49 protein-coding genes and 2 pseudogenes are annotated in these 48544 nt (G+C 71.9%); 29 read left to right on the top strand and 22 right to left on the bottom strand.

Features of this window, described 5'->3' with window-relative positions; genetic code table 11:
* Positions 1–141 precede the first annotated feature (141 nt).
* Positions 142–1089, bottom strand: coding sequence for a prolyl aminopeptidase (pip, locus tag ABZS42_RS26285; protein WP_355149619.1), 948 nt, complete (start codon positions 1087–1089; stop codon positions 142–144).
* 41 nt (positions 1090–1130) lie between these two features.
* On the opposite strand from pip, the gene ABZS42_RS26290 reads away from it, so the two are divergent.
* Entirely contained in the window at positions 1131–1619 is a 489-nt protein-coding gene (locus ABZS42_RS26290) for a MarR family transcriptional regulator (protein WP_355149621.1), read from the top strand.
* A 187-nt stretch (positions 1620–1806) separates the two neighbouring features.
* Positions 1807–2316 (top strand): peptide deformylase, encoded by a 510-nt coding sequence (def, locus tag ABZS42_RS26295; protein WP_355149623.1) that lies wholly within the window; start codon positions 1807–1809, stop codon positions 2314–2316.
* Positions 2317–2428: 112 nt separating this feature from the next.
* Here def and ABZS42_RS26300 read toward each other — a convergent pair whose 3' ends face one another.
* Both ABZS42_RS26300 and ABZS42_RS26305 read right to left on the bottom strand, forming a co-directional pair.
* On the bottom strand, positions 2429–2971 hold the full coding sequence (locus ABZS42_RS26300) for a hypothetical protein (protein ID WP_355149625.1): 543 nt from the start codon (positions 2969–2971) through the stop codon (positions 2429–2431).
* Between the two features lie 53 nt (positions 2972–3024).
* Positions 3025–3273, bottom strand: a pseudogene (locus tag ABZS42_RS26305) (hypothetical protein); the annotation flags it as partial.
* A 251-nt stretch (positions 3274–3524) separates the two neighbouring features.
* On the opposite strand from ABZS42_RS26305, the gene ABZS42_RS26310 reads away from it, so the two are divergent.
* Positions 3525–4247 (top strand): winged helix-turn-helix domain-containing protein, encoded by a 723-nt coding sequence (locus ABZS42_RS26310; RefSeq protein WP_355149627.1) that lies wholly within the window; start codon positions 3525–3527, stop codon positions 4245–4247.
* Positions 4244–5503 carry an MFS transporter gene (locus tag ABZS42_RS26315; RefSeq protein ID WP_355149629.1) on the top strand — a complete coding sequence of 420 codons (1260 nt, stop codon included), beginning with the start codon at positions 4244–4246 and terminating at the stop codon, positions 5501–5503. Before ABZS42_RS26310 ends, ABZS42_RS26315 begins: the two co-directional genes overlap by 4 nt.
* A gap of 191 nt (positions 5504–5694) precedes the next feature.
* Here ABZS42_RS26315 and ABZS42_RS26320 read toward each other — a convergent pair whose 3' ends face one another.
* Both ABZS42_RS26320 and ABZS42_RS26325 read right to left on the bottom strand, forming a co-directional pair.
* On the bottom strand, positions 5695–6489 hold the full coding sequence (locus ABZS42_RS26320) for a GNAT family N-acetyltransferase (RefSeq protein ID WP_355149631.1): 795 nt from the start codon (positions 6487–6489) through the stop codon (positions 5695–5697).
* A gap of 1 nt (position 6490) precedes the next feature.
* Positions 6491–7264, bottom strand: coding sequence for a TSUP family transporter (locus tag ABZS42_RS26325; RefSeq protein ID WP_355149633.1), 774 nt, complete (start codon positions 7262–7264; stop codon positions 6491–6493).
* 283 nt (positions 7265–7547) lie between these two features.
* Here ABZS42_RS26325 and ABZS42_RS26330 point away from each other — a divergent pair, with 283 nt between their 5' ends.
* From ABZS42_RS26330 to ABZS42_RS26340, 3 genes are all read left to right on the top strand, one after another.
* Complete coding sequence (locus ABZS42_RS26330; protein WP_355149635.1) at positions 7548–8327, top strand: endonuclease/exonuclease/phosphatase family protein; 780 nt, start codon at positions 7548–7550, stop codon at positions 8325–8327.
* 144 nt (positions 8328–8471) lie between these two features.
* Positions 8472–10568 carry a M14 family zinc carboxypeptidase gene (locus ABZS42_RS26335; protein WP_355149637.1) on the top strand — a complete coding sequence of 699 codons (2097 nt, stop codon included), beginning with the start codon at positions 8472–8474 and terminating at the stop codon, positions 10566–10568.
* Positions 10569–10643: 75 nt separating this feature from the next.
* On the top strand, positions 10644–11279 hold the full coding sequence (locus ABZS42_RS26340) for a fasciclin domain-containing protein (RefSeq protein ID WP_355149639.1): 636 nt from the start codon (positions 10644–10646) through the stop codon (positions 11277–11279).
* 67 nt (positions 11280–11346) lie between these two features.
* Here the strand turns inward: ABZS42_RS26340 and ABZS42_RS26345 are convergent, their stop codons facing one another.
* Positions 11347–12363, bottom strand: a complete 1017-nt coding sequence (locus ABZS42_RS26345) for a tyrosine-type recombinase/integrase (RefSeq protein ID WP_355149641.1) — start codon at positions 12361–12363, stop codon at positions 11347–11349.
* Positions 12364–12417: 54 nt separating this feature from the next.
* Here ABZS42_RS26345 and ABZS42_RS26350 point away from each other — a divergent pair, with 54 nt between their 5' ends.
* The 5 genes from ABZS42_RS26350 (at position 12418) to ABZS42_RS26370 (ending at position 16778) form a co-directional block, all read left to right on the top strand.
* Entirely contained in the window at positions 12418–12954 is a 537-nt protein-coding gene (locus ABZS42_RS26350) for an AAA family ATPase (protein WP_355149643.1), read from the top strand.
* 681 nt (positions 12955–13635) lie between these two features.
* The gene (gene sigJ / locus ABZS42_RS26355) at positions 13636–14526 is read left to right on the top strand and encodes an RNA polymerase sigma factor SigJ (RefSeq protein ID WP_355149645.1); all 891 of its coding nucleotides are present in this window, start codon (positions 13636–13638) and stop codon (positions 14524–14526) included.
* A gap of 163 nt (positions 14527–14689) precedes the next feature.
* Complete coding sequence (locus tag ABZS42_RS26360; RefSeq protein ID WP_355149647.1) at positions 14690–15196, top strand: cupin domain-containing protein; 507 nt, start codon at positions 14690–14692, stop codon at positions 15194–15196.
* A gap of 114 nt (positions 15197–15310) precedes the next feature.
* Positions 15311–15769, top strand: a complete 459-nt coding sequence (locus ABZS42_RS26365) for a carboxymuconolactone decarboxylase family protein (RefSeq protein WP_355149649.1) — start codon at positions 15311–15313, stop codon at positions 15767–15769.
* A 268-nt stretch (positions 15770–16037) separates the two neighbouring features.
* Positions 16038–16778: an SDR family oxidoreductase gene (locus tag ABZS42_RS26370; RefSeq protein ID WP_355149651.1), complete on the top strand. Its 741-nt coding sequence runs from the start codon at positions 16038–16040 to the stop codon at positions 16776–16778.
* A 284-nt stretch (positions 16779–17062) separates the two neighbouring features.
* On the opposite strand, the gene ABZS42_RS26375 is transcribed toward ABZS42_RS26370, so the two are convergent.
* A complete protein-coding gene (locus ABZS42_RS26375; protein ID WP_355149653.1) occupies positions 17063–18661 on the bottom strand; it encodes a beta-N-acetylhexosaminidase in 1599 nt (532 codons plus the stop codon).
* 102 nt (positions 18662–18763) lie between these two features.
* Positions 18764–19513: a class I SAM-dependent methyltransferase gene (locus tag ABZS42_RS26380; protein WP_355149655.1), complete on the bottom strand. Its 750-nt coding sequence runs from the start codon at positions 19511–19513 to the stop codon at positions 18764–18766.
* A 192-nt stretch (positions 19514–19705) separates the two neighbouring features.
* Between ABZS42_RS26380 and ABZS42_RS26385 the strand changes: the two genes are divergently transcribed.
* Complete coding sequence (locus ABZS42_RS26385) at positions 19706–21121, top strand: OFA family MFS transporter (protein WP_355149657.1); 1416 nt, start codon at positions 19706–19708, stop codon at positions 21119–21121.
* Positions 21118–21243: a hypothetical protein gene (locus tag ABZS42_RS26390; RefSeq protein WP_355149659.1), complete on the top strand. Its 126-nt coding sequence runs from the start codon at positions 21118–21120 to the stop codon at positions 21241–21243. The genes ABZS42_RS26385 and ABZS42_RS26390 overlap by 4 nt, the downstream gene beginning before the upstream one ends.
* A 57-nt stretch (positions 21244–21300) precedes the next feature.
* Here ABZS42_RS26390 and ABZS42_RS26395 read toward each other — a convergent pair whose 3' ends face one another.
* The gene (locus ABZS42_RS26395) at positions 21301–22029 is read right to left on the bottom strand and encodes an SDR family oxidoreductase (RefSeq protein ID WP_355149661.1); all 729 of its coding nucleotides are present in this window, start codon (positions 22027–22029) and stop codon (positions 21301–21303) included.
* Between the two features lie 74 nt (positions 22030–22103).
* Here ABZS42_RS26395 and ABZS42_RS26400 point away from each other — a divergent pair, with 74 nt between their 5' ends.
* Positions 22104–22937 (top strand): patatin-like phospholipase family protein, encoded by an 834-nt coding sequence (locus ABZS42_RS26400; RefSeq protein WP_355149663.1) that lies wholly within the window; start codon positions 22104–22106, stop codon positions 22935–22937.
* Between the two features lie 182 nt (positions 22938–23119).
* On the top strand, positions 23120–23842 hold the full coding sequence (locus tag ABZS42_RS26405) for a hypothetical protein (RefSeq protein ID WP_355149711.1): 723 nt from the start codon (positions 23120–23122) through the stop codon (positions 23840–23842).
* A 126-nt stretch (positions 23843–23968) separates the two neighbouring features.
* Here ABZS42_RS26405 and ABZS42_RS26410 read toward each other — a convergent pair whose 3' ends face one another.
* From ABZS42_RS26410 to ABZS42_RS26420, 3 genes are all read right to left on the bottom strand, one after another.
* On the bottom strand, positions 23969–25006 hold the full coding sequence (locus ABZS42_RS26410) for a nitronate monooxygenase (RefSeq protein WP_355149665.1): 1038 nt from the start codon (positions 25004–25006) through the stop codon (positions 23969–23971).
* An 88-nt stretch (positions 25007–25094) separates the two neighbouring features.
* Entirely contained in the window at positions 25095–26093 is a 999-nt protein-coding gene (gene cydB, locus ABZS42_RS26415) for a cytochrome d ubiquinol oxidase subunit II (protein WP_355149667.1), read from the bottom strand.
* Positions 26094–26108: 15 nt separating this feature from the next.
* Positions 26109–27524, bottom strand: a complete 1416-nt coding sequence (locus tag ABZS42_RS26420; protein WP_355149669.1) for a cytochrome ubiquinol oxidase subunit I — start codon at positions 27522–27524, stop codon at positions 26109–26111.
* Between the two features lie 239 nt (positions 27525–27763).
* Between ABZS42_RS26420 and ABZS42_RS26425 the strand changes: the two genes are divergently transcribed.
* From ABZS42_RS26425 to ABZS42_RS26435, 3 genes are all read left to right on the top strand, one after another.
* Positions 27764–28540, top strand: coding sequence for a lysophospholipid acyltransferase family protein (locus ABZS42_RS26425; protein WP_355149671.1), 777 nt, complete (start codon positions 27764–27766; stop codon positions 28538–28540).
* A gap of 94 nt (positions 28541–28634) precedes the next feature.
* Positions 28635–29219, top strand: coding sequence for a helix-turn-helix domain-containing protein (locus ABZS42_RS26430; protein ID WP_355149673.1), 585 nt, complete (start codon positions 28635–28637; stop codon positions 29217–29219).
* Between the two features lie 60 nt (positions 29220–29279).
* Complete coding sequence (locus ABZS42_RS26435; protein ID WP_355149675.1) at positions 29280–30239, top strand: SDR family NAD(P)-dependent oxidoreductase; 960 nt, start codon at positions 29280–29282, stop codon at positions 30237–30239.
* A gap of 57 nt (positions 30240–30296) precedes the next feature.
* On the opposite strand, the gene ABZS42_RS26440 is transcribed toward ABZS42_RS26435, so the two are convergent.
* Together ABZS42_RS26440 and ABZS42_RS26445 are read right to left on the bottom strand one after the other, a co-directional pair.
* Positions 30297–30668 (bottom strand): DUF4180 domain-containing protein, encoded by a 372-nt coding sequence (locus ABZS42_RS26440; RefSeq protein WP_355149677.1) that lies wholly within the window; start codon positions 30666–30668, stop codon positions 30297–30299.
* Complete coding sequence (locus ABZS42_RS26445) at positions 30661–31116, bottom strand: helix-turn-helix domain-containing protein (RefSeq protein ID WP_355149679.1); 456 nt, start codon at positions 31114–31116, stop codon at positions 30661–30663. The genes ABZS42_RS26440 and ABZS42_RS26445 overlap by 8 nt, the downstream gene beginning before the upstream one ends.
* A 100-nt stretch (positions 31117–31216) precedes the next feature.
* Here ABZS42_RS26445 and ABZS42_RS26450 point away from each other — a divergent pair, with 100 nt between their 5' ends.
* From ABZS42_RS26450 to ABZS42_RS26460, 3 genes are all read left to right on the top strand, one after another.
* Positions 31217–31975, top strand: coding sequence for a glycerophosphodiester phosphodiesterase (locus tag ABZS42_RS26450; RefSeq protein WP_355149681.1), 759 nt, complete (start codon positions 31217–31219; stop codon positions 31973–31975).
* A 17-nt stretch (positions 31976–31992) separates the two neighbouring features.
* Positions 31993–33384, top strand: coding sequence for an MFS transporter (locus ABZS42_RS26455; protein WP_355149683.1), 1392 nt, complete (start codon positions 31993–31995; stop codon positions 33382–33384).
* A 166-nt stretch (positions 33385–33550) separates the two neighbouring features.
* The gene (locus ABZS42_RS26460) at positions 33551–34174 is read left to right on the top strand and encodes a thymidine kinase (RefSeq protein ID WP_355149713.1); all 624 of its coding nucleotides are present in this window, start codon (positions 33551–33553) and stop codon (positions 34172–34174) included.
* A gap of 39 nt (positions 34175–34213) precedes the next feature.
* Here the strand turns inward: ABZS42_RS26460 and ABZS42_RS26465 are convergent, their stop codons facing one another.
* The gene (locus ABZS42_RS26465; RefSeq protein WP_355149715.1) at positions 34214–34624 is read right to left on the bottom strand and encodes a hypothetical protein; all 411 of its coding nucleotides are present in this window, start codon (positions 34622–34624) and stop codon (positions 34214–34216) included.
* A gap of 161 nt (positions 34625–34785) precedes the next feature.
* Between ABZS42_RS26465 and ABZS42_RS26470 the strand changes: the two genes are divergently transcribed.
* A complete protein-coding gene (locus tag ABZS42_RS26470) occupies positions 34786–36489 on the top strand; it encodes an acyl-CoA dehydrogenase family protein (RefSeq protein WP_355149685.1) in 1704 nt (567 codons plus the stop codon).
* Positions 36490–36558: 69 nt separating this feature from the next.
* Here ABZS42_RS26470 and ABZS42_RS26475 read toward each other — a convergent pair whose 3' ends face one another.
* Both ABZS42_RS26475 and ABZS42_RS26480 read right to left on the bottom strand, forming a co-directional pair.
* Positions 36559–37206 (bottom strand): response regulator transcription factor, encoded by a 648-nt coding sequence (locus tag ABZS42_RS26475; RefSeq protein WP_355149687.1) that lies wholly within the window; start codon positions 37204–37206, stop codon positions 36559–36561.
* The gene (locus ABZS42_RS26480; RefSeq protein WP_355149689.1) at positions 37203–38159 is read right to left on the bottom strand and encodes a HAMP domain-containing sensor histidine kinase; all 957 of its coding nucleotides are present in this window, start codon (positions 38157–38159) and stop codon (positions 37203–37205) included. The genes ABZS42_RS26475 and ABZS42_RS26480 overlap by 4 nt, the downstream gene beginning before the upstream one ends.
* 576 nt (positions 38160–38735) lie before the next feature.
* On the opposite strand from ABZS42_RS26480, the gene ABZS42_RS26485 reads away from it, so the two are divergent.
* The 4 genes from ABZS42_RS26485 to ABZS42_RS26500 are packed head-to-tail and all read left to right on the top strand — an operon-like array spanning position 38736 to position 42496.
* Positions 38736–40028 carry an ArsB/NhaD family transporter gene (locus ABZS42_RS26485; protein WP_355149691.1) on the top strand — a complete coding sequence of 431 codons (1293 nt, stop codon included), beginning with the start codon at positions 38736–38738 and terminating at the stop codon, positions 40026–40028.
* 28 nt (positions 40029–40056) lie between these two features.
* On the top strand, positions 40057–41583 hold the full coding sequence (locus ABZS42_RS26490) for a potassium/proton antiporter (protein WP_355149693.1): 1527 nt from the start codon (positions 40057–40059) through the stop codon (positions 41581–41583).
* Positions 41583–42068 (top strand): TrkA C-terminal domain-containing protein, encoded by a 486-nt coding sequence (locus tag ABZS42_RS26495; protein WP_355149695.1) that lies wholly within the window; start codon positions 41583–41585, stop codon positions 42066–42068. Before ABZS42_RS26490 ends, ABZS42_RS26495 begins: the two co-directional genes overlap by 1 nt.
* A 56-nt stretch (positions 42069–42124) precedes the next feature.
* Positions 42125–42496, top strand: a complete 372-nt coding sequence (locus ABZS42_RS26500; RefSeq protein WP_355149697.1) for a VOC family protein — start codon at positions 42125–42127, stop codon at positions 42494–42496.
* Between the two features lie 66 nt (positions 42497–42562).
* Here ABZS42_RS26500 and ABZS42_RS26505 read toward each other — a convergent pair whose 3' ends face one another.
* Positions 42563–43561, bottom strand: a complete 999-nt coding sequence (locus ABZS42_RS26505) for a tyrosine-type recombinase/integrase (protein WP_355149699.1) — start codon at positions 43559–43561, stop codon at positions 42563–42565.
* An 85-nt stretch (positions 43562–43646) separates the two neighbouring features.
* Between ABZS42_RS26505 and ABZS42_RS26510 the strand changes: the two genes are divergently transcribed.
* Entirely contained in the window at positions 43647–44630 is a 984-nt protein-coding gene (locus ABZS42_RS26510) for a WYL domain-containing protein (RefSeq protein WP_355149701.1), read from the top strand.
* A gap of 85 nt (positions 44631–44715) precedes the next feature.
* Here the strand turns inward: ABZS42_RS26510 and ABZS42_RS26515 are convergent, their stop codons facing one another.
* A complete protein-coding gene (locus ABZS42_RS26515) occupies positions 44716–45606 on the bottom strand; it encodes a dihydrodipicolinate synthase family protein (RefSeq protein WP_355149703.1) in 891 nt (296 codons plus the stop codon).
* 70 nt (positions 45607–45676) lie between these two features.
* Here ABZS42_RS26515 and ABZS42_RS26520 point away from each other — a divergent pair, with 70 nt between their 5' ends.
* Entirely contained in the window at positions 45677–46615 is a 939-nt protein-coding gene (locus ABZS42_RS26520) for a LysR family transcriptional regulator (RefSeq protein WP_355149705.1), read from the top strand.
* 118 nt (positions 46616–46733) lie between these two features.
* Here the strand turns inward: ABZS42_RS26520 and ABZS42_RS26525 are convergent, their stop codons facing one another.
* From ABZS42_RS26525 to ABZS42_RS26535, 3 genes and pseudogenes are all read right to left on the bottom strand, one after another.
* Positions 46734–47159, bottom strand: a complete 426-nt coding sequence (locus tag ABZS42_RS26525) for an Hsp20/alpha crystallin family protein (protein ID WP_355149707.1) — start codon at positions 47157–47159, stop codon at positions 46734–46736.
* Between the two features lie 65 nt (positions 47160–47224).
* The gene (locus ABZS42_RS26530; RefSeq protein ID WP_355149709.1) at positions 47225–47752 is read right to left on the bottom strand and encodes a GNAT family N-acetyltransferase; all 528 of its coding nucleotides are present in this window, start codon (positions 47750–47752) and stop codon (positions 47225–47227) included.
* Positions 47753–48200: 448 nt separating this feature from the next.
* Positions 48201–48544, bottom strand: a pseudogene (locus tag ABZS42_RS26535) (hypothetical protein); the annotation flags it as partial.

A 48544-nucleotide genomic window follows, 5' to 3' on the forward strand; every position in this document is an offset into this window, starting at 1 on the left:
GCAGCCAGGCGACGAACTCCTCCAGGGCCGCGATCGCCGCGGTCGCGGGGGGGGGGGGCCGGCCGGGGAGGGCGGGGGGGGGGGCCCGGCGGCCGGGCCCCGCCCCCCGCGGGGCGCGGGGGGGCCGCGCCCCGGGCCGCGTCAGCGGGCCGCGAACTCGTCCAACGCGGCCACGACGCGCTCGCCGATACCGTGGCCGGCGCCGTGACCGGCCGCCTCGATCAGCTCCAGGCGGGCGGCCGGCCAGGCCTGCGCCAGCTGCCAGGCAATGACCGGTGGGCTGCTGATGTCCAGCCGGCCGTGCAGCAGCACACCGGGGACACCGGCCAGCCGGTGCGCGTCGCGTAGCAGTTGCCCGTCGGGCAGGAACGCGGCGTTGCGCCAGTAGTGGGTGACCAGCCGGGCCGACAGCATCCGGAACTCGGGGTCTTCGAAGCGGGGGTCCGGGACGGCGCCGGGGACGGTGCGTACGTGGGTGTCGTCCCAGGCGCACCAGTCGCGAGCCGCGCGTTCGCGGACGGCCGGGTCCGGGTCGGCCAGCCGCTGGGCGTACGCGTCGGCCAGGTCGCCGTCGCGGTCGGCCGGTGGCACACCGTCGCGGAACCGGGCCCACTCGGCGGGGAAGATCCTGCCCATCTCGCGGGTGATCCATTCGACCTCGCGGCGGCTCGTGGTGACCACGCTGAACAGCACCAGTTCGCTGACCCGTTCCGGGTGGCGCTGGGCGTACGCCAGGCCGAGGGTGGAGCCCCACGACGCCCCGAGCACCAGCCACCGGTGCACATCGAGGTGTTCCCGCAGCCGCTCGATGTCGGCGATCAGGTGGTCGGTGGTGTTGACCGTCAGGTCGACGTCCGGGTCGGCGGCGTTCGGGCGGCTGCGGCCGCAGCCGCGCTGATCGAACAGGACCACCCGGTAGCGGGCCGGGTCGAAGTAGCGCCGCCAGCCGGGGGTGGCGCCGGAGCCGGGGCCGCCGTGCAGCACGACCGCCGGTTTGCCGTCGGGGTTGCCGCAGGTCTCCCAGTAGACGTGCTGGCCGTCGCCGACGTCGAGCATGCCGTGGGCGTACGGCTCCGTCAGTGGATGCATCCTGCCCTCCCCAGAAACAACAGTGCTGTTACATTAGCGGCGTGGAGGACGACGCACCGAACCGGGAGGCCGTGGGGACGCTGCTGCGGCACGTGCTCGAGACACTCGACGGTGACGTGGCCGCCGTCTACGCCGAGCGAGGCCTGAGCGACTACCGGCCCCGGTTCTCCCCGCCGCTGCGGGCGCTGGTCGCCGACGGGCCGCTGCCGATCCGGGAGCTCGCCCACCGGATCGGAGTCACCCACTCCGCGGCCAGCCAGACCGTGGCCCAGATGGCCCGGGCCGGGCTGGTCGAACTGGCCCCCGGCGTGGACGCCCGGCAGCGCGTCGTGCATCTGAGCACCCGCGCCCGCGAGCTCCTGCCGGTCATCGAGGCGGAGTGGGCGGCCACCACCGCGGCGATGCGCGAGCTGGACGGCGAACTGCCCGCACCCCTGGCCGACGTGCTGCACGCGGTGCTCTCCGCCGTCGCCCGCCGGCCACTGCGCCGGCGCATCGCCGACGCCGGCCTACCCCCACCACCCACCTGAGCGAGCCCTGACGACGTCCCGGTGCCGTACGCCCGATCATCCGCGCCCGTCGAGCTGGCCGACGCCCGCCAGGAACACCGGCCAACGACGACCCGACGCGGGCTTTTCCGGTTCGGCGTGGCCCGCAACCCCGACGCCACCGAGGTGCTCATCCACGACCCCCGCCCGGCCGGATAATCTTGCCGGCATGACAATGCGGCCCATCCGGATCATCGGCGACCCGGTGCTGCGCACCTCGTGCGCGCCGGTGACCAGCTTCGACGCCGAACTACGCGCCCTGGTCGGCGATCTGATGGACACCCTGCTCGGCGCGCCCGGACGAGCCGGCGTAGCCGCCCCGCAGATCGGCGTCGACGCCCAGGTGTTCGTTTACGACGCCGACGGGCACCGGGGTCACCTGGTCAACCCGACGATCGAGCTGTCGGAGGAGACCGAGGTCGACGACGAGGGCTGCCTGTCCATCCCCGGGCTGTACTTCCCGACCCGGCGCGCCCTGCACGCCACAGCCCACGGTTTCGACCAGCACGGCGAACCGCTGACCATCTCCGGCAGCGGATTCCTCGCCCGCGCGTTGCAGCACGAGACCGACCACCTCTCCGGCCGGCTCTACGTGGACACCCTGACCGGGGAGACCCGGCGGCGGGCACTGCGGGAGATCCGCGCCGGCCGCTTCGACTCGCCCAGCCGTCGCGGCTGAACCGGCACCGCTTCGCCGCGCGGCCTGCCCGCCGGCACGACGTGGACGGCCTCGGATCATCAAGGCCCCGGGTGACGCGACCCTCGGCGCGGGGGTTCGGGGCGCGGGGTGGTCAGGTTGTCTTCGGGTCCGGGAGGTCCGCCGGACTGTCGTGCGCTGTGCCGGCGGACCCGGTGTGTACGAGCGCGGTGAGCAGCCGCAGCTTCTCGTCGCTGTCGCTGTCCCTGCCGGGGTAGTAGACGACGAGGATGACATCACCGATGGCGAGTTTGTCCCGGTGCAGGCGTAGTTCATCGACGAGCTCGACGAACCGGGGGTTGCCGGTGTCGTCCCCGATGGTGGTGCGGAGAGCGGCGACGAAATCGTCGGCGGCCTTCGTCCAGTCCTGCTGGAAGGCTTGTTCCTCGGCATCGAGCAGCAGGTCACGCAGCCGGTTGCGGCCGGGTCGCAGGCGGGGGAAGAGCGCCACGGCCATCGGGTTGGAGGCGAGGACGTCGAAGGCGCGTCCTTCGACGAACGCGGGGATCTGCAGGTGGGCGAGCAGCTCGTGCACCCGCGCCGGTACGTGCTCGGGCCGCTTGCGGCGCGGCGTCCTGGGGCGTGCCGCCACGAGGCCGAGCAGGTACGTCCGCTCGACGTCGTCGAGCCGCAGCACGCGCGCGCGAGTGCTTCGAGGACCTGCGGTGAGGGGTTCTTGTCACGGCCCCGCTCCAGGCGCAGGTAGTAGTCGGGACTGATCCCGGCGAGCAGGGCGACTTCCTCCCGGCGCAGGCCGGGCACACGGCGGTTACGGCCGGGCGGCAGTCCCGCCTGCGCCGGGGACACCAGCTCACGGCGGGCGCGAAGGTAGCTGCCGAGCCGGTTGCCGGACTCCTCATCTTTCACGTCGAAACACCGCGGGCCAGGAGAAGGTGAACCGCACGCGCTGCCGCTCGACGACTTCGCCACCGAGGTCATGTAGCTGCTCTCGGCGGATCCGACCCCTCGCGAGATCCTCGTGAGGGGCGTCCAGATGCACCGCTGGGCCGAGCGTGACGGCACCTACGACGACCTGGTCGCGCAACGTTCCCGCGCTCTGGCCATGCTTCCCGTCCGCGAAGGCTGACGGCTCTCCCGCCTTCGGGAAGACCGGCTCGGCAAGATCGATGCAAAGAAGTTCATGCAAATACTCCTTTGCAAAGGCTTCTTTGCATCGCTATCTTGGCATCATGACCGAGGATCCACACAAGCCGGGGTACGACCCCACGCAGGACGTCGTGCTCGACGCGCGAGCCCTGCGCGGGGTCGCCCATCCGCTGCGCCTGCGGTTGCTGGGCTCGCTGCGCCACGACGGACCACAGACCGCCACCCAGCTGGCCGCCCGACTCGGAGAGTCCAGCGCCGCGACCAGCTACCACCTGCGCACACTGGCCACCCACGGCTTCGTCACCGACGCCCCCGAACTGGGCCGCGGCCGGGAACGCTTCTGGCGCGCCGTGCACCGCTCGACCTGGTTCGACACGCCCGACCGGGACGCGCCCGAACGTGAGCTCGGCGAGGCGTACCTACGCACGGTCGCGCGGATCTACGCGGAGAACGTCGAGCAGTCCATCACCGAACTGGCCGGCTGGCCGCAGGAGTGGGTGCGGGCGGCCAGCCTGAGCGACCTCACCGTCAGCCTGAGCGCCGCCGAGGCGCAGCAACTCGCCGACGACATGATGGCCCTGCTGGTGCGCTACCGCGACCAGGCCACGGAACGGGCCGGAGACGGCTCGGAACGCGTCTCGATGAGCACCCAGTTCCAGATCTTCCCCCGGCGCGGCCAGCTCGACGCGCTGCTGGCGGCCCGAACCGTGTCCACCGGCGAGCCCGACGAACCCGCCGGCAGCGCCGCTGACGAACCCGCCGGCAGCGCTGCCGACGCACCCGCCGGTGACGGCGGCCAACGATGAGGCGGCGCTCCGCGTACGGACTGCTCATCGCCCAGACGGTCTCGGTCACCGGCACCCGGATGTCGGTCGTCGCGGTGCCCTGGTTCGTGCTGCAGAGCACCGGCGACGCCCTGCTCACCGGCGTCACCGCGTTCGTGGAGATGGGCGCCCTGGTCGCGGCGCGGATACTCGGCGGACCGCTGATCGACCGGATCGGGCCGCGGATCGCCAGCGTCGGCGGTGACCTGATCGCCGGGCTGCTGCTCGGCGTGCTGCCCCTGCTGTACGCCGCCGACCTGCTCAGCTTCCCGGTCCTGCTCGTACTGGTCGGCCTGGTCGGGCTGTTCCGCGGCCCGTCGGACAACGCGAAGTACGCGATGGTCCCCGACGTCGCGGCCACCGCCGGCTGGAGCAACGAGCGTGCCGCCGGGCTGGCCGACAGCGGCCAACGCCTCGGATCGATGATCGGAGCGCCGCTGGGCGCAGTGCTGATCACCCTGGTCGGCGCTCCCGCGGTCATCGCGCTGGACGCGGGCAGCTTCCTGCTCGCCGCCACGCTGGTGGCGACCCTGGTCCGGGTCCGGCGAGCCGAACCCGACCCGGCCGAGGTGGGCCAGCACACCGGCGTCGGCCGCTACCTGGCCGACCTCGGCACCGGACTGCGTTTCGTCCGGCGTGACCCGCTGCTACGGGCGATCGTCGCGATGGTGCTGCTGACCAACCTGCTCGACCAGGCGATCACGGCGGTACTGGTGCCGGTATGGGCAGCCGAGCGGTTCGACGACGCCGCACCCGTCGGCCTGGTGTTCGGCGCGCTGAGCGCCGGCGCCTTCGTCGGGTCGCTGCTCGTGTCGATACACGGCGCCAGACTGCCGCGCTGGCGCACGTACACCGTCGCCTTCCTGCTCGGCGCCGTCCCGCGGATCTTCGTACTGGCGCTGCCAGTCGGACTGCCCGTCATCGCCGGCGTCGCACTCGTCGGCGGCGTGCTGATCGGGGCGATCAACCCGTTGCTGTCCGCCGCCGAATTCGAACGCATCCCGGCCGGCCTGCGGGCCCGTGTCCTCGGCGCGGTCGGCGGCCTGGCCTGGGCCGGCATCCCGCTCGGCGGGCTCGTCGGCGGCGTGCTCGCGACAACGCTCGGCGCCACCGGCGGCATCCTCGTCGTGGGCGTCGCGTACCTGCTGGTCACCCTGGACCCGCTGGTGCGCCGGCGCACCTGGCGGCTGATGGACCGGGCCGCTCCGGCGACCGCCCCGGTCTCCGTACCGGCCTGAGGTTCAGCTCGGTCAGGCCCGCCCGAGCGAGCCGAGGCCCAGGCGGCGGTACCCCGGACACCGGTGTCCGGACCGGCCGCCGCCCGGGTCCGGTGCGGCCGGCCGAAGTCGCATGAACCGGCGACAAACCCCGCGGCACGGGCGCGCAAACCCGCAGGCGAACGGCGAAGACCCCGCCCACGACCGGCCCCTCACCCCGCAGCGCGCTGATTCTGCGGGCGGCCCGTCAAGATGTACTCACCGTAGTCGGCGACCCGGGTGAACCCGAGCCGCTCGTACAGCCGCACCGCCGTGCCGTTGTCGGCCCGCACGTTCAACGTGACGTGCGAGACGGAGTCGCGCAGCCGGTGACAGAGCGCGGCCACCACCGCCGTGCCCAGGCCACGCCCCCGCACCCGAGGATGGGTGGTGACGTTACCCAGGGCCGCCACCCGGTACGTCGGCGACCAGACGTGCACACCGGCCACGGCCACCAGCGCCCCACCGTCGTGGACCCCCACGTACTGCCCGGTGCGCAGCATCCGCGGGTCGAACCAGTTACCCGGGTACGCCTCGGCGTAGAGGGCGTGCAGCTGCGGCAGGTCCGCCACGCTCAACGGCCGCCCGACCGGGGTGACCCGGTCCAGGCGAGCCGGATCGGTCAACGCCATCTTCAGGTGGGCGGCCGGACCGTCGACGTCGAACGTGGGCGCCAGCGCCGCCGCCAGACCGGGGGAGAGGTGCGCGTACAACCGGGCGGGCAGCACCGGGGCGAGGTCGGCGAGCAGCACCGCCAGCTCGTCGACGTCCGCCGGCGCGGCGAACGCCAGCAACGTCGGCGGGCTCACGCCGTGATAAAGCAGCGCCACCTGCTCGCCGTGGCGGAACCACGAGGTGTACGGCCAGAAGAAGTCGTCCAGGTCGCCGAGCTGGTACGCGTGCAGCACCGGGTCCCGGCCGAGCAGGGCAGCCAGCACGCCGCGGTCATGTTCGGCGCGTACCGGCATCTCAGCCAGCCAGCCACTGGTCGTAACCGAGCTTGCCCACCAGGGCCACCACCACCACCAGCAGCACGACGCGCACGAACCCGGCGCCGCGGCGCAGAGCCATCCGCGCGCCCAACGCCGCCCCGGCGATGTTGCACACCGCCATCCCCGCGCCGAGCAGCCACCACACGTGCCCCGTCGCCGCGAACACCACCAACGCACCCAGGTTCGTGCCGGCGTTGACGACCTTCGCCATGGCCGAGCCGTGCACGAAGTCCGCCCCGACCAACGCGGTGAACGCCAGCACCAGGAACGTGCCGGTGCCGGGACCGATCAGCCCGTCGTACAGGGCGATGCCGATACCGGCGAGCGCCACCGCCGCGGCCACCCGCGCCGGGGTGCGCCGGTGCGGGAGCGACACCACACCGAGCCGGGGGCGCAGCAGCACGAACAGCGCCACCGACAGCAGCACCACGAGCACCACCGGCCGGTACGCCGCCGCCGGCACGGCGCCGGCCAGCACCGCACCCACCCCGGAACTGAGCACCGCCAGCGCGGCGGCAGGCCCCGTCACCGCCCAGTCGATCTTGGTGCGTCGCGCATACGTCGCCGCCGCCGTCGTGGTGCCGGCGATCGCGGCCAGTTTGTTCGTACCCAGCGCCGTGGCCACCGGCAGCCCGGGCGCGGCCACCAGCAGCGCCGGCAGCAGAAGCAGCCCACCACCGCCCACCACGGCGTCGACCCAGCCGGCCACACCAGCCGCGGCGAGGAGTGTGATCAGCGATGCGGGGTCCACGGGCAGCCATTCTTCCGACCCGCCCGGGACCGACGCCGCCCCCTGTGGCCAGCCTCACCACCCCCACCACCGACCGCGTGATCATGAAGCTGTTGCGCCGACACGCCGATGGGCGCAACAACTGCATGATCACCGGGAAGAGCCCCGAGGGAAGGGGAGGAAGCGGGTCAGCGGCGGCGGCGCAGCCACACTCCGAGCGCGCCGAACGCCACGAACACCAGCATCGAGCACAGCAACGCCTTGACCACCCGGTAAGACTGCCACGACGTCGTAGGGTGCAGGAGTGCGCCTGGCCACCTTCAACCTGCTGCACGGTCGATCACTCACCGACGGACTCGTCGACCCCGACCGGCTCACCGCGGCGGTCACCGCGCTCGACGCCGACGTACTCGCCCTCCAAGAGGTCGACCGGGACCAGAGCCGCAGCGGCCATCTCGACCTCACCGCCATCGCCGCCCGCGCGCTCAACGCCCCACACCACCGCTTCGCCGGCGCCCTCGTCGGCACCCCCGGCGAAGGATTCCGCCCCCTCACCGGCGACGACGACGGACACGGCGAACCCTGCTACGGCATCGGACTGATCAGCCGCTACCCGGTCAGCAAATGGCGCGTCACCCGCCTCACCCCCGCGCCCGTACGCTCACCCGTCCACGTCCCCGGACCCGGCCGCAACCTCGTCCTGCTCCGCGACGAACCCCGCGTCGTACTCGCCGCCGTCCTGCACACCCCGTACGGAACACTCACCGCCGCCGCCACCCACCTGTCCTTCGTACCCGGGTGGAACCTGCGCCAACTCCGCCAGGTCGTCCGCGCGCTACGCGCCCTACCCGCACCCCGCGTCCTGCTCGGCGACCTCAACCTGCCCGCCGGCGTGGTCCGGGTCGTCTCCGGCTGGCGACCCCTGGGCCGCCGCCCCACCTACCCGGCCGGTGAACCCCGCGTACAACTCGACCACATCCTCGGCGACCGGCACGCCCTGCGCCGGCTCCCACCGATCACCGCCGTCACCACACCGCTGTCCACCATCTCCGACCACCGCCCGCTCCTGGTCGACATCGGCTGACCAACCGCCAACGGGGCCGGGGGAGAAGACCCCTCATCGCATCGAGACGCAAGATTCCCTCAAGATCGTTGATTCAATGATCCATGACGATCATGCTGGTCCAAACCGCGACACGGTCAACCAGTACAACGCCATGGAGGTCATGTGAGACGCCACCGCGCTGTTCTCATCGCACTGTCCACACTCCTCACCGCAAGCCTCACCACCCTCGCCGCCCCAGCCAGCGCCGCCGAACCCCACCAGGTCACCGGCCTCACCGTCAACCAGGCCGACGGATTCGCCACCCTCGCCTGGCAGCCCGTCGACGGCGCCACGGACTACCAGATCGAACGCACCCCCGTCGACAACGCCGGCACCCCCACCGGCACCGCCACCATCGTCGGCATCTGGCGCCCCAACCGGCAGATCAACCAGGAGTCACCCACCTTCGCCGACGCCGGCTTCAACCCCGGCGACCGGTTCCAGTGGCGGGTACGCGCCCGCTTCGACACCACCGAACAGCCCTACTCCGACCCGGTAGCCGGCACCACCACCGCCCCCTGGGGCAACCCCGACACCCCCGGCGAGCAACTGCGCACCCAGTGGGAGACCACCCACGCCGCGCAGTACACCAGCGACACCGAGGAATACGCCTACACCGCCGCCATCGACGAACTCAGCGAGCGCGTCCGCGTCGTCGAGATCGGCCGCACCGTCAAGAACCGGCCGATCAACATGTTCGTCATCGGCTACCCCACCCCGCCGGCCACCCCCGAAACCGTCGCCGCCACCTCACCCGCGGCCGTCAACTGCAACGTCCACGGCAACGAACCCGGCGACCGCGAAGCCTGCCTCATCATGGCCCGGCAGCTCGCCTTCAGCACCGACCCCCGGGTCATCGACCTGCTCAGCCACACCACCGTCCTGATCGTCCCCACCATCAACGGTGACGGCCGAGCCGCCAACACCCGCGGCAACTCCACCGGCCAGGACCTCAACCGCGACTACTCGCTCATCCGCCAGCCGGAAACCGCCGCGTACGTCAACATGGTCCGCCAGTACCGGCCCGTCGCCGGCTACGACGGCCACGAGTACGGCAACTCCCGCGCCGGCGACCTGCCCATGCTGCCGCCGCGACACCAGAACGTCGCCCAGCCGATCTTCGACGAGTCCATGGACATGATCGAAGGCCACATGTACCGCGAAGGCGCCGAAGCCGGCTGGTGGCCCTGCCCGTACGGCTGCGACGGCGGCGGCAACGTTGGCCTCGGCCAGGAGACCATCCTCCGCAACACCCTCGGCCTGAAGAACGTCGTCAACTCCCTGCTCGAACTGCGCAGCTCCGGCGGACAGACCCGCCCCGACGAGGGCAACGCGGCCAACAACCGCCGCCGCAAGACCTTCTCCGCCCTCTGGACGTTCCAGCAGTTCCTCGACTACCACCGCGCACAGCTGGGCGACATCACCCAGGCCCGCAACGAGGCCATCACCTTCCAGGCCGCCAACACCGGCCGAATCGTCTTCCGCGGGTCCCGACCCATCCCCGCCCACCCGGCGCCGCACCCCGGCAGCAGCCCGCCGCCGATCGACGCCCCGCAGGCCGACCTCGTCCTCGACAACGCCCCCTGCGCCTACCGGCTCACCGAGGAGCAGTACCACGGCGCCCGCACCGACGGCCCCACCGGCGCCGTCACCACCGCGGCCGAGCGCATCGCCGATCACGGCTGGAAGGTCATCAAGGTCGGCGACGGCTACTACGTCCCGCTCAACCAGCCCGAGCGAGGCCTCATCCCGCTGCTCCTCGACGGGCAGGGCGTGGAGAACCTTGTCGACGGCGAGCGCATCTACCCGACCAGCACCGGCCGCCACACCGGGCCCCTGACCGTCAACGGCTTCGCCTGCCTGGCCGACGCCACCGTCACCGGCCCGGTCACCGTCCGCTCCGGCGCGGCGCTCGTCGCCACCGGCACCACCATCACCGGACCGGTCAACGCCAGCGGCGCCGCGGGCGTCCTGCTCGCCAACAGCAAGATCACCGGCCCGCTCCGCGTCACCGGCACCACCGACGCGATCTCCCTGATCGACCTCACCGTCACCGGCCCGGTCGACCTGTCCACCAACCGCACCACCAACCAGCCGCTGCTCGCCGGCAACCGGGTCAACGGCCCGCTGGCCTGCGCCGGCAACACCACCGCACCCACCAACCTCAACCTCAGCAACACCGTCACCGGCCCCCGCGCCGGACAGTGCGCCACCCTGTAACACTCACCCGATGACCGTGCCGGCAGGGCGGACGCGCCTCCGCCCTGCCGGCACACCCCCATAGGAGGAGACGCCGTGTCGTACCCCCGCACCAGCAGGCCGCGACGCGCCGGCGCCATCCTCGCGACGGCCCTGCTGCTCGCCACCAGCGCCTGCACCGACCAATCCGAACCGGCCTCAGCAGCCGGCACCGTCAGCGTCACCGGACCGCTCTGCGCCGCCCTGCCCACCGGCACCGAACCCGGCAACCCCACCGCCCTCGCCGACCTCCCCGTCGACCAGGCGCTGACCTGGATGCCCACCCTCACCACGTTCGAAGCCGCCCTCCGCACCAGCGGCCTGCTCACCGACCTGCACCAGGACGGCATCACCCTGCTCGCCCCCACCGACGACGCCTTCGCCAAGAAGTTCTCCGAAGACAACTGGGACACCCTCATGACCCAGGACCACGACAAACTGCGCACCCTGCTGAAGGCACACCTCATCGCCGGCACCCACTCCCTGGACGAACTCGCCACCGCCGGCACCACCACCACCCTCGACGGCGTCACCCTCACCGTCACCCGTACCGGCGACACCACCCGCTTCGGCGACACCGCCGACGCGGTCTGCGCCGACTACCTGGCCACCGGCGCCCGCATCCACCTCGTCAACGCCGTCCTCGGCCCCCTGCCCACCACCGCCGACGGCAGCGGCCACCGCGCCCACTGACCCACCCGGGCCCGACTGTCACGGCAGGCCACCGAGCGGCTCACTCCAATCACCGCTGACACACGCCCTACCGCTCGCCGGAGCTCCGGAGGTCCTGAGCGAACAGACCGGCCAACGCCCGGTTCGTACGGTTGGACCGCACCGCCGCGCGCTGCTGACCGGCCGTCACCTCGATGTACGTCTGCGACGCCGTCAACGACGCGTGCCCCAGCAACCGCATGATCTCCGAGGCGCCCGCCCCGTCCTCCGCCAACCGGGTAGCGAAGGTGTGCCGCAACGCGTGCAGCCGAGCCCCCCGCGGAACCCGGTCGGTGATACCCGCCCGCCGGTAGCACGACTCCACCAGATACTGCAGCCCACCACGGCGCAACGGCTCACTTCGCCGATCCACCAGCAGCGGCGAGTCCGGTCGCACACTGCGTGCCCCGAACCGGCGCCGCCGGCTGTCCACGTACTCGGTGAGCACCCGGTCCACGGCGTCCTCGATCGGCACCGTACGTGGCCGCCCACCCTTGCCGGCCACCTCGACCCGCCGCTCACCCCGGCGGCCGGTCACCGACGTCACGCGCAGCGCCAGCAGCTCCGACAGGCGCAGCCCGGCGCAGAGCGCCAAGGCCAGCACCGCCAGGTCCCGCTCGGGCCACGGATCACGCTGCCGACCGGCCTCTCCGGCGACGGCGGCCAGCAGTTCCTCCGGGGTGTCCTCGCCCTGCAGCGGCTTGGGCTGGGGGAGCGGGACGCGTGGCCGTCCCACCGCCGGCATCGGGTTTCCCGGTACGACACCCTCGGCGACGAGGAAGGTGAAGAAGCTGTTCCAGGTGGACCAGGCACGGTGGACGGACGCGGCGGCGCGGGGCGCGGCGAACCCGGCGAACGCCACCCGCATGAGCCGGGGGGAGAGCGCGTCGATCGGCAGGGTGTCGAGGGGGAGGGGAGGGGTGAGTGCCTCTCCGGCCAGGTTCGACACGCTGCGCAGGTCTCGCCGGTAGGCCTCCAGGGTGTGTGGTGAGGGCTTGCGGGTCGCGCGTGCGGTCAGGAACTCCTCGATCCAGAACTGTACCGATTCATCCCGTTTGTCATGCATAAGGCATATTATGCATGATTTTCGTATTACTGGGCAAATCAGGGGAGGGTACTCATGCGGCGATACGTGCTGACCGGCGCGCCGGGGGCGGGCAAGACCAGCATCGCGCGAGCCCTGCGGCAACGCGGTTACCCGGTCGTCGACGAGGCGGCGACCGACGTAATCGCCGCCGAGCAGACCCGGGGGGTCGCGCAGCCGTGGGCGGAGCCGGGATTCGTCGAGGCGGTCGCCCGGCTACAGCGCCGGCGCAGGATCGCCGAGACCCGGGGCCCGGTGCAGGTGCACGATCGTTCGCCGCTGTGCACCCTGGCCCTGGCCGAATACCTGGGCCATCCGATCGGTCCGGAACTCGCTGCCGAACTCGCGTGGGCCCGGCGTGAGGCGATCTACGAACGTCCGGTGTTCCTGGTCGGGTCGCTCGGTTTCGTCACGCGTACGGCGGCCCGGCGGATCAGCCGGACCGACGCGGTGGCGTTCGGGCGCGTGCACGCCCGCGTCTACACCGACTACGGGCACGAACTCGTCGACGTGCCAGCGGGGCCGGTGGAGCAGCGGGCCGCGTTCGTCGCGGCGCACCTGAAGCCCTGCTGAGGGAGGCCTCGATCCGGTCAGCTTGACATAATGTACATTATCGAATCAGGGCTGGGGTGGCGTCTGAGCCGCCCGTACGGCCTGCTGGGTTCTTCCGCCCGCGCAGCAATGGCTTAAAGAACCGACAGCCCTCGCAATCCTCATCCACTCGGACTGCTGCAGGTCCACGACCCCGCTCCTTCGGTGCTGCGGTGTCGGCATGCTCGCGAAATCAGCGCGGTCCGGCGATTCGGCCGACGGCAACCTTGGCCGAATTCAGGTCTGCGCCGGTCGCCTTCCGGTACGCGGCGACCGCCTTGATCTTGTTGCCGTCGGCCAGATGCGCCCCGACCTCGCAACGAAGGCCGCTCGGTCGGCGTGCGGCAAAGGTCGGTTCGAACGGTCACGGTCGGCGGTGCGGGATGCGCGGTCGGCTACACCCCGTACCTGGCTCATTCGTTCGCTACGGACCGATTCCACGTGACGTCGCAGGACATCGACGAATGTCGTGTCCTGGCGGACCAGGATCGGACCGCTGGCTCCGCTCCCCCGCGTCCCGGACCCATGCGGTCCGGGACGCGGGCGCACCGGGACGTCGAGGAGCGGCGTGTCTCGCGTACCACCTTCCGCTGAGCTGTCGTCGAAGGTCCCCGGTACGGCTGGCTACGCTGGATCGGCACGCTGGAGGAGGTCGCGACCTGCATGGGTGACTCGCACGGGGCCGGACGATCGGAGCCCGCGGACCCGCTCGGAGCCGGATGGGAGCAGCACCGGCCCGCGGTTTTCGGTGTGGCCTACCGGCTGCTGGGCAGCGTGGCCGACGCCGAGGATGTGACGCAGGACGTGTGGCTGCGGGCGGCTGGGGCGGATCTGCGGGACGTCGGTGACCTGCACGCCTGGCTGGTGACGGTTGCCGCGCGACGGTCGTACGACATTCTCAAGAGTGCCCGTTTCCGGCGGGAGACCTATGTCGGGCCGTGGCTGCCGGAGCCGCTGCTGACCGGGCCGGACGCGTCGCAGCCGGTACTCGTCGACGAGTCCGTCAGTTCGGCGATGCTGCTGATCATGGAAGAGTTGAGCCCGCCGGAGCGGGTGGCCTTCGTGCTGCACGACGTGTTCGGTCTGGAGTTCGGCCGGATCGCCGAGGTGCTGGACGTCTCCGTGCCGGGTGCCCGGCAGCTCGCGTCGCGGGCACGGCGGCGGGTGGCCGGCGCGAGGCAGTCCAAGCCGCAGGCGTCGAAGGCGGAGCGGGAACGGGTCCTCACGGCCTTCCGGGCCGCGTACGAGGCCGGGGATCTGGCCGGCCTGGTCAGGCTTCTGCATCCGGACGCCGTGTATGTCACCGACGGTGGCGGCAAGGTCTCCGCGGCACGCCGGCTCATATACGGCGGCGAGCGCGTCGCTGAGGTGATGGTGCGTACGGGACGGCAGTGGCGCCCGGAGCGGATCGACTTCGCCGAGGTCGGCGGTGAGCTCGCCCTGGTGTTCCAGCGGGAGGGCGGGGTCTACTCCGTCGACACGGTGCAGATCACAGGCGGTCTGATCAACGCGTATCGCAGGGTGATGAACCCCGACAAACTCGTGCGCGTCTGAGCTGTCACACCCGGAGGGGCTACCTCGTCTCCCTGTTGAGAACGGAAAACGGGCGACGAAGGATCAGACGCGAGCAGGTGGGATCGGTCATGCGGAACGGCATGTGCCTCCATCTGCGCCCGGGGCTGTGGGCCCGAGTCGCCCCTGCTCAGTAAGGACCTGTATGCGAGCCATCACTGGGCGAGGCCGGAGGGTCGGTATCGCCGGCCTGCTGGCTGTCGCCACGCTGACCGCGGCCACGGCCTGTTCGGCCTCCGACCAGCCCGCTGATGCCGGGGAGCCGACCACGGCCGCGGCAGCTGCGTCGGCGTCGGTCTCGGCGTCGGCGCGTCCCGCCGAGACGCTCAAGCCGTTGCTTCAGCAGGCCCTGCCGGATGTGGAGGGCAAGACGTTCACCTCGGCGGTGGTCGAACTTCCGCCCAACGCGAGTGCGGCGCCGCACCGGCACGGCCAGGCGTTCGTCTACGCCTACGTCCTTGAGGGCACGGTGCGCAGCAAGCTCGACGACAAGCCTGTGACCACCTTCCACCAGGGCGAGAACTGGGTCGAGCAGCCGGGCACCGATCACGTCCTCACCGAGAACGCCAGCCAGAGTGAGCCGGCCAAGCTTCTGGTCGTCTTCGTCTCCAACACCGGGGACGAGCTGAAGGTCGACGACCCGAAGTCGTAGCCCGGGGCACGCCGTGAACGGCGATGCGCGGTACGAACTCTGCCCCTGCCAGAACACGCGCCACGGCGCGCCCGGAGGGCGTGGCGTGGACTACACGAACGGATCGAAGGAACCATGACTGAAGTTCAGCGGGTCAACATCGGCGAGCAGCACCCGGCGCCCTACAAGGCCCTCATCGCCCTGTCGTCGGAGGTGGATGCGGCCGCTGCCGCGGCGGGCCTCGACCCGCTCCTGGTCGAGCTGCTGCGGATTCGCGCCTCGCAGATCAACGGCTGTGCGTTCTGCCTGCGCATGCACACGCGCGATGCCCTCAAGAAGGGCGAGAGCCCCGATCGGATCGCGGTGCTGCCGGCGTGGGCGGAGACCGGCTACTTCTCCGAGACCGACCGGGCCGCGCTGCGCCTGACCGAGGCGATCACGCTCGTGTCGGACGGGCATGTCAGCGACGAGGAGTTCAGTGCGGCTGCGGCCGTACTGACCGCGGAGCAGATCTCGGCGGTCGCTTGGCTGGCAACCGTGATGAACGCCTTCAACCGGGTTTCGATCACCAGCCGGTACCAGGTCGGTAACTGACCTCGACTGTGGCGGCGGCGGTGTCGCGGGCCGCCGAGCCGCACCCGTCGCGAAGGTGGTGGTGGATCAGTCGGGCAGCTTGTGCGGGCTGCCCGACTGGCACATTCGTGTACGCGCGTGGGGGCTCTCGCCCCGGCCGGCGGTGATTCGGCCGGGGCGTGAGTGGGAAGAATGGACGGATGCACCGCCACACGTACGTCGTGACGACCGAGCCCGCGGACGGTTGGAGCATCGTCGCCAGCCGGAACCCACCTGTGGCGGCTGAGGCATGAGCAGCGCACCCTCGTTCGTTGTCACGGGTGCGAGTGGAGGCGTCGGCAGCGCGATCGCGCAACACCTCTCCTCGTTCGCTCACGTCGTCAACCTCGACCCGGCTCCCGCCCGCAGCGCGAACCCTCGCGTGCATCACGTCGAAGGCGACGCGGGCGATCGCGCCGCCGCCGCGGCGGCGGCGCGGGTCGCGGAGCAGCATGGTCGGTTGAGCGGCTGGGTCAACAACGCCGCGGTCTTTTGCGACGCAGGCCTTGCCACGGCGACGGCGGAGCAGATCAGCGCGCTCATCGCGCTCAACCTCAACCTCGCCGTCGTCGGGTGCCACGTCGCCGTTGGGCACTTCCTCTCGCATGCACGGCCCGGCTCGATCGTGAACGTTTCCTCGCATCAGGCGCAGCGCCCGGTGCGGGGCGCTCTGCCCTACGCCACAGCGAAGGCCGCCGTCGAAGGACTCACCCGAGCGGCCGCCGTCGACCACGGCCCACAGGGCATTCGGGTCAACGCCGTTGCCCTGGGTTCGATCACGACGGACCGGTACGAGGAGTACCGGCATGAGCATCCCGGAACCGAGCAGCAGATGGCCGACTTGCACCCACTCGGGCACGTCGGTCGACCCCTCGATGTCGCACGTGCCATCGCGTTCCTGCTCTCCGCGGAATCAGCCTTCGTCACCGGCACCGTCCTGCCCGTCGATGGCGGTAGGGCCGCCCTCGGCCTCGACCCGGAGAGCACCTAGGGTCGGTAACCGCCGAGGCTGTGCCAGCTTCTGGTCGGAGTGCACGTCCCGAGTCGCCACGACCGCATCCACCCGGCTCATCGACGGGCCCGGCTACCGGAGCGTGTGGGAGCAGGTGCCTTGCTCCGCCGACTTCGACCGGCCGTACCCGGTGGATTTCCCGCCGGAGGCGCCGCCCGTCGGCACGCTGACCGTGCGGACGGGCGGGCCGGACCGCAGCCCGAGACGGGCGGCCCCGGCCCATCGGCCAGGGACCGCCCGCGGTCGGTGCTGGCAGGTGCGGGTCAGAGCCAGGGCACCTGCGGGGACGGGTAGTAGTCGACGCCCTGAAGCCGCCAGCGCGGTGCCTGCGCGCCGAGTCGGGTGCGGAACGACTCCCAGTCGTGGCTCGCGGCCGTGGACCAGCCGAGTTCGGCGATCGCGGGTAGCCGCGGGAAGGCCATGTACTCGATGTCGTCGAGGGTGCGCAGGGTTTCCGACCACAGTGGTGCTTCGACGCCGAGGACGGCGTCTTCACCGACGCCGGTGACCCGCTGGGCGGGGTTCCAGTCGTACGCGTCGCGTACCTCGATGTAGCCGGCCCAGGAGAGGCCGAGTGGGGTGTTTCGGTCGTACTTCATGTCGAGGTAGGTCTTGTTGGCCGGTGACATGACGACCTTGTTGCCGCGGGCGACGGCCTCGGCGAGGTCGGTGTTGGTGGTGCCGGTGCCCCAGAACTGGGCGACGACGTCGGTGGCCGGGTCGACCTGCATGATCTCGTTCCAGCCGAAGGCGTGTTTGCCGTACTTGCTGACCAGGGGCAGGACCCGTCGCATGAAGGTGGTGTAGTCCTCGTCGGTGGTGGCGTGGGCTTCGTCGCCGCCGATGTGCAGGTACGGGCCGGGGGTGATCTCGGCGAGTTCGCGGATGACGTCTTCGATGAACTGGTAGGTGAGTTCGTCGTCGACGCACAGGGAGCTGTAGCCGACGGCGGTGTCGGTACGTGGCGGCGGTGCGACGCCGTCGCAGTTGAGTTCGGCGTAGGTGGACTGGGCGGCGTTGGTGTGGCCGGGCATGTCGATCTCGGGGACGATCGTGATGTGGCGCTCGGCGGCGTAGGCGGTCACGGCCTTGTAGTCGGCTTTGGTGAGGTAGCCGGGGCCGGCGCCGTCGACGCCGGTGCCGGGGCCGCCGCCGACGGTGGTGAGTCGCGGCCAGGAGTCGATCTGGATGCGCCAGCCCTGGTCGTCGGTCAGGTGCAGGTGCAGGTAGTTGATTTTGTACTGGCTGAGCAGGTCGAGGTAGGCCTTGATCTCGGGGACGGTGTGGAAGTGCCGGGCGAGGTCGAGCATGGCGCCGCGGTAGGCGAAGCGCGGGTGGTCGGTGATGCTTCCGCCGGGTATGGACCAGGTGGTGCGTTGCCGTTGGGATGCCTCGATCTGGGCGGGCAGCAGCTGACGCAGTGTCTGGGTTCCGGCGAAGAGGCCGGCGGAGGTGTTGGCGCGGATGGTTACGCCGCGGCGGGTGACGTCGAGCTGGTAGCCCTCCTGTCCGAGGCGTGCGTCGGCGCCGCCGATGAGCAGGGCGATCTCGGGTAGGGGTGTGGTGGGGGCGGGTAGGACCGGTAGTGGGTAGCCGGTGGCGGGGCGCAGGATGTCGGCGAGTTGTCTGCCGACCTGGCGGGCCGGGGCCGAGTGCGGTGAGGTGCGGATGACGGTCAGCGGGCTGAGGGTGAAGGTGGCCCGGGGGTCGGGACGGGTTTCGGCGGGGGCGGGGATCACGTCGGTGAGCTGGCGGGCGGGGGTCTCGGCCGGTGTGGCGGTTGCGGGGGTCGCGGGGAGGGTGAGGGGTAGGGCGAGTGCGGTCGCGGCGAGGAGCCGGGTGATGGTGTGGCGGTGGCGCACGGACACCTCCTGGTGCTCTTTCTGATCGGTGGTTGTCGATCAGTTCCGCACGCTACCCGGGTCGCCGTCGTACTGTAAACGTTCCTTATCGGCGGGTGACGGTCATTCGGGGTCGGTCGGCCGGGGTCGGCGGGCCAGCACCAGGCTGGTGCGTAGCCGCAGGACGATGCCGCCGCCGAAGCCGTCCACGAGGGAACGGACGGCGGTGAGGGCCCGTTCCTGCTGGTCGGCCTGGTGGTGGCGGAACAGGCCGAAGGTGCGCACCAGGTCCAGGTAGCGGTCGGTGGACAGGGTGAGGTCCCGGTCGACGGTCTCGGCGCGTACGTCGGTGAACCGGCCGCTGGTGGTGACGTCGAGTTGGAACCAGCCGGCCGGGCGGTTCTGCACGTCGGGGTCGACGGCGCGCAGCGCCGTGTCGATGGCTCGCGACTGCGCGGGGTCGGCGTAGCCGTACTTGTGGGCGAAGATCGCGAGCGTGCCGCCGGGGGTGAGGGCGTCGTGGGCATGCTGGTTGCGGGCGGCGGGGTCGAGCCAGTGCCAGGCCAGGGCCGCGACGATCATCGGTACGCCACCGGGAGGTGGTGTCCACTGTTCGAACGTCTGGGTGTGGACGGTGACGTCGGGCAGGTTGGCGGTGAGTCGGGCGGCCATCCGGGGGTCGGGTTCGAGGCAGGTGATCGGCGCGCCGAGGGTTTGCAGCAGGCGGGTGGCCTTGCCGGTGCCGGCGCCGATCTCGACGATCTGTTCCGGGATGGTGCCGTGGTAGTCGCCGATGGCTTCGGCGATGCGGTCGGGGTAGCCGGGGCGTACGTCGTCGTAGGTGTCGGCGACGTCACCGAAGAGCGTCCTCACGCCGTCATCGTGGCACGGCTTCGGTCGGGGTGAAACGGACGCGCAGTGAGGGTGGCGGTGGGACTGTCGCCGGTGGGTGTCGACCGTTCGGCTCACCGCAGCGACCGTCCGGCGATGATCGGCTTTCCCGTGGACGGTCGTCGGGTGGATGAAGGGAGGGAATCCGAAAATCTTCCGAAGGGACGCCGCGGCATGCTTTCCGCACTTGATCGTCGGCACACCGTCGCGCCGCCGGGTTACAGCCGTTGGCTGATACCACCGGCGGCGCTCGCGATCCATCTCTGTATCGGGCAGGTCTACGCGACGAGCGTGTACAAGAACTCGCTCATCGCGCACTTCGACACCGGCCAGACGGCGATCGGTGTCATCTTCAGCATCGCCATCGTGATGCTGGGGCTGTCGGCCGCGGTGGCGGGCACGTGGGTGGAGGCGAACGGGCCACGCAAGGCGATGTTCGTGTCGGCGTGTTTCTGGGCGGCCGGCTTCCTGGTCGGTGCGGTGGGTATCGCGACGCGGCAGTTGTGGCTGCTGTATCTGGGGTACGGGCTGCTGGGCGGCATCGGGCTGGGCATCGGTTACATCTCCCCCGTCTCCACGCTGATCAAGTGGTTCCCGGACCGGCCCGGACTGGCGACCGGCTTGGCGATCATGGGGTTCGGTGGCGGGGCGATGGTGGCCTCTCCCCTGTCGCGCCAGTTGCTGTCGTTCTACGACGGCGGGTACGACCCGTCGAACGCGGGCTCGACGGCGTCCGGGAGCGCGCTGGTGTGGTTGTTCGTCACGCTGGGCGTCGGCTACTTCCTGATCATGATGTTCGGGGTGTTCAACGTGCGGGTGCCGGCGCCGGGCTGGCGTCCGGCCGGGTTCGATCCGGCTCGGGTGGCGGCGAAGCCGCTGGTGACCACGGCGAACGTGTCGGCGGCGAACGCGGTGAGGACCCGGTCGTTCTGGCTGCTGTGGGTGGTGTTGTTCTGCAACGTGACCGCCGGCATCGGGATCCTCGAACAGGCCAGCCCGATGATCCAGGACTTCTTCCGCGAGGGCGGGGTCTCGTCGGTGTCGGTGGCCGCGGCGGGTGGCTTCGTGGGTCTGCTGTCGCTGTTCAACATGGCGGGCCGGTTCGTGTGGTCGTCGACGTCGGACGTGATCGGTCGCCGGCCGATCTACCTGCTGTACCTGGGTGTGGGCATGGTGCTGTACGCGCTGCTGTCGGTGGTGGGGCACGCGGCGACGGCGTTGTTCGTGCTGCTGGCGTGCGTGATCCTGTCCTTCTACGGCGGCGGGTTCTCCACCGTGCCGGCATACCTGCGGGACCTGTTCGGCACCTTCCAGGTGGGCGCGATCCACGGCCGGCTGCTGACCGCGTGGTCGGCGGCGGGGATCGCCGGTCCGCTGATCGTCAACGGGTTCCTCGACGCGCAGGGCGAGCCGGGCACGTTGACGGCCGCGGCGTACCGGCCGGCGCTGTTCACGATGGTCGGGGTGCTGGCCGTGGGGTTCATCGCCAACCTGCTGGTCCGGCCGGTGCCGCAACGCTTCCACGAACCCCCGACGGCCGGTCCGGAGCCGGACACCGAGACGATGGCGGAGAGGAGCGGCACGCGATGAACGAGGTCGGCCCGCGCGGGCAGCAGGCCCGGTTGTGGATTTCCTGGTTGGTGGTGTCGGTGCTGCTCGGCTACGGGGTGGCGCAGACGGCGATCACGGCGGCGAAGTTGTTCACGAGTTGACCGTACGGGCGGTCCGGGGCTTCAGGTCCCGGGCCGTCCGCGTGGCGGTGGGCGAGCTCAGAGGCCGCCGGCGACCCGCAGCACCGTGCCGGTGGTGTAGGACGCCTCGGGGCCGAGCAGCCAGGCGATGGCGGTGGCGACCTCGTCGGGTTCGCCGGCCCGGCCCAGTGGGATGCGACTGGCGGCGCGGTCGGCGCGGTCGGGTACGCCGGACACGGCGTGGATGTCGGTGCGGATGATGCCGGGGGCGACACCGTTGACGCGAATTCCGCGGGCGGCGAGTTCCTTGGCCAACCCGAGGGTGAGGGTGTCGGTGGCGGCCTTGACCGCCGCGTAGTGGATGTATTCGTTGGGGCTGCCGAGGGTGGCCGCGGCGGAGGAGACGTTGACGATGGCGGCGCCGGCGTTCATCCGGCGGGCCGCCTGCTGGGCGCAGAGCACGTAGCCGATCAGGTTGACGTCGACGACGCGCCGCAGGTCGGCGGGGTCGAGGTCGACGAAGGGGCCGATCGGGCTGGTCACGCCGGCGTTGTTGACCAGTCCGGTGATCTCGCCGAGTTCGGCTGCGGCGTCGAACAGGGCGGTGACCTGGTCGGGGTCGGTGGTGTCGGCGGGCACGGCGACGCCTCGACGGCCGGCAGCCTGGATGTCGGCGACGACGGACGCCGCGGCGTCGTGGTCGCGCCGGTAGGCGAAGGTGATGTCGTGGCCGGTGCCGGCGAGCCGGCGAGCGGTGGCGGCGCCGATACCGCGGCTGCCGCCGGTGATGACAGTGACCGGTCTCAACGTTTCTCCCCTGCCGTGCTGGTGCGCTCGACGTTACCGTGACCGGCACGCGCCGGTTGGGAGGGGATGATCACATGACGCGGGCGTTGGTGTTGGGCGGCGGCGGTGTGACCGGGGTGGCCTGGGAGTGGGGGCTGCTGGCCGGGCTGGCGCAGCACGGTGTGTCGCTGGCCGAGGCGGATCTCGTGGTGGGTACGTCGGCGGGTTCGGTGGTGGGCGCGCAGCTGCGCTCTGGCCGGCCGGTGCAGGAGTCGTACGCGGCGCAGCTTCAGCCGTCGCGGGGTGAGGTGGCGGCGCGGTTCGGCCCGGTGGCGGTGCTGCGGCTGACGTGGGCGGGTGCCCGTACCCGCGACGCGGTGCGGGCGCGGGTACGGATCGGGACGATGGCGTTGGCCGCGCGTACCCCGTCGGAGCAGTCGCGGCGAGCGGTGATCGCGGCGCGGTTGCCGCAGCGGGAGTGGCCGCGCCGCCGGCTGCTGGTGACGGCGGTGGACGCCCACTCGGGTGAGTTCGTGGTCTTCGACGCCGACTCCGGGGTGTCGCTGGTGGACGCGGTGGGTGCGAGTTGCGCGGTGCCCGGGGTGTGGCCGCCGGTGACGATCGGCGACCGGCGGTACGTCGACGGTGGGATGCGTTCGCCGGTGAACGCGGATCTGGCGGCCGGCGCGCGGCGGGTGGTGGTGCTGGCGCCGACGACGGCGGCGTTCGGGCCGATGCCGCGCCTGGCGGCGCAGGTGGCGGCGCTGCGGGCGCAGGGGGCGCGGGTGGTCGTGGTGTCGCCGGACGCGGCGGCGCGGGCGGCGATCGGGCGTAACGTGCTGGATCCGGCGCGCCGGGCCGGGGCTGCGCGGGCCGGTCGGGCGCAGGCGAACGTGGTCGCCGGCGAGGTGGCCGCAGTCTGGGGGTGATCGTCCAGGCTTCGGTGCCGCGGTGCGGCGGGGTACCGGCCGACGACCCGGCTCCACGATGGTCCACAGTGGAGGAAGCTTGGGCGGGGCGGGTGGACCGCGGTGGGTGGTCCGCCGTCAGCGCTGTCACAGCCGACTGGTATCAAGACATGAATCAAACAGGTGTACGGGAGAGGTTGCTGATGGGTGCCGCTGGCCAGGGGTTGTCCGAAGACGACGTGCGCACCTTCCGGGAGGCGTTGGCCGCGGGCCGCAAGCCGAAGGTGGTGTTCACCGCCGCGGCGGGGCAGATCGCCGGACAGATCGGTCAGGTGGTGGAGCTGACCGATCCGGCCGAGTCCGACGAGTTCGTCGTCGTCCGGTTCGGGCGTGACGAGCTGCCCTTCTCCCCCGCCGACGTGGCGGTGGCGCCGAGAGGCGCGGGGCGTAAGGCGGCGGAGCCGCAGCCGGAGCCGCACCCGGAGCCGGTCGCGGCACCGGCGGAGCCGGAGTTCGTTCTGGACCAGGTGCCGGCGTCGCGACCGGCGCCGCGTGAGGAGTCGAAGGTGGAGACGGTCGAGGCGGCCAAGCCGGCACGCCGGGCGGCGAAGGTGACGAAGCCGAAGGGTCCGGCCGGGTTGACCGTGACGCTGGCCTACGCCGACGGCGAGTGGACCGTCGCGGCGCAGCAGGGCAGCAAGGCGCTGGCGAAGCCGTACGTGGTGAAGCCGGCGGAGGCGTTGCGGATGGTGGCGCTGGTCGACGTGCCGGGTGTGCACGAGGCGGTGGAGCAGATCCTCTCGGCCGAGCGGGCCGAGGCGGAGCAGCAGGCGGAGAAGCTGCGCGCCGAGCTGGCGGAGATCGAGTCCCGACTGGCGGAGCTGCGCGAGGCGGGCACCGAGCAGGGCGCGGACGCGACGCGCTGACCCGCGTGCCCGCGAGGCGCGTGTCGCGAACGGCTGATCGGCTCGGCTCGCCTGAGACGCGGGAACATCCCCCGCCATCGGGCAAGCCGAGTCGATCAGGTGGGTGGCCGGCGTGGGCCGGGGCGATCAGAGGGCGGCGGTCAACCCCTCGACCACGGTCGCGGCGGAGCCGGTACGCGCGTGCCGGTAGCCGGTGCCGGCCCACAGATGCACCCGGTCCGGGTGCCCGGCCGCGGCGGCCGCCGCGCGCATGCCACGGGTCAGGTGGTGCAGCTCGGGATAGCCGAGCGGCGCGGCCGGTTCGTACCGGTCGATGAACGTGTTGCGTAGTCCCCGGGCGGGCCGGCCGGTGAAGGCGCGGGTGACGACGGTGGTGGTGCGCGCCGGGTCGGCCAGGGCGTCGCGGTGGGTCCGGTTCGTGCCGCTCTCGTCGGTGCGTAGCAGCAGGGTGCCCACCACCACGGCGGTGGCGCCCACCGCGATCAGGTCCCGCACGTCGTCCGGGCCGGCCACCCCACCGGCGGCGAGGACCGGTAGGCCGGTGGCCGCCACCACCTCGTGGACCAGCGGACGGGTGGACGCCGGCGACGCCGGCCGGCGGGGGTCGTGGACACCGCTGTGCCCGCCGGCCTCGGTGCCCTGCGCGATGAGCCCGTCGACGCCGAGGTCGCGGGCGGTGAGCGCCTCGGCCACCGAGGTGACGCTGACCAGCGTCCGCGTGCCGGCGCGGCGCAGGGCGGCGAGCGCCGCCGCGTCGGGCAGCCCGAACGTGAAGCTGACCACCGGCACCGGATGCCGCACCAGCAGGTCGATCTTGTCGGACCAGTGGTCGTCGTCGTGGGTCAGCGGCGCGCCGGCCAGGTCGAGGCCGTACGGCTCGCCCTCGGCGGCGATCCGCCGGGCGTATGCGCGGAAGGTGGTCTCGTCGATGTCGGGCGGCCCGGGCACGAACAGGTTCACGCCGAACGGCGTGCCGGTGGCCGCCAGGCCGGTCAGGTCGGCGGCGACCGCCTCGGCGCTGCGATAGCCGGCGGGCAGGAAGCCGAAGCCACCGGCCGCGGTGACGGCCCGGACCAGCGCCGGGGTGCTGGCTCCCCCGGCCATCGGGGCGCCGACGACCGGCGTCGCGCTGCCAAGCAGACGCGTCCATGGCTCACCTGTCACCGGCTCACCCTAGGGCGTGTCAAAGTCCCCGGCCGGATGAACCGCCGGCCCGCCCCGGGGAACGGGCGGGCCGGCGGTGGTCAGGTGGTCAGTGCTGCGGGATGTGCGCCACGCCGATGCGCTTGCGGAACACCCAGTACGTCCAGCCCTGGTAGGCGAGCACGATCGGGGTGAACACCACCGCGATCCAGCCCATGATCTTCAGGGTGTACGGGGTGGAGGCGGCGTTGGTGGCGGTCAGCGTGCCGGCCGCGTCCAGCGTCGAGGGCAGCACGTTGGGGAACAGCGCCGCGAACAGGGTCGCCATGGCCAGGCCGATCGCCGCCGCGGTGCCGGCGAACGCCCAGCCCTCCCGCCGTGCGCGGGCCGCGGCGACAGCGCCGAGCAGGGCGAACGCCGCGGCGGCGGCGAGCGCGACGGCGAGCGTGCTGGAGCGGATGCCCAGGGTCCAGGCCAGGAACACCACCGCCAGCACGATGGTCACGGCGCCCACGCGTACCGCGAGCTTCCCGGCACGCTCGCGGACCTCGCCCACCGTCTTCAGCGCGATGAACACCGCGCCGTGGGTGAGGAAGAGCGCGGCGGTGGTCACGCCGCCCAGCAGGGCGTACGGGCTGAGCAGGTCGAGCAGGCCACCCACGTACTCGTGCTGGGCGTCGAGCGGTACGCCGCGCAGGATGTTGGCGAACGCCACGCCCCACAGCACGGCCGGCACCAGTGAGCCGAAGAAGATGGCCGCGTCCCAGCGGCGCTTCCAGGACGGCTCGGGGCGCTTGTGCCGGAACTCGAAGGCGACGCCGCGTGCGATCAGGGCCAGCAGGATCAGCAGCAGCGGCAGGTAGAAGCCGGAGAACATCGTGGCGTACCACTCGGGGAAGGCGGCGAACATGGCGCCGCCGGCGGTGATCAGCCAGACCTCGTTGCCGTCCCAGACCGGCCCGATGGTGTTGATCAGGACGCGGCGTTCCCGGTCGTCGCGGCCGAGGATGGGCAGCAGCATGCCGACGCCGAAGTCGAAGCCCTCCAGGATGAAGTAGCCGGTGAAGAGCACGGCGATGAGCAGGAACCAGATGGTCGTGAGTTCCACGGTGCGCTCCGCTGGTCAGTAGGCGAACGCGAGCGGTCGCTCGGCGTCGTCGTGACTGTCGTCGATCTCGGGCTGTTCGGTGAGGTCGGGGACGCCGGCCTTGGCGTAGCGGACCAGCAGTCTGAACTCGACCACGGCGAGGGTGGCGTAGATCAGGGTGAACGCGGTGAACGAGGTGAGCACCTCGGTCAGCGACACGCTTCGGGACACCCCGTTGCGGGTGAGCATCTCGCCGAAAACGATCCACGGCTGGCGGCCCATCTCGGTGAAGATCCAGCCGAAGGAGCTCGCGAGCAGCGGCAGCACCGGCATGACCAGGCCGGCGCGTAGCAGCCACTTGCTGCTCGGGGTGCGGCCCTTGCGGTGGGTCCAGAGCACCAGCAGGGCGATCGCGGCGGCCGCCATCCCGAAGGCGATCATGAAGCGGAAGCTCCAGTAGGTGACCGGGATGATCGGGGCGTAGTTGCCCGCGCCGTACTGGCTGGCGTACTGGGCCTGCAGGTCGTCGATGCCGTGCACGGTGCCGTTGAGGTGGCCGGTGCCGAGGTACGACAGCAGGTACGGAATCTTGATGGCGAACACTTCCCGGCTGCCGTCGAGGCTGCCGACGGTGAGTACGGAGAACGAGGCGGGGCTCTCGGTGTTGTAGAGGCCCTCGGCGGCGGCCATCTTCATCGGCTGCACCTGCGTCATGATCTTGCCTTGGATGTCGCCGGTGATCAGCACGGCGCCGGCGGCGAGCAGGGTGACCCAGGAGCCGAACTTGGCGGCGAACCGGTAGGTGGGGATGTCTGCCGAGCTCCGGTTGCGGATCAGGTGCCACAGGGCCACGGCGACCAGCAGCGAGCCGGCCACCAGGAACGCGCCGGCGATGGTGTGCGGGAAGGTGACCAGGGCGACCTTGTTGGTGAGCAGCGCGACGAAGTCGGTGAGTTCGGCCCGGCCGGTGTCGGGGTTGATCCGGTAGCCGACCGGGTTCTGCATGAACGAGTTCGCGGCGAGGATGAAGTACGCGGACAGGTTGCTGCCGATCGCCGCGGCCCAGATGCTGGCCAGGTGCAGGCGCTTCGGCAGCCGGTCCCAGCCGAAGATCCACAGTCCGAGGAAGGTGGATTCGAGGAAGAAGGCGACCAGCGCCTCGATGGCGAGGGGGGCGCCGAAGACGTCGCCGACGAACCGCGAGTAGTCGCTCCAGTTCATGCCGAACTGGAACTCCTGCACGAGGCCGGTGACCACACCCATCGCGAAGTTGATCAGGAAGAGCTTGCCGTAGAACTTCGTGAGCTTGAGGTAGCGCTCGTTGCCGGTGCGGACCCACAGCGTCTGGAGGATGGCGACCAGCACGGACAGGCCGATCGTCAACGGCACGAAGAGGAAGTGGTAGACGGTGGTGACACCGAACTGCCAGCGGGCGACGTCCAACGCGTCCACCTGGAACCCCCAGCTGTTGATACTACGTGACGTAGTAAATACTACTTCCCGTCGTAGAGAAATTCGCGTCGACCCGGGCTCCGAATCGTCACGTAACCGATGACCCTGATCACGTCAGGCCGCCCGCCCCGGATGCCCGCAGGGCCGGCCGGGTCGGCGGGGACGACCGCGTCGCCTCCGGGGTGACAATCCGACCGCTGTGTCACCACCACCGCGGCACGTGGGAGCATTCACCGCTGATGGACATCGCCCGCGCCGCCTGGCAGCCACCCGCGATCTGGCGTACCGCCCAGCTGCTCGCCCGTGGCATCGTCGCTCCCCTGGCCCGGCTCGAGGTCAGCGGAGAGGTCCCCGAGGAGCTGCGCCGCGGCCCGCTGGTCCTCGCCGCCAACCACATCAGCCCGTTCGACCCGATCGTGCTCACCGCCGCCTGCCAGGTCAGGAACGTCGCCCCCCGGATCATGGCCACCGGTGGGCTGTTCCGCGCACCGGTGATCGGCGCCCTGATGCGGCGCGCCGGACACATCCGCGTCGACCGGGGCACGGCCGCCGTCGGCCGGGCGCTCGACGACGCCGCCGCGGCGGTCGCCGCCGGCTCCGTGGTGCTGGTCTATCCGGAGGGGCGCATCGGCCTGGACCCCGGCATGTGGCCCGAGCGGGGCAAGACCGGCGCGGCCCGGCTCGCGTTCGCCTGCGGCGCGCCGGTGATACCGGTGGCCCAGTGGGGCTCGCACGAGGTGATGCCGTACCGGACCCCGAAAGGACTGCTGCGCGGGCTCATCCAGGCCCTGCTGCGCCGCCCGGTGATCCGGGTGCACTTCGGTGCGCCCGTCGACCTCGCCGGCCTGACCCCCGAGACGCCCGGCGCGGCCCGCCGCGCCACCGACCGGATCATCGACGCGATCACCGACGCCCTGGTGCCGCTGCGTCCCGACGAGCCCGAACGGCCCCGGCACGTCGACCCGGGGCGGCCCGCCGACACCAGCCGCTCGCACCGCCGCCGCCCACCGGCCTGACCGCCGCGCCCGAGGTCGCCACCGTCACCCTCCAGCAGGCCGCGACAGCCTGACGCATTAGACAACGTTCGGGAATCTGTCTAGACTGTCTAACGTGAGCGACGTGGACGTGGAGCACGACGACCCCAAGCGCATCGCCGTGCTCAAGGCGGCGGTGCGCGTGTTCGGCCGCTACGGATTCCAGAAGACCTCGATGGAGGCGGTCGCCAAAGCGGCCGGCATCTCCCGCCCGGGGCTCTACCTGCTCTTCCCCAACAAGGAGCAGCTCTACCGCGCCGCGATGCGGGGCGTCATGGAGCGCGCCCAGCGGGCCATGGAGTCGGCTTTCGCCGACGAGACGCTGAGCTTCGACGAGCGGATCGTCGCGGGGTTGGACGCGCTGATGGGCCAGTACATCGACACGCAGCTGGCTCGGGACCTCAGCGATCTCCTGGAGAACAGCGGACCCCAATTGGGCTCGATGTTCCACGATTACCAGGAGCGGGCCCGAGCGACACTCAGCGCCCACATCGAGGCTCTCGCCCCACCCGGCCTGCTCGACGGTGACCTGCACGCTCACGACGTGATGGACCTGCTATTCGCAGCCGCGCTCACCTGGAAGTCGGCCTCGGCCACTCGCGACGAGTTCCGCGGCCGGATCCGCCGGGCCGTCGGACTGATCCGCCGCGCCGCGCCCTGACGTCCACGGCCAGCCGAACTCACCTCTCACCCGCCACCCCTGCACCCCGGGAGTTCCGAAATGTCACGTTTTACTACCCGTTACTCCGCCCAGTCGACGGCCGCCGAAGTGATCGCCGGCGTGGACCTGACTGGTAAGCGCGCCGTGGTCACCGGCGGCTCGTCCGGCATCGGCCTGGAGACCGCCCGCGCGCTGACCGGGGCCGGCGCCGAGGTGACGCTGGCCGTGCGCGACACCGCCGCCGGCGAGCGTGCCGCGGCAGACATCACGGTGGGCGCGGGGCGCGGCCGGGTCCAGGTCGGTCGCCTCGACCTGGCCGACCGCACCTCCATCGACGCCTTCGTCGCCGGCTGGACAGGGCCGCTGCACATCCTGGTAAACAACGCCGGGGTCATGGCCATGCCAGAGCTGACCCGGACAGCGCAGGGCTGGGAGACCCAATTCGCGGTCAACCACCTCGGTCACGCCGCGCTGACCCTGGGTCTGCACGACGCGCTCGCCGCCGCGCGAGGCGCCCGGATCGTCGTCGTCAGCTCCTCGGCCCACCAGCAGTCCCCGGTCGTCTTCGACGACATCCACTTCACCTCCCGGCCATACGAGGCCTGGTCGGCGTACGGCCAGTCGAAGACCGCCGCCATCCTGTTCACCGTCGCCCTGGCCAGGAAGTGGGCCGCCGACGGCATCACCGCCAATGCTCTGCACCCGGGCGGCATCATGACCAACCTTCAGCGGCACCTCGACGACGCGCAACTGCGCTTCGTGGGCGCGGTGGACGAGCAGGGCAACCGCCTGGAGCTCCCGCCGGGCTGGAAGACACCGCAGCAGGGTGCGGCCACCTCCGTCCTGCTGGCCGCCTCCCCCGAGGTTGACGGAGTGACCGGACGATACTTCGAGGACGGCAACGAGGCCGTGGTGATCGGCGGGCAACCCGACGGCAGGACCGGTGTGCTCCCGTACGCTTTGAACGAGAAGGACGCCGACCGCCTCTGGGACGAGACCCTCCGGCTCCTGCGACGCTGAGCGCGATCGCGCTCGACAGGCTGGCTCGGCCGGTCTGTCGAGCGCGATCGCCGAGGATCAGGCGCGGGTGGCCAGCCGGGCGTCGAGCGCTGCCAGATCGGGCACGAACCAGACGTGATCGTGCCGGTTGGACTCGGCCACCAGGGCCCGCAGCGCCCCGCTGGCCGCGAGATGCTCGGAGATGTCACCGACCACCACCAGCCGCAGCCGGTAGTTGACGAACTTCTGCATGACCTCCCCGGCGAAGCGGGTGCCCAGGGTGAAGAAGCTCGGGTCGAGCCGGCCGGCCGGCAGGGCCACCACCTCGGCGCCGCCGAAGGACGCGTTGCCGATCAGGTCGAGGGCCGTTTCGATGGTGGCCACCGGCGGACCGGCGGCGTCGCAGACCAGGACGGACACCCCGCCCCGCTGTTGCAGCACGTCAGGCATCGCCGGGCCCTCCGGACAGCAGGTTGTCGCCACCGTCGAGCACGGTGTCGATCAGGCGCAGCAGGTCGGCGGTGGTGGCGGCGTCGCCCAGGATCACGATCTTCATTCGGTGGCGTTCCTCGTCGTGGATGGTCTGCACGCGCAGCGGGCGTGCCGGGTCGTGGTGGGTGTTGACGCCGGCCAGCACGAGCGTGCCCAGCCGGTCGGCCGCCGTCCGGTCGACGCCGTCGACCTGCACGATGCTCGACACCTCCAGCCCCGGCGGTCCGGCGGGCGGCGCGGACGCGGGTCGACCGGTCAGCGTGTCGAGGTCGGCACGGGCGATCCGGTACTGCTTGCCGATCCGCGTCGCCCGCAGCCGGCCGGCGCGGATGTAGCCGCGCACTGTGCGTACGTGCAGCCCGAGCAGCTCCGCCACCTGCTCGACCGAGTACATGTCATTACTCATCGCACCCAATATTAGACACGGCAGGGGACGATAGGGAAGTTCGTTGCGGCGACGCCAACCGGTCACCCCGGGGCCACCCAGGCCCGGCATACTGCCGGTCGTGCACCCCTACCTGGACGCGCCCGCACCGCTGGCGTTCGCGCACCGCGGTGGCGCGGCCGACGGCGACGAGAACACCGCGGAAGCGTTCGCCCGCGCCATCGCCCTCGGTTACGGGTACGTGGAGACCGACGTGCACGCCACCGCCGACGGGGTGAGCGTCGTCTTCCACGACCCCACGCTGCGCCGCGTCACCGGCGAGCCGGGGCGCATCGCCGACCTGCGTTGGGCCGACCTCGCCTCGGTACGCGTCGGCGGCGCCGCCGTCGTACCCCGCCTGGACGAGGTGCTCGGCGCCTGGCCGCAGGTCCGGTTCAACATCGACGTAAAGGCCGACCGCGGCGTCGGGCCGGCCGTCGACACGGTCACCCGGACCGGGGCCGGCGACCGGGTACTGCTCGCCTCGTTCAGCGACGCCCGACTGACCCGGCTGCGCGCCCTGGCCGGGCCGAAGGTCGCCACCAGCCTCGGCATGCGCGGGGTGGCCCGACTGCGGATGGCCTCGCTGCACGGGCGACCGCTGCGGCTGCCCCCGTCCGTGGTCGCGGCCCAGGTCCCCGTCCGGTACGGCCGCATCCCCGTGACCGACCGGCGGTTCCTCGCGTACTGCCACCGGCTCGGGTTGCAGGTGCACGTCTGGACCATCGATGAACCCGCCGAGATGCACGGCTTACTTGATCTTGGTGTTGATGGCATCATGACCGATCACGTCGGCGAGCTGCGCGACGTCTACCGCAGCCGCGGCCACTGGGCCGCCTGACCAGGCGAGAGGACCCGATGGCCGAGACCGTGACCCCCACGGCGACCGACCTTCCACCCCCAGCGAGCACCCGCCGTGAGCGCACCGGCTGGTACGTCTACGACTGGGCGAACTCGGCCTTCCAGACCACCGTCATCACGGTCTTCCTCGGCCCGTTCCTCACCACCGTCACCGAACTGGCCGCCGGCTGCGAACTCGGCGCGGACAGCTGCGACGGCTACGTGCACCCGCTCGGCATCCGCGTCGCCGCCGGCTCGTACTACCCGTACCTCATCTCCCTGTCGGTGTTCCTCACCGTGTTCGTGCTGCCGGTGATGGGCGCCATCGCCGATCGGTCGATGCACAAGAAGCGACTGCTCGCCGGCGCGGCCTTCACCGGCGCCGGGGCGACCGTCGCGATGGCCTTCGTCACCGGCGACCGGTACCTGCTCGGCGGGGCGCTGTTCCTGATCGCCAACATCAGCTTCGGCGCCGCCATCGTGGTCTACAACTCCTTCCTGCCGCAGCTCGGCGGACCCGACGAACGCGACGGCATCTCCAGCCGTGGCTGGGCGCTGGGCTACCTCGGTGGCGGTCTGCTGCTGGCCCTCAACCTGGTCGCGGTCACGATGTTCAGCGAGGACGGCAATCCCCAGCGCACCCTGGACCTGGCCCGCTGGTCGATCGTCTCGGCCGGCGTGTGGTGGGCCGTGTTCACCCTGGTGCCGCTGCGCTGGCTGCGTGAACACCCCACCGTCGCCGCCCTGACCGCCCGGGGCAACGTGCTCACCGACGGCTTCCGGCAGCTCGGCCGCACACTGCGGGAGATCAAGGCGTACCCGCTGACACTGTTCTTCCTGCTCGCCTTCCTGGTCTACAACGACGGCATCCAGACCGTCATCACCCTGGCCAGCCAGTACGGCACCGAGGAACTGCGACTGGAGCAGGACACCCTGATCGTCACCATCCTGCTGGTGCAGTTCCTCGCCTTCGGCGGGGCGCTGCTGCTCGGCATGCTCGCCCGGCGCATCGGCGCGTGGAAGACGGTGCTGCTCAGCCTGGTGCTCTGGACCGGTGTGATCGTCGCCGCGTTCCGGCTGCCCGCCGAGGCGCCGCTACCGTTCATGATCCTCGGCGGGGCGATCGGTCTGGTCCTCGGCGGCAGCCAGGCGCTGAGCCGGTCGCTGTTCAGCCAGCTCATCCCCGCCGGCAAGGAAGGCGAGTACTACGGCTTCTACGAGATCAGCGACAAGGGCACCAGCTGGCTCGGACCGCTCGCGTTCGGGCTGGTCTTCCAGCTCACCTCCTCGTACCGGGTGGGGCTGGTCTCGCTGCTGATCTTCTTCGTGGTCGGGTTCCTGCTGCTACTCGCCGTGCCGATCCGCCGGGCCATCATGGCCGCCGGGAACACGCCGCCGCGGGTCCTCTAGCGCACGACGGTCCGGGACGCACCATGATCGCCCGACCGGATGGGCGCCGGTCGATGGGTTAGGCTGCCCGACCGTGACTGACGACGCCGCTGCCGCACCCACCTGCCTGGCCCGCCCCCTCGGGGCACCGGACGACTTCCTCACCGGGTGCGCGGCGGCGCGCGGCATGAACGGCCGCCCGTTGCACGCGGCCGCGCTGAAGTTCTTCTGGGGTCCAATGGACTGCGGTAAATCCACCATGGCCCTGCAGATGAACTACAACCACGCCCGGCAGGGCCGCCGTGGCCTGGTCACCACCCGCATCGACCGGTCCATGGGAGCGCAGGTCACCACCCGTATCGGCCTGGCGCACTCCGCCATCGAGGTCACCGACGACCTCGACCTGCGGGCCCTGGTGCGCGGCCGGCGGGACGAAGGCGTCCGCGTCGACTACCTCATCTGCGACGAGGCCAGCTTCTACACCGTCGAGCACGTTGAGCAGATGGCCGAGCTGGTCGACAGCTACGACGTCGACGTGTACGCGTTCGGCCTCGCCACCGACTTCCGCTCCTGCCTGTTCCCCGCCGCCCAGCGGCTCTTCGAACTCGCCGACGAGGTGGCCCGCATCCAGGTCGAGGTGCTCTGCTGGTGCGGCCGGGAAGGGCTGCTCAACGCGCGGGTGGTCGACGGGCGGGTGGCCCGTGAGGGCGCACAGGTCGTCATCGGTGACACCATGGAGAGCGCCGAGGTGCGGTACCAGGTGCTGTGCCGGCGGCACTACCGCAGCGGAGACCTCGGCCCGCGAGGCTGACCGGCCCGCCGGTCCGACATCCGGTCGCCGAGCCCGCCGCTAGAGAGGGTCACCGCAGACCCGCCAGCCACCGTCCTCCTGCACGACGGGCAGCTCACGCTGCTCGGTCACCCCGCTGGCACGGGTCAGCTGGACGACCACCGTGCCCAGCGGGCGGCCGCCGCGGGTGGTGACCGACACGTCGACGATCTCGTAGTCACGAACCTCCGGCGGGGTACGCACCCAGCTCTCGAATCCGCCCTCACTCCACTTCTTGCGTGCCTCGGCGCAGAGCCGGCCGTACGCGCGGCCCGTGTCGCCGAGCACCACCTGACGCAGGAACTCGTCGGCGGTCTCCCGCACCGGAGTGGCCGCCTGGGTGACCACCTGGAGGTTGCGTACGCCGAGGCCGGTCACGCCGATGCAGCACAGGGCGACGCCGACACCGGCGAACACCAACCCCACACGCATCGGGCGGTGCCGCCGGGCCGGCCTGTTCCAACGCTGCCCAGCGCCCACGCCACGACGGTAAAGAACCGGGACGGGTCCGCGTGCGGCATTCGGCTCTGTCGCCGGTGACACCGCATCGTCTACCGTCGGGCCCACACCCCCCGCCAGTGCCAGGAGCGCGCATGACCCGCTACGTGCAGCCGGTACCCGCCCCCGACGACCCGTACGCCGGCGACACGATGCTGCGTTCCTGGCTGGAACGGCAGCTCGGCGCCGAGGGACACGCCGCCGCGAAGGACAGGCTCGCCGACCTGGCCGCCGACGTGGCCGGGCCGCTGCGCGCGGCGCACGCCGACGCCGAGGCGCACCCGCCCACGCTGATCCGCTACGACCCGTGGGGGGCGCGGATCGACCGGATCGACACGTCGCCCGGCTGGCAGGCGCAACGCGCCGCGGCCGCCCGGCACGCCGTGGTGGCCCTGCCGTACCTGGAATCGGCGCGCGGCACCTGGGGTGCCGCCGCCCGGGTCGTCCAGCACGCCCTGCTGCACCTGTACGGGCCGGAGTCGGCCACCTTCTCCTGCCCGGTCGCCATGGCCGACGGCGCGGCGGCGCTGCTCAGCCTCCCGGAGGTCGACCCGGCGATCCGCGACGCCTGGCTGCCTCGGCTGCTCTGCACCGACCCGGACACGGCGATCACCAGCGGCCAGTGGATGACCGAGTCGCAGGGCGGCTCCGACCTGGGAGGGTCCAGCACCACCGGCCGTCGGGCCGCCGACGGCTCGTGGCGGCTGACCGGGGAGAAATGGTTCTGCTCGGCCGCCGACTCGGCGATGGCGGTGGCGCTGGCCCGGCCGGAGGGTTCCGGGCGGGCCAGCCGGGTGCTCGCCCCGTTCCTGGTGCCCCGCTACGCCGTCGACTCGCCGCTGGCCGGTGGGGCCGCACCGCTCGCGCCGGCGCCGGGCGTCATCGTGCACCGGCTCAAGGACAAGCTGGGTACCCGGGCGCTGCCGACCGCAGAGATCGGGCTGCGGGACGCGTACGCGCTGCCGTTGGGTGACCCGGCCCGGCCCGGCCTCGTCCGGGCGATGACCCTGGTGGTGGTGACCCGGGTGCACAACGCGGCGGCCGCGGCCGGTGGGATGCGCCGTGGGCTGGCCTACGCGCGGGCGTACGCCTCCGCGCGGCACGTGTCCGGCGGGGCGCTGTCGGCGTCCCCGCTGCACCGGGCCACCCTCGGCGCCCTCGCGGTCGACGCGGCCGGCGCGTTCGCCCTCGCCGGGCACGCGTTCGCGCTGCTGGGCCGGGTCGAGGTGGGCGCCGACCCGGCCGCCGCCGCCGAGCTGCGCATCGTGGCGCCGCTGGCGAAGCTGGCCACCGGCCGGCTCGCGGTCAGCTCCGCCGGCGAGTACGTGGAGAGCTTCGGCGGGGCCGGCTACGTGGAGGACACCGGCGTGCCCCGGCTGCTGCGCGACGCGCAGGTGCTGCCCATCTGGGAGGGCACCACGAACGTGCTCGCCCTGGACGTGCTGCGCGCGGTCACCCGCGAGGACGCCGGGCCGCCGCTGCTGCGCCGCCTCGACGCCGCCGCCGACCTGGCCCGGCCGTTCGCGCCGGCGCTGGCCGACACGCTCGCCGCCGTCACCGTCGAACTGCGTGAGCGCCTCGCCGCGGTCGCCACCGACCCGCAGGGTGTAGCGGTCGTCGCCGGGGCCCGCGATCTGGCGCTGCGCCTGGCGTACGCGCTCGGCACCGCGCTGCTCGTGGAGCACGCGGCTTGGGGTGACGAGCAGGCGGAGCTGGCCGCACTGCTGTGGGCCCGCCGCCGGTTGCGGCACGAGGAGATCGCCGCCGACGCCCACCACCACCTGGAACTGCTGTGCTGACCCGGCGCACCGGGCGGCCCGCGCGGCATCGAGGCGGCCGGGGCCGGTGGACTCCGTGATCTGGACCGGTCACGGTTCGATCAAGCCGGCCCGGATGGCGTAGCGGGTCAGTTCGAGCCGGTCACGCAGGCCGAGCTTCTGCAACAGGTTCGCGCGGTGCCGCTCCACCGTCTTGACGCTGATGAACAGCAGCCGGGCGATCTCCTTGGACGAGTGGCCCTCGGCGACCAGTTTGAGGATCTCCTCCTCGCGTTCGGTGATAGCACGGGCCGGCGGATCCGCGCCCTGGGCGCTGCGCTCCAGATAGTTGCGGATCAACGCGTTGACCGCGCCGGGGTAGAGGAACGGCTCGTCGCGCATGGCGGCCCGGCACGCCTCCACGAGGTCCCGGTCGGCGACGGACTTGAGCACGTACCCGTTCGCGCCGGCCTTGAGCGCCTCGAAGAAGTACTGCTCGTTGTCGTACATGGTCAGGATCAGGATGCGCAGGTCAGGCTGTTGCCGGGCCAGTTCCCGCGCGGCCTGCAGACCCGTCATCCGGGGCATGGCGATGTCGAGGATGACCAGGTCGGGACGCTCGGAGGCGGCCAGGCCGAGCGCCTCCGCACCGTCCCCGGCCTCGGCCACCACGGTCAGGTCGGGTTCGCTGTCGAGGATGAGCCGTACGCCGCGGCGGACCAGGGCGTGGTCGTCGGCGAGCAGGATGCGGGTGGTCACGGCCGGCCGCCCGCCTCGCCGACCGGTACGGTCAGCCGCACCTCGGTGCCTCCGCCGGGTGCCGGGCCGACACCGAGGTGCGCGCCGATCAGCAGGGCACGTTCCCGCATCCCGCGGATACCGGACCCCTCGGGCGCGCCGCCGATACCCCGCCCGTCGTCGCGTACGTGCAGCCGGACGAACCCGCCACGGTGCTCGAGGTTCACTTCGACGGCGGTGGCCTTGCCGTGCCGGACGGTATTGGTGAGCGCCTCCTGGGCGACCCGGTAGATCACCAGCTCCGCGTCGCTGCCGAGGACGGGCAGCTCCGGCGCCAGGTGCTGTTCCACGGTCAGGTCGGTGTGCCCGGTGACTTCGCTGGTGAGCGCCTTGAGGGCGCTGACCAGGCCCAGCTCCTCCAGTACCCCGGGGCGCAGCCGACGGGCGATGCGGCGGATCTCGTCGAGGCTGTCGCGGGTGGTCTCCTGCACCTGGGCGAGCTGCGCGCGGATCGGCTCCGGAGCGTGCCGGGCGACCTGCTTGAGTTCGAGCAGCATCGCGGTCAGCGTCTGACCGACCTCGTCGTGCAGCTCCTGGGAGACGCGGCGGCGTTCGGCCTCCTGCGCGGAGAGCGCGGCGGCGGCGCTGGCGGCCCGTTCCGCCTCCAACCGGTCGATCATGGCGTTGAACGCGCGGATCAGCTCGGCCGTGCCGCCGGGCCCGGCGGCGACCAGGCGCGGTTCGGGCTGGAGCAGGTCGATGGTGGTCATGGCCCGGGCCAGCCGCCGTAGCGGCGCCAGACCGATCCGGAGCAGCGCCGCGTTGGCGATCAGCATCGCGGCGAGCCCGACGGTGAGGACGATCGCCTCGGTGAGCAGCACCGGGGTGGAGACGGTGACGGGGCCGAGCAGCAGCAGTGTCGCGGTGATCAGCACGGCGGCGTTGAGCAGGAAGATCCGCCAGAACAGCGACACCGGTAAGCCTCCTTCCCGGTCCGGCCACCCGTCGCCGGCCGCACGATCGTGATCCGTGACCATTCCGGCCAGCCTGACCGGTGCCGGGTGCCGGTGTAAATGCGTGCTCGCACCCATTCGCCCGTCGTGACCGCCGCCGCAAGCGGACCCGTACCCGACGCGCGTCCGCTTGCGGCGGCGAGCGGTGCCAAGTGCGCGCGACGGGCACGGCCAGCATGCCATGGCCCACCGGCGTGGACGACGTCCGCCGTCGGTCCGTCGGTGTGCCGGAGCCGGCGGCTGCTGGGGATTTGCGGGTCAGCATCGGCGGCAAATGGGTGTTGGACCCGATGTCGGGCGGCGGCTCGGCCGGATGAACTTCTACCAGGAGGCCGGGTGTCACGCCCGCTCTGTCATTCCGCCGCCACCCCGACGCCCTCCCCGGTGGTCCCGAGCCTGCCGGGGAGGGCCCTGGCGGCCCACTCCACCGGAGGTCCCCGTGATCGCAGTACCGAAACGACCCGTACCGGCGACGCGACCGCCCGCAGCGGCCCGGACGCGCCCCGGCGCTGAGCACGGCCCGCCGGGTGGGCGCCCGTGAGTGCCTGGCCCGCCATCGCCGCCACCGTGATCTTCGCGGTGGCGTTCCTGTTCATCGCCACCGAGAAGTTCAACCGGGTCGCGGTGGTGCTGGGAGCCGCGGGCCTGATGGCCCTGCTCGGCCTGGTGCCGGGCTCCGAGGTGTTCTACGGCCACCACGCCGGCATCGACTGGGACGTCATCTTCCTGCTCCTCGGCATGATGATCATCGTCGGAGTGATCAAGCAGACCGGTGTGTTCGAGTTCCTCGCGATCTGGGCGGCCCAGCGCTCGCAGGGCCGCCCCTACCGCCTGATGGTCCTGCTCGTGGCGATCACCGGGATCGCCTCACCCTTCCTCGACAACGTCACCACGGTCATGCTGGTCGCGCCGATCACCATCTCGGTGTGTCGTCGGCTCGGCATCGCCGCCGCCCCCTACCTGATCGCCGAGGTGCTGGCGTCGAACATCGCGGGCGCCGCGACCCTCATCGGCGACCCGCCGAACATCATCATCGGCAGCCGCGCCGGGCTGAGCTTCAACGACTTCCTGGTGCACATGGCCCCGGTCGCCGTGCTCATGTTCCTGGCGTTCGTCCTGCTGGCGCGGCTGATGTTCCGCCGGTCGTTCGAGTACCACCCGGAGCGGTTCGCGGCCGTACGGGAGATGGACGCCCGCGCCGCGATCACCGATCCGGCGATGCTCACCCGCAGCCTGATCGTGCTCACGCTGGTGATGGTCGGCTTCGGACTGCACACCGTGACCGGTGTCGACGTGGCGATCGTCGCTCTGATCGGCGCGGGCGCCATGGTGTTGGTGACCCGCGCCGACACCGCGAAATACCTGGCCGAGGTCGAGTGGTCGACTCTCGTCTTCTTCCTCGGCCTCTTCGTGATGGTCGCCGGGCTCACCGAGACCGGGGTCATCGAGCAGGCCGGGCAGTGGGCGACCAGCGCCGTCGGTGACAGCTGGTTCGCCGGCGCGACCAGCCTCATCTTCGGCTCGGCGGTGCTCGGCGCGTTCTTCGACAACATCCCGTACACGGCGACGATGGCGCCGATCGTGGAGAACATCGCCGCCCAGGCGGACCCGCAGACCGGGCAGGCACTGTGGTGGTCCTTCGCCCTCGGCGCCGACCTGAGCGGCAACGGCACCGCGGTCGCGGCCAGCGCGAACATCGTCGTGCTGGGCCTGGCCGCCCGCGCCGGCCAGCCGATCAGCTTCTGGCAGTTCACCCGGTACGGCATCGTCACCACGGTGCTCACCACGCTGATCGCTTGGGGATACGTGTGGCTGCGCTACTTCACCTGACCCCGCGCCCGGCGAAAGGAGGGCCGAGGTGACGCTGACCGAGCTGTACCTGGTGCTGGCCGTCGGCACCGGTGTCGTCATGGTCAGCGTCACCGCTGCCCGCCTCGCCACCCGGCTGGGCATGCCCGTGCTGCTGGCCTACCTCGGGGTGGGTCTGCTGCTCGGCCAGGACGGGCTCGGCCTGCCCTTCGACGATGCCGCCCTCGCGCAGGCGCTGGGCCTGGCGGCACTCGCGGTGATCCTGGTGGAGGGTGGCCTGACCACGGATGTCCGCGACGTCCGGCCCGTCCTGGCTCCCGCGACCGTGCTGGCCACGCTCGGCGTGCTGGTCAGTGTGGCGGTCACCGCGGCCGCGGCGTACCTGCTGCTCGACGTGGGCTGGCAGACCGCGCTGCTGCTCGGCGCGATCGTCTCCTCCACCGACGCCGCGGCGGTCTTCGCGGTGCTGCGGGCGGTCCCGCTGCCCAAACGGCTGACCAGCCTCGTCGAGGCCGAGTCCGGGCTCAACGACGCGCCGACGTTCATCCTGGTGCTCACGTTCAGCGCGGTCGGTCTGGACGCGATCGAGCCGCTGCCGCTGCTCGTCGCGATGCTCTTCCAGCTGGCCGCCGGTGGGGCGATCGGGCTGGCCATCGGCGCCGGCGGGGTGTGGCTGCTACGCCGCCTCACGCTGCCCACCTCCGGGCTGCATCCGATCGCGGTCGTGGGTTGCGGCGTGCTCGCCTACGCCGTGGCCGGGTTGACGCAGACCAGCGGCTTCCTCGCCGCCTACCTGGCCGGTCTGGTGCTCGGCAACGCGGGCCTGCCACACCGGCGGGCCACCCGGTCGGTCGCCGAAGGTCTCGGTTGGATCGCCCAGATCGGCCTGTTCGTCATGCTCGGGCTGCTGGTCACGCCGAGCGAGCTGCCTTCGAGCGTGGTGCCGGCGCTGGTGGTCGGCACGGCGCTGCTGCTCGTCGCCCGGCCCGCGTCGGTGCTGGTGTCGCTGCTGCCGTTCCGGCTGCCGCTGCGCGAGCAGGTCTTCCTGTCCTGGGCGGGGTTGCGCGGCGCCGTGCCGATCGTGCTGGCCACCATCCCGGTCGTCGCCGGCGCGCCCGGCAGCGAACAGGTGTTCAACGTCGTGTTCCTGCTCGTCGTCGTCTTCACCGTCATCCAGGCGCCGGCGCTGCCCTGGCTGGCACGGCGACTGCGGCTCACCCCGCACGCCGTCGGCCCCGACCTGCAGGTCGAACTGGCGCCGTTGGACGCGATGGCCGCCGACCTGATCCACGTCACCGTCGAGCCCGGCTCCCGTTTGCAGGGCGTGTACCTGCCGGAGCTGCGGTTGCCCGCGCCGGCCGCGACCACCCTCGTGGTACGCGGCCCGGACACGTTCGTGCCCGACGAACACACACGGCTGCGTGTCGGCGACCAGCTCGTCGTCCTCACCACCCCGAGAGTGCGGGAGGCCACCGAGCGGCGGCTGCGGGCCGTCGCCCGCGGCGGCCGGCTGGCCGGCTGGTTCGGCGAGACCGGTCATCCCGAGCACGCCGCCCCAACAGTCAGGAGGTCATAGTGCAGATCGAACGCGTGAAGTTGCCCGGCATCGGTGTCGGCTACACCCTGCGTACCGCGCAGGGGCAGTGCGTCGGTGTCGTGTGCCACCGTAGCGGTCGCCGCGACCTCGTCCTCTACACCTCCGGCGACCCGGACACCGTGGAGCGGTCGCTCGCGCTCACCGCCGCCGAGTCGCGGGAGCTCGGAGAACTGCTGCATCCCGTGGCCACCATCGAGCACGTGCCCGACCTGGAGCGCGAGGCCGGACCGCTGACGGTGGCCGCCGTACCGGTCACCGCCGCGTCGCCGCACGTCGGCAGCGCGATCGGCGAGGTCGTCGCGGGGCTGCGCGGCGTCATGGTGGTCGCCGTGCTCTCCGACGGACGTACGACCACCGCGCCCGGCCCGGAGCACCGCGTCACGCACGGTGACGCGCTGGTCGTCGCGGGCACCTCGGACGGCGTCGGCGCGCTGAGCCGTCGGCTGACTCCGGAAGAGCCGTGATCTGCGCCGTAGGTACCTGACACGAGATGTCAGGTACCTACGGCAGGCTGGCCGGCATGACAGTGAAAGCCGACCTTGCCATGGTCAACCTCGACAGTTCCGACCCCGTGGCGCACGCCGCCTTCTACCACCAGGTGCTCGGTTGGGAGGTCACCCACAGCCAGCCCGAGTACGCCATGATCAGCGGCGGCGGCACGGCGATCGGCTTCGGGCTGGTCGAGAACTACCAGGCGCCGGCCTGGCCGGACACCACCAGCGGCAAGCGCTACCACCTCGACCTCCACGTCGACGATCTGGCACTGGCCGAGAAGGAGTTCGTGGCCGCGGGCGCCACCAAGCCGCAGTTCCAGCCCGGCGACGAACGGTGGCTGGTGCTCATCGACCCCATCGGACAGCCGTTCTGCATCTGCCCCCGGCCGCAGAGCTGACCGCCCTGCGGCCGCCCGTCTCGCCCTGGGGCGGCGCGTCGTGGCCGTCCGATCCCGCCCGGCGGCTCAGCCGCGCCGGCGGGACCGGGCGGCCCAGATGACGTACGCGGGATCGCGGTCGAGGTTGTGCCGGTCCCGGTCGTAGCGACGGGTGGTGCGGGGATCCGCATGCCCCATCGCGTCCTGCACGTCCTCGAGCGGCACCCCCTCGGCGCGGGCGGTGGTGGCGAACGCGTGCCGCAGCGAGTGCGGGGAGAGCTTCGCCCACGCCGGGATGCCGGCCGCCCGGGCCAGCCTGCGTACCATCCGGAACACCGCGTGCCGGTCCAGCCGGCTGCCGGTGGCGGTGACCAGCAGCGGCCCGGTCAGCTCGCTCACCGGCACGCCGGCCGCGGCGGCGCGCTGCGCCAGGTAGTCGTCCACCGCGTACGCGGTGCCGGGGGTCAACGCCCGGCGGCGCTGCCGGCCCCCCTTGCCGGTGAACCGCACGCTGCGGTGTCCCCGCTCCGCGCCGAGGTCGGTGACGTCGAGCGAGACCAGCTCCCCTACCCGCAGTCCGAGGTCGGCCAGCAGGGCGACGGCGGCGCGGTTACGGGCCGCCGTCGGACCGGTCTCCGTCTCCGCCGCGGTGAGCAGCGCGTCGACCTCTTCCGGGGTGAGCCCGACCGTCGCCGAGTGGTCCCGGTCGATGCGGGGACGGTCCGCGCCGGCCACCGGGTTGGCGTCGACCGCGCGCAGTTTGGCCAGGAAGTCGTACCAGCTGGACAGGGCGGAGAGCTTGCGGGCCACGCTGGCCGGGGTCAGCGGCCGCCCGGTGCGCACGTTGCGGGTGTTCTCCAGGTCGCGGGCGTACTCGTTGACCTGGAGGAAGCTCGCGCGCAGCGGGTTCAGGTCGCGTTCGGCGCACCAGGCGAGCCAGCCGGCGATGTCCCGGCGGTAGGCGTCGCGGGTGTGTGCCGACAGTCGACGGTTGTGCAGCCATGCCTCGGTGAACTCCGTGGGGCCGGCGGGTAGGGCGGGGGCGGCCGACGGTCGGGCCAGTGCCGGGGCCTCGGGGAAAACCATGTGAAAAAGGTTCTCAGATTCGGGTGGGCGAGCCGGTGAGGCGCGCCCGACGATATCTGTCGGACACGCCGGATACCGTCGGGCGGTGCGTGCGAGTCGGCTGGTGTCCCTGCTGCTGTTCCTGCAGACCCGGGGCCGGATGACGGCGCAGGAGCTCGCCGCCGCGCTCGAGGTGTCGGTGCGGACCGTCTACCGGGACGTGGAGGCGCTCGGCGCGTCCGGAGTGCCGGTCTACGCCGAGCGCGGACCGGCCGGCGGCTACCGGCTGCTGGACGGCTACCACACCCGGCTCACCGGAATGACCCCGGCCGAGGTGGAAGCCCTCTTCCTGGCCGGCGTGCCCGGTCCCGCGGCCGAGTTGGGCCTCGGCTCGGAGCTGGCCGCCGCGGAGCTGAAGGTGCGGGCCGCGCTGCCGGCCGAACTGGCCGACCGGAGCGGACGGATCCGGCAACGCTTCCACCTGGACGCGCCGAGCTGGTTCCGCGATCCGGAACCCACCCCGTACCTGCCCGCGCTCGCCGAGGCGGTCTGGGCGGACCGCCGGGTCCGGGTGCGCTACCGCCGGTGGCAGGCGCCGCGCGAGGTGACCCGCCTCCTCGACCCGCTCGGGCTGGTGCTCAAGGCCGGCCGGTGGTATCTGGTCGCCGCCGTCGATGGTGACGTGCGCACCTACCGGGTCGGGGCGATCCTGGACCTGGTCACGCTCGACGACCCGGCCGACCGGCCGGAAGGCTTCGACCTGGCCCGCTGCTGGCGGGAGCACGCCGACCGCTACGAGCAGGGCGTCTACCGGGCGCAGGCCCGGGTTCGGATGACGGCGGCGGCGCTGGAGCTGATGCCGTTCGTCTTCCCACCGGCGATGAGCCGGGCGGCCCGGGCGGCGGCCGGCGAGCCGGACGCCGACGGCTGGCTGCTCACCACGGTGCCGATCGAGTCGGTCAAGCACGGCCACATCGAGCTGCTCAAGCTCGGCGCCGAGGTGGAGGTGCTCGGCCCGCCGGAGCTGCGGGAACGTTTCACCGGCACCGCGCACCGACTCGCCGCGCTCTACCCGGTGCGCCAGGAGTGACGGCAACCGGACCGGATGCGGCCGCTTGCCGACCCGGGTCGGTCCAGCACTGGCCGGGGCGGTACGGGCACGAGCCGTGCGGCGGTCAGCCAATCGTGACGGCGGGCGTGCCGGGCACCGCGGCGAGCCGCTGCACGGCCGCGCGGACGCTCTCGTCGTCGGGTGGAACCAGGGGTAGCCGTACCGTGGGGGCCGGGATCCGACCCTGAGCGTGCAGAACCGCCTTGACGAGGGTGGGATTCGGCGCGGCGAAGAGGGCAGCCGACAGCTCGGCCAACCGGTGCCCCAGCGCGCGAGCCCGATTCGCGTCGCCCGCCCGCCAGGCGTCAGCCAGTTCGACGAAGCCGGCCGTGGCCAGGTGCGCGGAGGCCAGGACTCCGCCGTGAGCGCCGAGCGCCAGCAGCGGGGATATCACAGTGTCGTCGCCGCCGAGCACCGCGAACCCGGCGGGCGGATCGGCCAGCAGCCGTACCGTGTCGGCCTCGATAACGCCGACGGCCAGCTTGACGCCGATGACTCCGGGCAGCGTGGCGAGTCGACGGAGCGTCTCCGGGGAGAGTTGCTGCCCGGTGCGGTACGGAACGTGGTAGACGACCAGCGGGACCGGACTGGCCGCTGCCAGCGCCGCGAAGTGGGCGACGACGCCGGACTCGCCGGGGCGGACGAAAGGTGGCACCAGGCTGAGCCCGGCGGTCACCTCGGGCCGTCCACGTAGCGCGGTCACCGCCGCCGGTGTGTTGGCGCCGACCAGCAGCGGGGCGTCCCGCTCCTGGCAGACGCGCGCGAGCAGGTCGACCACCGACTCCTGCTCCTCCTGGTCGAGGGAGCCCGGCTCGGCGGTGGTGCCGAGTGCGACCAGGCCGGCCGCGCCGGCATCCAGCACCTCGTGTGCCAACGCCTCCAGCGCGGGGTGGGCCACCGCGCCAGCGGCGTCGAACGGGGTGATCAGCGGTACGTACACACCGGAGAGCGTCATGGGACCAGCGTCCGATACCCGAAGCGTAAGGTCTAGTTCGCTTTGCTTGACCGAACCGTAAGCTGAACTGATGCTCGATGTGCGCCGGCTGCGCCTGCTCTACGACCTGTCCCGCCTGGGCACCATCGCGGCCGTCGCGCAGGCGCACACCTACACTCCGTCGGCGGTCTCCCAGCAACTGTCCGCGTTGGAACGGGAGGCCGGTGTGGCACTGCTGGAGCGCAGCGGCCGGCGGGTCACCCTCACTCCCGCCGGTCGTGTGCTCGTCGTGCACGCCGAATCGGTTCTCGCGGCGCTGGAACAGGCCACGGCCGCGCTCGTCGCGGTGGCCACGGGCCTGACCGGGCCGCTGCGCATCGGCGCCTTCCCCACCGCCGTCCCGACGCTGCTGCCCGCGACCCTGGTCGCGCTGGGGCGGCATCCGGGGCTGGAGCTGACCGTCACCGAACTGGACCCGGTGGCGGTGCCCGACGCGCTGCGGGAGCGGCGCCTCGACGTCGGGCTGCTACACGACTACGACGTCGTGCCGGTCGAGCCCGATCCGGCGCTGGACACGATGCCGTTGCTGGACGAGACGGTCTTCCTCGCCATTCCCGGCACAGGACCGCCCGCCGCGCTCGCCGCCGACCAACCCGCGGCCGACGCCGCATCGCAGATCGGCCGCAGCGCGCTGGACGAGGTGCGGGACGCGGCGTGGATCGTCGCGACGCCCGGCACCCTCTGCCACACGGTCACGTTGCGGGTCTGCCGCGCGGCCGGCTTCACGCCCCGCGTTCGGCACCGGGCCGACGACTTCACCGCCGTGCTCGCTCTGGTCGCCGCCGGTCAGGGCGTCTCGCTCGTACCGCAGCTCGCCTGCGCGCAGCTGCCCGACGGGGTCCGGCTGGTTCCGTTGCCGACGCGACGCCGGACCCGGATCGCGTACCGGCGGGGCGCGGCGGCCCACCCGGCAGTAGCCGCGTTCGTCACCGCGATCCGTGCCGCCACCGACGAGTTCCTGACCCGCTGACTACCCGGTACGTCCCGGCACACTCCAAGGCCGGCCGGGTTCGGCTCTGCGCGCGCAGAGCCTCGCAAGCACGTGCGGCGGGGCGGCCACACCGGCCGTCCCGCTGCACGCGTCGTGGTCAGGCGTTGATCTGCTTGCGGCCGTTGCCGTTCGAGACCACGGGTACCCGCCGCGGCTTGGCGCGCTCGGCCACCGGGATCCGGAGCGTGAGCACACCGTTCTCGTAGCCCGCCTCCAGGTTGTCGGCGTCGACGGTGTCGCTGAGGAACAGTTGCCGGGTGAAGACGCCCATCGGTCGCTCGGCGGCCACGAGCTCGACCTTGTCGTCGGTGGGCCGGCGCCGCTCGGCGCGTACGGTCAGCACGTTTCGCTCCACCGTGCAGTCGATGCTCTCCGGCTCGACACCGGGCAGGTCGAAGGCCGCGTAGAAGAAGTCGCCGTCGCGGTAGGCGTCCATGTGCATGACCGCCGGGCGGGCGGTGGTGCCCAGGAACTGCTCGGCGAGCCGGTCGATCTCACGAAACGGGTCGGTCCGCATCAACATGGTCGCTCCTCGGTTCTCCAGTCCAAGGGTTCAGGTTGAGTCCGGGTGGCTCAACTTTCTGTTCTTTAACAGCGCGATCCGTCCACATCGTCAACCGGTGTGGGCAGCAACTTCTCGAACCAGTGCTCGGCGTACTTGTCCTGCGAGTACGCCGGGATCTCCAGGTACCCGTGCCGGGCGTAGAGGGCTCGCGCCTCGACCAGGTCGCTGCGGGTGTCCAGGCGGATCCGGTCCGCGCCGGCGTTACGCGCGCATGCCTCGGCCGCCGCGAGCAGCGCCGCGCCGCCGCCGCGCCCGCGCTGTTCGGGGCGTACGTAGACGCGGGTCAGCTCGGCCCAGTCCGGACGGAATCGCAGCCCGGCGCAGCCGGCCGGGCGCCCGTCGCAGGCGGCCAGGAGCAGCGTTCCGGTCGGCGCCACCAGGTCACTACTGGGCGACTCGTCCATCGCGGCCTCGACCTCGCCGGGCCGGAGGGGCCGCCGGTAGTAGCGCTCCACTATCTCCGCGAAGTACTCGCGCAGCAGGGCCGCCGCATCGGGTTCGTCGGGGTGCAGCGGACGCACCGTCCAGGATGTGCGAATCTCGGTTGTCACGCGCCGATGGTCCCCACCCTGTCAACGGGATTTCTGGCGCCGATCCGCTGGGCGCCGGCTGGTCAAGCGGAACCATTTCGCTCCCCGGCGGTACGCGCGATGACGTTCGCCGCGCAGCAACTGTCCAGGATTCGTCGCCTGCACGCGCGCCTTGCGTACGCCCAGCGCTCGTTCCCCTTGTTCGGACCGCTCCTGTTTGCGGGTGTAGGCGCCGCTGCGCACGGCGCGGCTCGGCCCGTGTGTGGGTGTACCGCTGCGCCCCCGCCCGAAGCTCGGCTCGTGTACGCGCCGGTGCCGGGTCCGGACCGGCGCGTGTGTGCACCGCGCTGCGTGCGGCTCGGCGCGGCTGTGCCGGTGTGCCCCCGCGGGCTGTGTGTGGAGATGCTGTTGGCCGGCACCCCGTGGTGGGGTGCCGGCCAACAGTTCGGGCTTTCGTGGTCTGTGGTTGTCAGCTGTTCCAGTGCTGGGCGACGAGGTCGGCGGCCTGCTGTTCCCACTGGGCGTAGGCGTCCGGGTAGGCCGACACCTGCACGGTTTGGGCGGCCTGGGTCAGCGGCATGTCATGCCAGCCGTCGACCTGCTTGAGACCCTTGAGGAACGCGGTGGTGGCGTACTGGGGGTCGGTGATCTGCTCCGGGCTGCCCCAACCCGAACTCGGGCGCTGCTGGAACAGGCCCAGCGAGTCGTGGTCGTTGGCGTCGCCGAGGTGGCCCAGGTTGTGCAGCTTCGACTCCTGCAGGCTGGTGGCGATCGAGATGACCGCGGCCCGCTCGTCCATGCCGGACTTCTTCG

The sequence above is a fragment of the Micromonospora sp. NPDC005367 genome, assembly GCF_040606825.1.
Taxonomy (GTDB): domain Bacteria; phylum Actinomycetota; class Actinomycetes; order Mycobacteriales; family Micromonosporaceae; genus Micromonospora.

Bases quoted from the DNA above. Each gene is read 5' to 3' on its own strand.
- pip (WP_355149619.1), bottom strand. From the start codon at position 1,089: ATGCATCCACTGACGGAGCCGTACGCCCACGGCATGCTCGACGTCGGC.
- def (WP_355149623.1), top strand. From the start codon at position 1,807: ATGACAATGCGGCCCATCCGGATCATCGGCGACCCGGTGCTGCGCACC.
- ABZS42_RS26310 (WP_355149627.1), top strand. From the start codon at position 3,525: ATGACCGAGGATCCACACAAGCCGGGGTACGACCCCACGCAGGACGTC.
- ABZS42_RS26315 (WP_355149629.1), top strand. From the start codon at position 4,244: ATGAGGCGGCGCTCCGCGTACGGACTGCTCATCGCCCAGACGGTCTCG.
- ABZS42_RS26320 (WP_355149631.1), bottom strand. From the start codon at position 6,489: ATGCCGGTACGCGCCGAACATGACCGCGGCGTGCTGGCTGCCCTGCTC.
- ABZS42_RS26345 (WP_355149641.1), bottom strand. From the start codon at position 12,363: ATGCATGACAAACGGGATGAATCGGTACAGTTCTGGATCGAGGAGTTC.
- ABZS42_RS26350 (WP_355149643.1), top strand. From the start codon at position 12,418: ATGCGGCGATACGTGCTGACCGGCGCGCCGGGGGCGGGCAAGACCAGC.
- sigJ (WP_355149645.1), top strand. From the start codon at position 13,636: ATGGGTGACTCGCACGGGGCCGGACGATCGGAGCCCGCGGACCCGCTC.
- ABZS42_RS26360 (WP_355149647.1), top strand. From the start codon at position 14,690: ATGCGAGCCATCACTGGGCGAGGCCGGAGGGTCGGTATCGCCGGCCTG.
- ABZS42_RS26365 (WP_355149649.1), top strand. From the start codon at position 15,311: ATGACTGAAGTTCAGCGGGTCAACATCGGCGAGCAGCACCCGGCGCCC.
- ABZS42_RS26370 (WP_355149651.1), top strand. From the start codon at position 16,038: ATGAGCAGCGCACCCTCGTTCGTTGTCACGGGTGCGAGTGGAGGCGTC.
- ABZS42_RS26385 (WP_355149657.1), top strand. From the start codon at position 19,706: ATGCTTTCCGCACTTGATCGTCGGCACACCGTCGCGCCGCCGGGTTAC.
- ABZS42_RS26390 (WP_355149659.1), top strand. From the start codon at position 21,118: ATGAACGAGGTCGGCCCGCGCGGGCAGCAGGCCCGGTTGTGGATTTCC.
- ABZS42_RS26400 (WP_355149663.1), top strand. From the start codon at position 22,104: ATGACGCGGGCGTTGGTGTTGGGCGGCGGCGGTGTGACCGGGGTGGCC.
- ABZS42_RS26405 (WP_355149711.1), top strand. From the start codon at position 23,120: ATGGGTGCCGCTGGCCAGGGGTTGTCCGAAGACGACGTGCGCACCTTC.
- ABZS42_RS26425 (WP_355149671.1), top strand. From the start codon at position 27,764: ATGGACATCGCCCGCGCCGCCTGGCAGCCACCCGCGATCTGGCGTACC.
- ABZS42_RS26435 (WP_355149675.1), top strand. From the start codon at position 29,280: ATGTCACGTTTTACTACCCGTTACTCCGCCCAGTCGACGGCCGCCGAA.
- ABZS42_RS26440 (WP_355149677.1), bottom strand. From the start codon at position 30,668: ATGCCTGACGTGCTGCAACAGCGGGGCGGGGTGTCCGTCCTGGTCTGC.
- ABZS42_RS26445 (WP_355149679.1), bottom strand. From the start codon at position 31,116: ATGAGTAATGACATGTACTCGGTCGAGCAGGTGGCGGAGCTGCTCGGG.
- ABZS42_RS26455 (WP_355149683.1), top strand. From the start codon at position 31,993: ATGGCCGAGACCGTGACCCCCACGGCGACCGACCTTCCACCCCCAGCG.
- ABZS42_RS26460 (WP_355149713.1), top strand. From the start codon at position 33,551: ATGAACGGCCGCCCGTTGCACGCGGCCGCGCTGAAGTTCTTCTGGGGT.
- ABZS42_RS26465 (WP_355149715.1), bottom strand. From the start codon at position 34,624: ATGCGTGTGGGGTTGGTGTTCGCCGGTGTCGGCGTCGCCCTGTGCTGC.
- ABZS42_RS26470 (WP_355149685.1), top strand. From the start codon at position 34,786: ATGACCCGCTACGTGCAGCCGGTACCCGCCCCCGACGACCCGTACGCC.
- ABZS42_RS26500 (WP_355149697.1), top strand. From the start codon at position 42,125: ATGACAGTGAAAGCCGACCTTGCCATGGTCAACCTCGACAGTTCCGAC.
- ABZS42_RS26505 (WP_355149699.1), bottom strand. From the start codon at position 43,561: ATGGTTTTCCCCGAGGCCCCGGCACTGGCCCGACCGTCGGCCGCCCCC.
- ABZS42_RS26515 (WP_355149703.1), bottom strand. From the start codon at position 45,606: ATGACGCTCTCCGGTGTGTACGTACCGCTGATCACCCCGTTCGACGCC.
- ABZS42_RS26520 (WP_355149705.1), top strand. From the start codon at position 45,677: ATGCTCGATGTGCGCCGGCTGCGCCTGCTCTACGACCTGTCCCGCCTG.
- ABZS42_RS26525 (WP_355149707.1), bottom strand. From the start codon at position 47,159: ATGTTGATGCGGACCGACCCGTTTCGTGAGATCGACCGGCTCGCCGAG.